This window comes from Glutamicibacter sp. NPDC087344, from assembly GCF_044744225.1.
Taxonomy (GTDB): domain Bacteria; phylum Actinomycetota; class Actinomycetes; order Actinomycetales; family Micrococcaceae; genus Glutamicibacter.
The window spans coordinates 115,344-171,453 of sequence record NZ_JBIUXY010000004.1 but is presented as its reverse complement, the minus strand read 5'-3'; the positions used below and the strand labels follow the sequence as shown (position 1 = coordinate 171,453).

The 56,110-nt window shown below is 58.8% G+C and carries 58 protein-coding genes, 1 tRNA gene and 1 pseudogene (2 of these 60 only partly in view); 27 read left to right on the top strand and 33 right to left on the bottom strand.

Translation table 11 applies throughout. From position 1 onward, the window contains the following. Both ACIOWL_RS08440 and ACIOWL_RS08435 read left to right on the top strand, forming a co-directional pair. Positions 1-716, top strand: the 3' portion of a protein-coding gene (locus tag ACIOWL_RS08440; protein ID WP_400383543.1) for an alcohol dehydrogenase catalytic domain-containing protein. The gene continues 316 nt to the left of window position 1, outside the view; the window shows 716 of its 1,032 coding nt (coding positions 317-1,032); its start codon lies beyond the left edge, outside the window; the stop codon is at positions 714-716. Then, positions 709-1,065 (top strand): CHY zinc finger protein, encoded by a 357-nt coding sequence (locus ACIOWL_RS08435; RefSeq protein ID WP_400383541.1) that lies wholly within the window; start codon positions 709-711, stop codon positions 1,063-1,065. Before ACIOWL_RS08440 ends, ACIOWL_RS08435 begins: the two co-directional genes overlap by 8 nt. Positions 1,066-1,113: 48 nt before the next feature. On the opposite strand, the gene ACIOWL_RS08430 is transcribed toward ACIOWL_RS08435, so the two are convergent. Genes ACIOWL_RS08430 through ACIOWL_RS08415 form a run of 4 tightly spaced genes read right to left on the bottom strand, consistent with a single transcriptional unit; the run spans position 1,114 to position 5,089 of the window. Beyond that, the gene (locus tag ACIOWL_RS08430; protein WP_400383539.1) at positions 1,114-2,478 is read right to left on the bottom strand and encodes a mycothione reductase; all 1,365 of its coding nucleotides are present in this window, start codon (positions 2,476-2,478) and stop codon (positions 1,114-1,116) included. 2 nt (positions 2,479-2,480) lie between these two features. Then, positions 2,481-2,924 (bottom strand): universal stress protein, encoded by a 444-nt coding sequence (locus ACIOWL_RS08425; RefSeq protein WP_400383537.1) that lies wholly within the window; start codon positions 2,922-2,924, stop codon positions 2,481-2,483. 48 nt (positions 2,925-2,972) lie between these two features. Further along, the gene (locus tag ACIOWL_RS08420) at positions 2,973-3,878 is read right to left on the bottom strand and encodes a P1 family peptidase (protein ID WP_400383536.1); all 906 of its coding nucleotides are present in this window, start codon (positions 3,876-3,878) and stop codon (positions 2,973-2,975) included. A 2-nt stretch (positions 3,879-3,880) separates the two neighbouring features. Continuing rightward, positions 3,881-5,089 (bottom strand): NAD(P)/FAD-dependent oxidoreductase, encoded by a 1,209-nt coding sequence (locus ACIOWL_RS08415; protein WP_400383534.1) that lies wholly within the window; start codon positions 5,087-5,089, stop codon positions 3,881-3,883. A gap of 236 nt (positions 5,090-5,325) precedes the next feature. Here ACIOWL_RS08415 and ACIOWL_RS08410 point away from each other — a divergent pair, with 236 nt between their 5' ends. Both ACIOWL_RS08410 and ACIOWL_RS08405 read left to right on the top strand, forming a co-directional pair. Further along, on the top strand, positions 5,326-6,510 hold the full coding sequence (locus ACIOWL_RS08410) for a S8 family serine peptidase (protein WP_400383532.1): 1,185 nt from the start codon (positions 5,326-5,328) through the stop codon (positions 6,508-6,510). 4 nt (positions 6,511-6,514) lie between these two features. Further along, positions 6,515-6,736, top strand: a complete 222-nt coding sequence (locus tag ACIOWL_RS08405; protein ID WP_400383530.1) for a hypothetical protein — start codon at positions 6,515-6,517, stop codon at positions 6,734-6,736. A gap of 98 nt (positions 6,737-6,834) precedes the next feature. On the opposite strand, the gene ACIOWL_RS08400 is transcribed toward ACIOWL_RS08405, so the two are convergent. Beyond that, positions 6,835-7,881 (bottom strand): L-idonate 5-dehydrogenase, encoded by a 1,047-nt coding sequence (locus ACIOWL_RS08400; RefSeq protein ID WP_400383528.1) that lies wholly within the window; start codon positions 7,879-7,881, stop codon positions 6,835-6,837. Further along, on the bottom strand, positions 7,871-8,641 hold the full coding sequence (locus ACIOWL_RS08395; RefSeq protein ID WP_400383527.1) for an SDR family oxidoreductase: 771 nt from the start codon (positions 8,639-8,641) through the stop codon (positions 7,871-7,873). The genes ACIOWL_RS08400 and ACIOWL_RS08395 overlap by 11 nt, the downstream gene beginning before the upstream one ends. Positions 8,642-9,394: 753 nt before the next feature. Here ACIOWL_RS08395 and ACIOWL_RS08390 point away from each other — a divergent pair. Then, positions 9,395-10,795, top strand: a complete 1,401-nt coding sequence (locus ACIOWL_RS08390; RefSeq protein WP_400383525.1) for a flavin-containing monooxygenase — start codon at positions 9,395-9,397, stop codon at positions 10,793-10,795. Positions 10,796-10,882: 87 nt separating this feature from the next. Here ACIOWL_RS08390 and ACIOWL_RS08385 read toward each other — a convergent pair whose 3' ends face one another. Continuing rightward, positions 10,883-11,338: a hypothetical protein gene (locus ACIOWL_RS08385; RefSeq protein ID WP_400383523.1), complete on the bottom strand. Its 456-nt coding sequence runs from the start codon at positions 11,336-11,338 to the stop codon at positions 10,883-10,885. A gap of 132 nt (positions 11,339-11,470) precedes the next feature. On the opposite strand from ACIOWL_RS08385, the gene ACIOWL_RS08380 reads away from it, so the two are divergent. Further along, a complete protein-coding gene (locus ACIOWL_RS08380; protein WP_400383521.1) occupies positions 11,471-12,004 on the top strand; it encodes a hypothetical protein in 534 nt (177 codons plus the stop codon). Between the two features lie 95 nt (positions 12,005-12,099). On the opposite strand, the gene ACIOWL_RS08375 is transcribed toward ACIOWL_RS08380, so the two are convergent. Next, complete coding sequence (locus ACIOWL_RS08375; protein WP_400383519.1) at positions 12,100-12,516, bottom strand: hypothetical protein; 417 nt, start codon at positions 12,514-12,516, stop codon at positions 12,100-12,102. A gap of 653 nt (positions 12,517-13,169) precedes the next feature. Between ACIOWL_RS08375 and ACIOWL_RS08370 the strand changes: the two genes are divergently transcribed. Together ACIOWL_RS08370 and ACIOWL_RS08365 are read left to right on the top strand one after the other, a co-directional pair. Further along, positions 13,170-14,528, top strand: a complete 1,359-nt coding sequence (locus ACIOWL_RS08370) for a DUF262 domain-containing protein (protein ID WP_400383517.1) — start codon at positions 13,170-13,172, stop codon at positions 14,526-14,528. Continuing rightward, the gene (locus ACIOWL_RS08365) at positions 14,525-16,429 is read left to right on the top strand and encodes a DUF262 domain-containing protein (protein ID WP_400383515.1); all 1,905 of its coding nucleotides are present in this window, start codon (positions 14,525-14,527) and stop codon (positions 16,427-16,429) included. The genes ACIOWL_RS08370 and ACIOWL_RS08365 overlap by 4 nt, the downstream gene beginning before the upstream one ends. A gap of 602 nt (positions 16,430-17,031) precedes the next feature. Here the strand turns inward: ACIOWL_RS08365 and ACIOWL_RS08360 are convergent. Together ACIOWL_RS08360 and ACIOWL_RS08355 are read right to left on the bottom strand one after the other, a co-directional pair. Beyond that, positions 17,032-17,724, bottom strand: a complete 693-nt coding sequence (locus ACIOWL_RS08360; RefSeq protein WP_400383513.1) for a hypothetical protein — start codon at positions 17,722-17,724, stop codon at positions 17,032-17,034. 462 nt (positions 17,725-18,186) lie between these two features. Then, a tRNA-Ala gene (locus ACIOWL_RS08355) sits at positions 18,187-18,259 on the bottom strand. A gap of 192 nt (positions 18,260-18,451) precedes the next feature. On the opposite strand from ACIOWL_RS08355, the gene ACIOWL_RS08350 reads away from it, so the two are divergent. Continuing rightward, a complete protein-coding gene (locus ACIOWL_RS08350; RefSeq protein WP_400383511.1) occupies positions 18,452-18,877 on the top strand; it encodes a VOC family protein in 426 nt (141 codons plus the stop codon). Position 18,878: 1 nt separating this feature from the next. Here the strand turns inward: ACIOWL_RS08350 and ACIOWL_RS08345 are convergent, their stop codons facing one another. Further along, positions 18,879-20,120 (bottom strand): MFS transporter, encoded by a 1,242-nt coding sequence (locus ACIOWL_RS08345; RefSeq protein ID WP_400383509.1) that lies wholly within the window; start codon positions 20,118-20,120, stop codon positions 18,879-18,881. 124 nt (positions 20,121-20,244) lie between these two features. On the opposite strand from ACIOWL_RS08345, the gene ACIOWL_RS08340 reads away from it, so the two are divergent. Further along, a complete protein-coding gene (locus ACIOWL_RS08340) occupies positions 20,245-21,186 on the top strand; it encodes an endonuclease/exonuclease/phosphatase family protein (RefSeq protein ID WP_400383507.1) in 942 nt (313 codons plus the stop codon). Here the strand turns inward: ACIOWL_RS08340 and ACIOWL_RS08335 are convergent. Then, entirely contained in the window at positions 21,183-21,851 is a 669-nt protein-coding gene (locus ACIOWL_RS08335; protein WP_400383505.1) for an alpha-ketoglutarate-dependent dioxygenase AlkB family protein, read from the bottom strand. The two genes, ACIOWL_RS08340 and ACIOWL_RS08335, sit on opposite strands and share 4 nt — an antisense overlap. A gap of 188 nt (positions 21,852-22,039) precedes the next feature. Here ACIOWL_RS08335 and ACIOWL_RS08330 point away from each other — a divergent pair, with 188 nt between their 5' ends. Together ACIOWL_RS08330 and ACIOWL_RS08325 are read left to right on the top strand one after the other, a co-directional pair. Then, positions 22,040-22,948 (top strand): carbohydrate kinase, encoded by a 909-nt coding sequence (locus tag ACIOWL_RS08330; protein ID WP_400383503.1) that lies wholly within the window; start codon positions 22,040-22,042, stop codon positions 22,946-22,948. A gap of 78 nt (positions 22,949-23,026) precedes the next feature. Next, positions 23,027-23,800: an IclR family transcriptional regulator gene (locus tag ACIOWL_RS08325; protein WP_400383501.1), complete on the top strand. Its 774-nt coding sequence runs from the start codon at positions 23,027-23,029 to the stop codon at positions 23,798-23,800. A 131-nt stretch (positions 23,801-23,931) separates the two neighbouring features. Here ACIOWL_RS08325 and ACIOWL_RS08320 read toward each other — a convergent pair whose 3' ends face one another. Next, the gene (locus ACIOWL_RS08320) at positions 23,932-24,162 is read right to left on the bottom strand and encodes a hypothetical protein (protein WP_400383499.1); all 231 of its coding nucleotides are present in this window, start codon (positions 24,160-24,162) and stop codon (positions 23,932-23,934) included. Positions 24,163-24,471: 309 nt separating this feature from the next. Between ACIOWL_RS08320 and ACIOWL_RS08315 the strand changes: the two genes are divergently transcribed. The 6 genes from ACIOWL_RS08315 to panD all read left to right on the top strand — a co-directional run bounded on the left by ACIOWL_RS08315 (position 24,472) and on the right by panD (position 29,502). After that, positions 24,472-24,975 (top strand): MarR family winged helix-turn-helix transcriptional regulator, encoded by a 504-nt coding sequence (locus ACIOWL_RS08315; protein ID WP_400383497.1) that lies wholly within the window; start codon positions 24,472-24,474, stop codon positions 24,973-24,975. Beyond that, positions 24,972-26,066 carry an LLM class flavin-dependent oxidoreductase gene (locus tag ACIOWL_RS08310; RefSeq protein ID WP_400383495.1) on the top strand — a complete coding sequence of 365 codons (1,095 nt, stop codon included), beginning with the start codon at positions 24,972-24,974 and terminating at the stop codon, positions 26,064-26,066. Before ACIOWL_RS08315 ends, ACIOWL_RS08310 begins: the two co-directional genes overlap by 4 nt. Continuing rightward, entirely contained in the window at positions 26,063-26,629 is a 567-nt protein-coding gene (locus tag ACIOWL_RS08305; protein WP_400383493.1) for an NADPH-dependent FMN reductase, read from the top strand. The genes ACIOWL_RS08310 and ACIOWL_RS08305 overlap by 4 nt, the downstream gene beginning before the upstream one ends. 116 nt (positions 26,630-26,745) lie before the next feature. Beyond that, positions 26,746-27,318 (top strand): DUF3060 domain-containing protein, encoded by a 573-nt coding sequence (locus ACIOWL_RS08300; protein WP_400383491.1) that lies wholly within the window; start codon positions 26,746-26,748, stop codon positions 27,316-27,318. Positions 27,319-27,426: 108 nt separating this feature from the next. Further along, on the top strand, positions 27,427-28,977 hold the full coding sequence (gene hutH, locus ACIOWL_RS08295) for a histidine ammonia-lyase (protein WP_400383489.1): 1,551 nt from the start codon (positions 27,427-27,429) through the stop codon (positions 28,975-28,977). A 102-nt stretch (positions 28,978-29,079) separates the two neighbouring features. Next, complete coding sequence (gene panD / locus ACIOWL_RS08290) at positions 29,080-29,502, top strand: aspartate 1-decarboxylase (protein ID WP_400383487.1); 423 nt, start codon at positions 29,080-29,082, stop codon at positions 29,500-29,502. 75 nt (positions 29,503-29,577) lie between these two features. On the opposite strand, the gene ACIOWL_RS08285 is transcribed toward panD, so the two are convergent. Then, positions 29,578-29,976 carry a hypothetical protein gene (locus ACIOWL_RS08285; RefSeq protein ID WP_400383485.1) on the bottom strand — a complete coding sequence of 133 codons (399 nt, stop codon included), beginning with the start codon at positions 29,974-29,976 and terminating at the stop codon, positions 29,578-29,580. A 293-nt stretch (positions 29,977-30,269) separates the two neighbouring features. Here ACIOWL_RS08285 and ACIOWL_RS08280 point away from each other — a divergent pair, with 293 nt between their 5' ends. Further along, the gene (locus ACIOWL_RS08280) at positions 30,270-30,761 is read left to right on the top strand and encodes a DUF6328 family protein (protein WP_400383483.1); all 492 of its coding nucleotides are present in this window, start codon (positions 30,270-30,272) and stop codon (positions 30,759-30,761) included. Here the strand turns inward: ACIOWL_RS08280 and ACIOWL_RS08275 are convergent. Continuing rightward, positions 30,758-31,591, bottom strand: coding sequence for an oxygenase MpaB family protein (locus ACIOWL_RS08275; RefSeq protein WP_400383481.1), 834 nt, complete (start codon positions 31,589-31,591; stop codon positions 30,758-30,760). The genes ACIOWL_RS08280 and ACIOWL_RS08275 overlap by 4 nt on opposite strands. Positions 31,592-32,023: 432 nt before the next feature. Here ACIOWL_RS08275 and ACIOWL_RS08270 point away from each other — a divergent pair. Continuing rightward, positions 32,024-33,211 (top strand): annotated as a pseudogene (locus tag ACIOWL_RS08270) (ISL3 family transposase); the annotation flags it as partial. Here the strand turns inward: ACIOWL_RS08270 and ACIOWL_RS08265 are convergent. The 8 genes from ACIOWL_RS08265 to ACIOWL_RS08230 all read right to left on the bottom strand — a co-directional run bounded on the left by ACIOWL_RS08265 (position 33,209) and on the right by ACIOWL_RS08230 (position 39,639). Continuing rightward, entirely contained in the window at positions 33,209-33,892 is a 684-nt protein-coding gene (locus ACIOWL_RS08265; protein WP_400383479.1) for a hypothetical protein, read from the bottom strand. The pseudogene ACIOWL_RS08270 and the gene ACIOWL_RS08265 overlap by 3 nt on opposite strands. Next, positions 33,889-34,089, bottom strand: a complete 201-nt coding sequence (locus ACIOWL_RS08260; protein ID WP_400383478.1) for a hypothetical protein — start codon at positions 34,087-34,089, stop codon at positions 33,889-33,891. The genes ACIOWL_RS08265 and ACIOWL_RS08260 overlap by 4 nt, the downstream gene beginning before the upstream one ends. Next, a complete protein-coding gene (locus tag ACIOWL_RS08255) occupies positions 34,070-35,248 on the bottom strand; it encodes a tyrosine/phenylalanine carboxypeptidase domain-containing protein (protein ID WP_400383476.1) in 1,179 nt (392 codons plus the stop codon). The genes ACIOWL_RS08260 and ACIOWL_RS08255 overlap by 20 nt, the downstream gene beginning before the upstream one ends. A 49-nt stretch (positions 35,249-35,297) precedes the next feature. Beyond that, positions 35,298-35,561, bottom strand: coding sequence for a hypothetical protein (locus tag ACIOWL_RS08250; protein WP_400383474.1), 264 nt, complete (start codon positions 35,559-35,561; stop codon positions 35,298-35,300). A 62-nt stretch (positions 35,562-35,623) separates the two neighbouring features. Beyond that, the gene (locus ACIOWL_RS08245) at positions 35,624-36,022 is read right to left on the bottom strand and encodes a hypothetical protein (protein WP_400383472.1); all 399 of its coding nucleotides are present in this window, start codon (positions 36,020-36,022) and stop codon (positions 35,624-35,626) included. After that, the gene (locus ACIOWL_RS08240; RefSeq protein WP_400383470.1) at positions 36,019-36,291 is read right to left on the bottom strand and encodes a hypothetical protein; all 273 of its coding nucleotides are present in this window, start codon (positions 36,289-36,291) and stop codon (positions 36,019-36,021) included. The genes ACIOWL_RS08245 and ACIOWL_RS08240 overlap by 4 nt, the downstream gene beginning before the upstream one ends. A gap of 68 nt (positions 36,292-36,359) precedes the next feature. Beyond that, entirely contained in the window at positions 36,360-38,051 is a 1,692-nt protein-coding gene (locus tag ACIOWL_RS08235; protein ID WP_400383469.1) for a hypothetical protein, read from the bottom strand. A 691-nt stretch (positions 38,052-38,742) separates the two neighbouring features. Continuing rightward, entirely contained in the window at positions 38,743-39,639 is an 897-nt protein-coding gene (locus ACIOWL_RS08230; RefSeq protein ID WP_400383467.1) for a ribokinase, read from the bottom strand. A 187-nt stretch (positions 39,640-39,826) separates the two neighbouring features. Between ACIOWL_RS08230 and ACIOWL_RS08225 the strand changes: the two genes are divergently transcribed. Further along, positions 39,827-40,504, top strand: coding sequence for a metal-dependent transcriptional regulator (locus ACIOWL_RS08225; protein ID WP_400383465.1), 678 nt, complete (start codon positions 39,827-39,829; stop codon positions 40,502-40,504). A 67-nt stretch (positions 40,505-40,571) separates the two neighbouring features. Here ACIOWL_RS08225 and ACIOWL_RS08220 read toward each other — a convergent pair whose 3' ends face one another. Next, entirely contained in the window at positions 40,572-41,261 is a 690-nt protein-coding gene (locus tag ACIOWL_RS08220; protein ID WP_400383463.1) for a phosphonatase-like hydrolase, read from the bottom strand. A 21-nt stretch (positions 41,262-41,282) separates the two neighbouring features. After that, entirely contained in the window at positions 41,283-42,053 is a 771-nt protein-coding gene (locus ACIOWL_RS08215; RefSeq protein ID WP_400383461.1) for a GntR family transcriptional regulator, read from the bottom strand. A gap of 168 nt (positions 42,054-42,221) precedes the next feature. On the opposite strand from ACIOWL_RS08215, the gene ACIOWL_RS08210 reads away from it, so the two are divergent. From ACIOWL_RS08210 to phnE, 4 genes are read left to right on the top strand one after another with little or no spacing between them, the layout of a single operon-like run. Continuing rightward, complete coding sequence (locus ACIOWL_RS08210; RefSeq protein WP_400383459.1) at positions 42,222-43,418, top strand: TIGR03364 family FAD-dependent oxidoreductase; 1,197 nt, start codon at positions 42,222-42,224, stop codon at positions 43,416-43,418. Positions 43,419-43,465: 47 nt separating this feature from the next. Further along, positions 43,466-44,395, top strand: a complete 930-nt coding sequence (locus ACIOWL_RS08205) for a phosphate/phosphite/phosphonate ABC transporter substrate-binding protein (RefSeq protein ID WP_400383457.1) — start codon at positions 43,466-43,468, stop codon at positions 44,393-44,395. Next, on the top strand, positions 44,396-45,157 hold the full coding sequence (locus ACIOWL_RS08200; protein WP_400383455.1) for a phosphonate ABC transporter ATP-binding protein: 762 nt from the start codon (positions 44,396-44,398) through the stop codon (positions 45,155-45,157). 35 nt (positions 45,158-45,192) lie between these two features. Further along, the gene (gene phnE, locus ACIOWL_RS08195; RefSeq protein ID WP_400383454.1) at positions 45,193-46,029 is read left to right on the top strand and encodes a phosphonate ABC transporter, permease protein PhnE; all 837 of its coding nucleotides are present in this window, start codon (positions 45,193-45,195) and stop codon (positions 46,027-46,029) included. Between the two features lie 102 nt (positions 46,030-46,131). Here the strand turns inward: phnE and ACIOWL_RS08190 are convergent, their stop codons facing one another. The 7 genes from ACIOWL_RS08190 to ACIOWL_RS08160 form a co-directional block, all read right to left on the bottom strand. Then, positions 46,132-47,007: a metal ABC transporter permease gene (locus ACIOWL_RS08190; RefSeq protein ID WP_400383452.1), complete on the bottom strand. Its 876-nt coding sequence runs from the start codon at positions 47,005-47,007 to the stop codon at positions 46,132-46,134. After that, positions 47,004-47,762, bottom strand: coding sequence for a metal ABC transporter ATP-binding protein (locus ACIOWL_RS08185; RefSeq protein ID WP_400383450.1), 759 nt, complete (start codon positions 47,760-47,762; stop codon positions 47,004-47,006). Before ACIOWL_RS08185 ends, ACIOWL_RS08190 begins: the two co-directional genes overlap by 4 nt. Further along, positions 47,759-48,652 carry a metal ABC transporter substrate-binding protein gene (locus ACIOWL_RS08180; protein ID WP_400384239.1) on the bottom strand — a complete coding sequence of 298 codons (894 nt, stop codon included), beginning with the start codon at positions 48,650-48,652 and terminating at the stop codon, positions 47,759-47,761. The genes ACIOWL_RS08185 and ACIOWL_RS08180 overlap by 4 nt, the downstream gene beginning before the upstream one ends. Before the next feature lie 616 nt (positions 48,653-49,268). Beyond that, positions 49,269-51,836 (bottom strand): SH3 domain-containing protein, encoded by a 2,568-nt coding sequence (locus ACIOWL_RS08175; protein WP_400383448.1) that lies wholly within the window; start codon positions 51,834-51,836, stop codon positions 49,269-49,271. A 144-nt stretch (positions 51,837-51,980) separates the two neighbouring features. Continuing rightward, the gene (locus tag ACIOWL_RS08170) at positions 51,981-52,634 is read right to left on the bottom strand and encodes a peptidyl-tRNA hydrolase (protein WP_400383446.1); all 654 of its coding nucleotides are present in this window, start codon (positions 52,632-52,634) and stop codon (positions 51,981-51,983) included. 60 nt (positions 52,635-52,694) lie between these two features. Continuing rightward, a complete protein-coding gene (locus ACIOWL_RS08165; RefSeq protein ID WP_400383444.1) occupies positions 52,695-53,045 on the bottom strand; it encodes a cupin domain-containing protein in 351 nt (116 codons plus the stop codon). A gap of 79 nt (positions 53,046-53,124) precedes the next feature. Then, positions 53,125-53,952, bottom strand: a complete 828-nt coding sequence (locus tag ACIOWL_RS08160; RefSeq protein WP_400383443.1) for a hypothetical protein — start codon at positions 53,950-53,952, stop codon at positions 53,125-53,127. 471 nt (positions 53,953-54,423) lie between these two features. On the opposite strand from ACIOWL_RS08160, the gene ACIOWL_RS08155 reads away from it, so the two are divergent. Further along, entirely contained in the window at positions 54,424-55,212 is a 789-nt protein-coding gene (locus ACIOWL_RS08155) for a MerR family transcriptional regulator (RefSeq protein WP_400383441.1), read from the top strand. Positions 55,213-55,259: 47 nt separating this feature from the next. Here the strand turns inward: ACIOWL_RS08155 and ACIOWL_RS08150 are convergent, their stop codons facing one another. Beyond that, positions 55,260-55,460, bottom strand: coding sequence for a helix-turn-helix transcriptional regulator (locus ACIOWL_RS08150; RefSeq protein WP_400383439.1), 201 nt, complete (start codon positions 55,458-55,460; stop codon positions 55,260-55,262). Positions 55,461-55,687: 227 nt separating this feature from the next. Here ACIOWL_RS08150 and ACIOWL_RS08145 point away from each other — a divergent pair, with 227 nt between their 5' ends. Next, positions 55,688-56,110 carry the 5' portion of an Lrp/AsnC family transcriptional regulator gene (locus ACIOWL_RS08145; protein WP_400383437.1) on the top strand. It continues 66 nt past the right edge of the window, so 423 of the gene's 489 nt are visible here — the first part of the coding sequence; it begins with the start codon at positions 55,688-55,690; its stop codon lies beyond the right edge, outside the window.

Sequence of the window (56,110 nt, the reverse complement as noted above, 5' to 3'; positions counted from 1 at the left end):
CCTGGGGCCGGACCAACTCCACGCAGTCCGCCTGCCAGGCCGAGGCGATCCGCGTCCCGCTGGCCGACGGCACGCTGTTCAAGGTCGACGCCGAGGTCGACCAGGCATTGCTTCCGAGCCTGCTGACGCTGTCCGATGTGTACGGCACCGGATACCATGCCGCGCGCAGCGCCCGGGTGGGTGCGGGCGACAGCGTGGTGGTCATCGGCGACGGCGCCGTGGGCCTGCTGGCCGTGCTCTCCGCCAAAGCGCTGGGTGCCGAACAAATCATCTTGATGGGCCGGCATACCGCCCGCACCGATCTGGGCCGCCAGTTCGGCGCCACGGATGTGGTGAGCGAACGCGGCGAGGAAGGGATCGCCAAGGTCCGTGAGCTCACCGGCCACGGGGCCCACAAGGTGCTGGAAGCCGTGGGCCTGTTGCCTGCCTTCGAGCAGGCCATCGGGGTGGCCCGCCCGGGCGGCACCATCTCCCGGGTGGGGGTCCCGCAGTACGCCACCGGCCCGGTGGGACGCGAATTCTTCGGCCCCAACCTGACGCTGACCGGCGGGGTGGCGCCGGTGCGCAGCTACATCGGCACCTTGCTGCCCGACGTGCTGGAAGGACGGGTCAACCCGGGCCTGGTGTTCGACTCGGTCCTGCCGCTTCAGCAGGTCGCCCAGGGCTACGCGGCCATGGAGGCACGCGAGTCGCTGAAGGTCATGCTGCGTGGATAAGCAGCCGGTGACGGTTCCGGGGCAACGCACGGTGCACGGGGTGGGCATGGATTCCCAGACCCGCTGCGCGCACTATCACCAGGTCCTCGACGTGATCGCGTTGCGCCACGGGTGCTGCGAGCTCTGGTACCCGTGCCACCTGTGCCATGAAGAGCTCGCCGACCACCCGGCCCGGCCGTGGCCGGCGGCGCGCGGTGCCGAACCGGCGGTGTTGTGCGGGGTGTGCGGCCACGAGCTGACCGCCGGAGAATACCTGGGGGTCGCCTCCTGCCCGGCGTGCCAGGCGCAGTTCAACCCGGGATGCAAGGCGCATACCGAACTGTATTTCGAACTGCCCGCGCATCTCTAAGCGCCTCAGCGACGAACGGCCTCGACGCAGGGGCTCTGAGGCAGGGGCTCAGAGGCAGCCGGAGTCCGGGACCTCGAGGCCCAGCAGCGCGTTTTCAACAACCTCCATGAGCGCCGGGTGGATCCAGTATGCCCCGCGCGCCAAGGTGTGTGCGTCGATGCCCAAATTCATGGCGGTCACCAGCGGCTGGATGAGGTTGGCCGCCTCGTATCCCAGGATGTGCGCGCCGAGGATCCGCCCGTCACGGCGATCGGCAATCACCTTGCACAAACCCTGTTCGTCCTCCATGGCCCAGCCGTAGGCGGTATCCGCGTACTTCTGGGTTTTCACCGTGACGTGTTCCCCCACCTGCGCGCGGGCTTGGGCCTCGGTCAGACCGATATGGGCGATTTCCGGATGCGTGAACACCGCCGCGGGCACGGCCCCGGAGGATACCGCGCGCAGATTCTGGGGGTTCTCAAGATTGTGTGCAACCACCCGGGCCTGATGGTTGGCCGCGTGTTTGAGCTGCTGCTCGCCGCTGATGTCCCCCAGCGCGTAGAGTCCTTGGACTGCCTGCCCGCCGCGCAGGACCCGCTGGAATTGATCAACCTTGAGCCGCCCGTCCGCATGCAGATCCAGACCCGCTCCAGCGGTGAATTCGGTGTTGGGGAGCCGGCCGGTGGCCACCAGCACCGCATCGGCGGTAAAAATACCTGTGTCGGTGTGCACCTGCAGACCCGTCTGGCCGGCGGTGATTGACCGCGGTTCGCTGTTCAGCTTCACTTCCCAGTCGACCTGCTGGTTGAAGGCCCGTCCAATGTCCTCGTCAAGGTATTTAAGCAGCCGGTCCCCGCGCACCAGCTGGGTGACCTCGGTGCCCAGCCCGGCGAAAATGGAGGCGAATTCGCAGGCGATGAATCCGGCACCGATCACCACCAATTTTTGGGGCTGCTCGATCCGCATGATGGTATCCGAGGTGTGCACCCCGGGCAGGTTGATGCCTTGGATCTCCGGGAGCACCGGACGCGACCCGGCCGCCAACACGATCTGTTCGGCATGGATTTCGCGGCCGTCTGCGCAGCGCAGCGTGTGCTCGTCCAGCAGGTCCACGTGCCCCAGCACGGTGACGTTGGCCGCCTGCTGCCGGTATTCCAGGCCGCCGGCGGAGATGGGGTCGATGCGTTCAAAAATCCGGTCACGAATCGCGGAAAAATCCGCGCGCCCCGCGGGCAGCGCCACCCCCACCCGGCTGGCTTCCTGATAGGTACGTGCCAGCTGGGCGGGACGGACAAACATTTTGGTCGGGATGCAGCCCACGTTCAGGCAGGTTCCGCCGAACACCCCGGATTCGGCGATCGCCACCTGCTTGCCATCCCAGTAGTCGGTGAGCAGGGAGTTTCCCGAGCCTGAGCCAACGATCGCTAGATCCACGGTTACTCCTCGGGCAGGTTGATGATCTGCTGCGGAATCACCAGCACCGGGCGGGTCTGCTTCTGGGCCAGCGCCACCGCGATCGACCCGTCAATGAACTGCGCCAGCTTGTTGCGCAGCCCCGGGCGGCGGGTGCCGATCACAATCATCCGGGCGTCGACTTCCTCGGCCACCGCGCTGAGCACCTTGGCCGGGTCCCCAGGCACACTGTGAAGTTCGTAGTCCACGCCCAACAGGTGCGCGGCCACCAGCTCGGCCAACTCTTCCGGGAACTGGGCCTCGGAGGTTCCCAGCACGTTGTGTTCCGGCAGGCGTTCGGTGACGTAGCGACCCGAATCGGCGAAGATCACCTCGACCTTCGCCCCCAGATCCGCGGCGATCGATGCCGCGGTGATCAGCACGGTGGGGGTCTGCCCCGGTTCAATTCCAACTACGATGCTGCTCATCTTCGTTCCTTTACTCGTCTTCTCAAAAACCTTGTGCCCGCGTGCCGCCTAGCCGGTTCCCGCGGCGGCCATTCCCAGGGCTTGGGCGGTGGCCAGCACCGTGAGCATCCGGACCGTGTCCAGATCCGCCGGGATCTGGCCGGTTGCCGCCGCGATGAACGCATCCCCGTCCAGCCGGGTGTGCGGCGGGTGGATGGCCCGGGCCAGCCCGTCGTGGGCGCCCTGGGCCATCAGATGGCATCCGGTTTTGTCCAGTTTCGCGTTGCTGAACACCACCCCGATGGTGGTGTTGGTCCGTGGCAGCGGGGTGGAATCCCCGCTGGTCGCCGCGGCCAGGGCGGCGAGAACCGCGGCCGAGTCCAGGCTCGGCTCCTCGCCCGGGGAGAGCACATCCCCGAAGGCATTCACCGCGCACAGGGCGCCCACCACCAGCTCGCCCAGGCGTTGTTCGGCATACACCAGCCCGCCCGGGTAGGAGTTCTCCCCGCGCCAACGTCCGGCGCGGGCCCCTCTCCCGGCACCCACCAACCCGACGGCCAGGCGGGTGTGCGCCTCGGGTTCGCCAGCCGCCGCGGCCGCCAGGTATCCGCCTTCGGCATCCGGACGGGCCGCCGAGTCGGCCAGGTCGAACAATCCCAGGGTGGGCACAATCGGCACCGGGCCGGCCGGGGTCATCACCCCGCGCTGATGCTCGCGCAGGTAGCGCATCACCCCGTCCGCGCTGGCCAACCCGAAGGCCGAGCCACCGGTGAGCAGCGCCGCGTCCAGGTGCTGCACACTCATCAGCGGATTGAGCGCATCCAGCTCGCGGGAGGCCGGGGCTCCGCCCAGCACCTGGGCGGAGCCCACCGTGCCAGGCGGAAAAAGCACCACGGTGCACCCCGAACCCTGCGTGGTCCAATGCCCAATACCCACCCCGGGAACGGAGATCGGCAGCTGGCCGGTGGCCGCCATGGCTACAGCTCCTCCAGGGTGATGGAATCGTCGGCAAGCCGGGCCGGGTCGATCTCGCGGCCCACCAAGGCTCGCAGGGTGTCATTAACATCCCAGATGTTCACGTTGGCCGCCGCGGTGATCCGCCGCTCACGCAACCAGAAGATCACAAACTCATTCTCCGTCCCGCGCACCACCGTTTCGTCGGTGGCCTTGGCATCCCCGACGTATTCCATGCCCAGGTCGAACTGGTCGGTGAAAAAGTAAGGCAGCCAGTCATAACTCTCATCGGCCCCTAAAAGCGTGGCCGCGGCGAGTTTGCCCTGGCGGATCGCGTTGTCCCAGTGCTCCACCTGCAGCTGGCGGCGCAACCGGGTGTTGAACGCCTGGGCCGCATCCCCGATCACCAGGATCTTGGAGTCGCTGCTGCGCAGGGAAGCATCCACAATCACCCCGCGGTCCACCTCAAGCCCGGCGGTTTCGGCCAGTTCCACATTAGGCACCGCGCCGATGGCCAGCAGCACCACCTCGGCCCGGCTGCTTCCTGCATCGGAGACCACCTGCAGATGCCGGTCAACCAGCTCGATCCCCTGGACCCGGGTGCCGGTGCGGACATCCACCCCGTGGCGTTGATGCAATTCCAGGAGGTGGTGGCCGAACCGCTCGCCAAACACCTTGGCCAGCGGAAGATCATCCGGCGAATACACGGTGACCCGGGCCCCGAGTGCGCGGGAGCTGGCGGCAACTTCCATGCCGATCCAGCCCGAGCCGATGACCGCCACCTGGGTGCCGTCGGTAATCTGTTCCTTGAGCGCTTGGGCGTCCTTCAGGGTGCGCAGCAGATGCACCCCAGGCAGGTCATGTCCGGCCATCGGTTCGCTGCCGCCGAGCCGCGACCGCGCCCCGGTGGCCAGCACCAGCGCGTCGTAGTCAATCGTGGTGCCATCGGCCAGCACCACGTGCTGGTGCTTGCGGTCAATGCTGATGGCCCGGGTGTCCAGCCTGAGGTCCACATGGTTTTCTGCATACCAGGCGGCGGTGTTCACGGTGAAGTCTGCGACCTCGTCGGCGCCCTGGAGGAATCCCTTGGACAGCGGCGGACGTTCGTAGGGCAGCGCGGATTCATCCCCGATGACCCGCAGCACCCCGTCATACCCGCGGGCGCGTAGCTCGCGAACCAGGGTGGCCGCAGCCAGCCCCGCACCAATGACAACAATCGTTTCCGGATTCATCGATCACCTTTCACGCGTGGGTGTACTTCGATCCTCACATGTCCTGACAGCGCTGGCAATTGCTTCCCGGCTTCCGCCCAGCAGATGACGCAACAAGTCATATTGGCCCGCTCAGCGCTTGGAGCCTGCGTTGCATATTCCCGGAGTTTCGAGAAAAACTTCCGCCGCCCGGGTTGCCCCTTTATCTGTCGGTTCTCTGGGGATAAAGTTCTAGGTACCCGAGCGAGGAGTTCGTCATGATTACCGAAGGTAACCAACCGACCGAGGAAGTTCCCGGTCGTTACGTCCTGATTTTCGATTCGCCGACATCTTCCCATCCCTCAACCCTGGGAATCGCGTCCTTAGAGGACAAGGTGCCCAACCTGCTGGCCGCCGCGGGCTACTCGGAAAATGAGTATTTTCCGCGGCTTGGCATAGCCGTGGTGGATTCTCCACCAGATCAACTTGATGAGTTTTCCGCGCGTGTGGCCGGGGAACACCTGCCGGCTCGTGTTGTCCCGGAACAGGTCTACCGGATTCTGGATACGGCGCAAGATGAGCCATCAAGCTTCTCAGATACCGACGAATTCACCTGGGGCCTGCAGGCGGTCCAGGCGGCGCATTCCCAGTTCACCGGTGCCGGGATCAAGGTCGCCGTGTTGGACACCGGGTTTGACCTGGATCATCCCGATTTTGCCGGGCGAACCGTCACCGCGCAGTCCTTCGCTCCCGGAGAGGATGCAACGGACGGGCACGGCCACGGCACCCACTGCATCGGCACCTCGTGCGGCCCACGTGAAGTGGCCGGCGGGCGCGGCTACGGGGTCGCCTCCCAGGCGGAGATCCACGCAGGCAAGGTCCTGGGCTCCAACGGGTCGGGAACCGACTCCATGATCTTGGCCGGCATCGACTGGGCCTTGCAGAACGAATGCCACATCATTTCGATGTCCTTGGGCGCCGATGTGCGCCAGGTGCATCCTCCGTATGTCACCGCCGGGCGTCGCGCCTTGGAACAGGGAACGTTGATCATCGCGGCGGCGGGTAATAATGCCAACCGCCCGAACAATGATCCGGGTTTTGTGGGTGCTCCGGCCAACAGCCCTTACATCATGGCGGTCGGCGCACTGGATTCAGGGTTGAAGGTCGCGCCTTTCTCCGCCCGCACCCTGCCCGGACGCGGTGGACAGGTCGACATCTCCGGGCCCGGGGTGAAGGTGTATTCATCGTGGCCCGGGTCCCAGCGCTACAACACGATCAGCGGCACATCCATGGCCACCCCGCACGTTGCCGGCGTGGCCGCCCTCTTGGCTGAGGCGACCGGCTACCGGGCCCGCGAGCTGTGGGCCGAACTGGTGCAGCAATCACGTCGGTTGGAGCAGTTTTCCGTTGATGTCGGCGCCGGGCTGAGCCAAGCCCCTGAACCGGTAGAAGACCAGGGATAAGACCATGGCTTCTCGACGCACGGTGATTGTCACCATTACCCAGAAACACACCGGCGACATGACTGCCGCGGTCACTTCCCTGAAATCTCATGGACTTGAGGTTCAACAGGTCCTGGGTACCTTGGGTCAGGTCATCGGACAGGCGGCAGATGACCAGCTGAATGAACTGAAAAGTTTGGACTGTGTCGCCTCGGTTGATGCCGAACAGCAATACAAGGCACTCTAAGCGAAGGCACCGAACACAACACAGGCCCACGAGCGCACCCTTGCATAGGGTGCGCTCGTGGGCCTGTGCACGCTCATCTCAACATCGGGCTTGTCGCCCTACTGGAAATTCAGCAGGACTTTGCCGGAGGCCGAGGCATCCTTGGCAGTTTCGAAGGCTTCCAGCGCCTGGTCCGCAGGGAACTCATGGGTCACCGCGGCACCGATCTGCAGCGAACCATCGGCAAGCGCCTGGAGCACCTGATCGATTTCGTTGTTAAACCGGAAGGAACCTACCAACTCCAGTTCCCGGGTGATGGCCAGTGAAATCAACGCTGGCTGCTCACCGCTGGGAAGCAATCCAACCATCACGACCCGGCCGCCCCGAGCTGCGTCGCGGATTGCTGACGCCAGCCCGCGGTAGTTGCCGCTGGCTTCGATCACCACATCCGCATGGATCTGCGAAATTTCTTCTACCGGCGGTGCTTGCAGGGTGCTCGTTGCTCCGAGTTTGCTGGCAACCTCCAAGGGTGCTTGGTGCATATCCACCGCAATGATCTGCGCCGCTCCCGCGCGTTTGAGCACTGCGACAGCCAAGGCTCCGATGGGACCAGCCCCGATCACCAGGACACGTTTTCCTGCCACATCTCCGGCGCGCGACACCGCGTGCCAGGCCACGGCCGCTGGTTCGGCCAGGGCCGCCTCGCGCAGGCTCAGGTCTTTGGGCAGTTCACGCAGCATCCGGGCCGGAAGATTCACTTCCGTGGCGAAGGCGCCTTCGGTATGCGGGTAGCGGGCGGCTGAGCCCAAATAGGTGCATCCCGGGGATAGGTTTGGGCGGTCTTGCGGATATGGTTCGCCGGTGCCGCCTGGTGTTGCCGGGTGCACGGCGACCCGCGCCCCGGCTGCGGGTCCGGTTCCATCCGCGGCGGCTTGTATGACCGTGCCGACAATTTCATGGCCGAGCACCATCGGCGCCTTGAGAATCGATTCGCCGGCCGCGCCGTGGCTCCAGTAGTGCAGGTCCGAACCGCAGATACCGCCGTAGGCGATAGCTACCCGTGCTTGGTCTGCCGCGGGCGCGTCGAGGCTGATCTGTTCTACCCGCAGGTCGCCAGCGGCGTGGGCAACAACAGCAAGGGTCTGCTCAATGAGGTTAGACGACAACGCTCATACCTCCGTCGATGAAAATGGTTTGTCCGTTGACGTAATTAGACCCTTCAGAGGCCAGCCATACGGCCGGCCCTGCCAGGTCTGCCACGGTCCCCCAGCGCCCGGCGGGGGTGCGGCCAAGAATCCAGGAATTAAACTGTTCGTCATCCACCAGGTTCTGGGTCATTTCGGTGTGAATGTAGCCCGGTGCAATGCCGTTGATTTGCAGGCCGGAACCGGCCCATTCGGCAGTCATCGCGCGGGTGAGGTTGCGCAGACCGCCCTTGGCCGCGGTGTAGGCGGCAATGGTGGGACGCGCTAGATCGGTTTGCACCGAACAGATGTTGATGATTTTGCCGGCTCCGCGCTGCACCATTCCGCGTGCCACGGCCCGGCCGACCAGGAAGGCGCTGGTGAGATTCGTATCGATCACCCGCTGCCAGTCGGCGATATCCAGTTCAAGCATCGGAACACGGTGCTGGATCCCGGCATTGTTGACCAAAATGTCCAGCGATCCGATGGTTGTTTCGATCTTGGCGATATTGGCGCTTACCGATTGATCATCGGTGACGTCGAAGCAGGCCGAGTGGATTCGTTCAGCACCATAGGTAGCTGAGAATTCGTTCACGGTTTCGTCGAGACGCTCGGCGTCACGTCCGTGCAGAACGATAGTTGCCCCGGCATCCGCCAGCCCGCGGGCGAGCTCTTTGCCGATACCTCGTGATGATCCGGTCACCAAGGCCAGCTTGCCTGTGAGGTCAAAAAGATTACTCATTTTCTCAGCTTCCTCATTTTGACGGCAGCGCGCTGCCATCACCTGTCAGATGTACTGCGACAGCATCTCCCCTACCGATCTGCCAAAGCTGGATCACGGGTGGGCCTCGTCGCCACGCCAAATATAACAGACATAACATCGAACAATCGAGAATAAATATGTTTTTAAACCATCCTCTCGCTGCCGCGAACCCCGCCATCCCACACGCCGCCCAGCACCCCGGCTCCACTTTACCCACGGAGCGCAACCCAAGGTGCGGCAGTGCGCAACCGCACCCCGCTTCACACTTTTCGACCCACCAAGGATGGCTGGAAAACGTCGAGCACCATTCGAAAAAACCACCCAAAATCACGCCAGAATTCTCGTCAGATACCGGATGATTCGAGCAGTGAAATGGCGATGATTCAGAGGCGCTTTCACTTCGGCATGTCGCGCCACAAAAACCTGTGATCCGCGTCGCAGAAATCGTACTGAGCTAGTCAACTTAAATCACTGACTTAGATATAAAGTGTTCAAAAGTTCACTTGATTTGGGAGTTTATGATCATCAGAGCCAAGTGACTGATATACTTGATCCATCACACTCGTTACTCAACGAGTTTTACACCCGGTGTGTGGCAGCTATTCAAGCGTGACCCGCCAGGTTTCGACTGGGAATTATTTGGTGTACTGCGCGGCGCAGACCGGTCGAATTTTGACAGTTTTTCGCCGCGCTGGAAGTCACTTATTAGGCTGAAATGCCGGAGAGGTACGCTTGACGCAACGCGTTGCAATCATCGGAGCAGGACCCAGCGGAATGGCTCAATTGCGAGCCTTCGATTCGGCCCGCAAGGCCGGACGTCCCATCCCAGAAATCGTCTGCTATGAAAAGCAAGACGACTGGGGCGGGCAGTGGAACTTCAGCTGGCGCACCGGCACCGACAAATATGGCGAAGCCGTTCACTCAAGCATGTATCGCAACCTGTGGTCCAACGGTCCCAAAGAGGCCCTGGAATTCGCCGAATACACCTTTGATGAGCATTTCGGACGGCCCATCTCTTCGTACCCACCACGAGCCGTTCTCTGGGACTACATCAATGGTCGAGCCGAAAAGTCGGACGTCAAAAAGTATGTGCAGTTCTCAACGGTAGTCCGCTGGGTTCAGTTTGACGACAAGACCTCGAAGTTCACCGTCACGGTTCACAACCTCGTCTCGGGCGAAACTGAATCCAGCGAGTTCGATCAGGTGATTGTGGGGTCTGGCCACTTCAGTTTCCCGAATGTCCCAGACTTCGCCGGCATCGAAACCTTCCCCGGCACGCTCATCCACGCACACGATTTCCGTGGCGCTGAACGATTGGCGGACCGCAATGTCCTGCTGATCGGCGCTAGCTACTCCGCAGAAGATATCGGCATCCAAGCCTTCAAGATGGGCGCACGTTCGGTCACCATGAGCTACCGAACCGCCCCCATGGGCTACGAGTGGCCCGAAGGTATCCAGGAGCGCCCACTGGTTCAACGTTTCGATGGCAACAGCGTGTATTTCGCGGACGGCACCGTAGAGCAGTATGACGCGGTCATCCTTTGCACCGGCTACCTGCATCACTACCCGTTCCTGCCCTCGGATTTGGCCTTGTCCTCCCCCAATAACCTGTATCCCAAGGCGCTCTACCGCGGTGTGGTGAGCGAGGCGAACAATAACCTGTTTTACCTCGGTGCACAGGATCAGTGGTTCACGTTCAACATGTTTGATGCACAGGCTTGGTACGTTCGAGACGTCATCTTGGGTGATGCCAGCTTGCCTTCGGCCGCTGAACAGCAAACCGATATGAAGCACTGGGTGGAACGTCTGGAGAATCTGGGCAGCGCCTCCGAAGAGATCCGGTTCCAGGCTGACTATATTCGGGATCTGATCAACCAGACCGATTACCCGATGTTTGACCTGGATGAGGTCTCCCGCATTTTCTTGGCATGGAAAAAGGACAAACAGCACAACATCCTGAACTACCGCGATCAGGTTTATCCCTCGGTGCTCACCGGCACCATGTCCTGTGTGCACCACACTCCATGGCTCAACGAATTAGATGATTCACTGGAGCGCTACCTGTCTCACCCGGCCAAGGATGAGCTCGACGACGTGGTTTCCAGTTCAGATAGTTCCGCGGCATCTGCCTAGGGTATTACCCGCAGACCAACGCCACACAGACCCAAGGCCGATGCATCTGGACGCTTGCCGTTCAGATCCGTCGGCCTTGGGTCTGCGTCATCGCTCTAGCGGAATAAGCGCAGCCTCAACCTCACCTGCGGGTAGAAGCAGTCGCGCAATCTCTGCACGCTGAACGTCCATCGTTTCGTCCTCCCACAGGTCGGTGAGTAAGTCTCGGACAGCATGGGGAAAATCCGGCCAGCGTATCCACGGCTCGTCTTCTTCGGCATCCCATTGGAGGAAGGAACCGTCGCCGGCGGAGAATACTGCCACGCTCCCGCATTCCCACAATGGGACTAGGTCTTCGCGCTCGGCCGTGGCTACGATGTTCCAGGCGGGGCCTGCCGGCGATGTCGAGACCGACTCGACCCGGTACCACAGCGCCTGGTGCACCGCGGCACCCCCGTGGATGGCCATCTGGATGACTGCCTCGGGCAAGCCGCGCGCGCGAATGCGCTCGGCTAGCTCGAAAAGCGAGGCATTGGCGCGGTCACTGCCGGATCGGCTGGTCATGTGCTTTCGGCAAACTCTCTGGGTAGGCTGAACGTACTCTATTTTGCACACGCAACCAGGCACCTTGTCGACTGCGGTCGATTAAAAGCCACTCCCCCGGACACCGTCGGCACGACAGAACAGGAAACCCACGTGATGACCTTGATCCCTTCGCATCTCGACGGGCACGTTGCCATCCTTGAAACAGATCTTGGTCGCCGCTTCAGGTTGCTCTCATCCACCGGTTCCCAGCGGTTCAGGATCAAATATTGCGGCACCCTGCTTGCCGAGCATGGGCTCATCGTTGGCGATGAGGTTCCAAGCCTTGTCGTGGCGCAAGCAGTGGATACCGGTGAAGAAATCGTGATCTTCGACGAAGGCCGTCATGGGTACAACGCGATGTTCGTCGACGAGTACAACCCTGCGGTCCTAGCGGCCCGCCGCGCGCAGACAATTTTTAGCCATGCAGGGCACAACGAGTTCTCGGTGGAAATCGAGGTCATCGACAACATCGATTGGGACGATGAACAAGACGACTTCCGCGATGATTCTGGAACGCTGCGGCTGATCGGCGGTGCCGAGATCAGCGCCGAAAGGTTGCGGGCCGACGGCTTCGACGCGCTCGGCATCGTGGTCATCACCGACGACGGGCAGCGGCTGGACATCGTTGACGAAGAGCTCGCCTAATTCAGGGCACAAGCGTGCGGCACGGCAACCTACCTCGCCGACAGCTGTCCAGACCAGCGCCAAGGCTGTTCCCTCCGGTGGGAGATCATCCGCACCTAGGCATAACGTCCGCATCTGGAACAGCCCGAAGGCCAACCACCGCCACCGCACGAGTCACAGTAGCCATTTTGGTATTCCGGATTGACTCGGCTTCCGCCGCCAAGAAACAAAAAGGTCAACCCCACGGGGGCTGCCAAGATAAGCAACGCGAGAACAAAAACCGGCGCACTTGTCCAATTATCTGCAAAGAACCTAAAGATGCCCCGCGGGGTGATGGTCTTGCTGATAAACAACAGTGCGACTGCGGCCAGAACGAGTACCCCCGTCCACCAACGCCAGAAGATAAGCTTCAGCGCGAAGATCCAAAAAAACAATGAGAGCACAAAAACCACAATGATGCCCAGGATGATGCCGCCAATCAGCAGAACGGTCTGCGTCGTCTCAGACAAAGCGATGACTGGTTCCAAAAACACGGCTACCGTCCCCAAGGAGTTCAGCAAGGACCTAAATACTAGAACCGGCCGGTTTGAAGACTCAACGGTTTCGCCCACTCACTAATTACCCCATTTCAGGGGGCATCAGGTGAGACGACAGGTTCACATTCGGCTTTGCTTCTGAAGGCGAGCCTTCCATCTAGTAAGACCAGATTCTATGAAGGCCTCGGCACCATTCTGGAATTGCACTTGATGCAGGACGCTCGGAACTCGATCTATTGCAGTGGAGCAATCTCTGGTCGCGCTGAGTTCGGTCTTAGGCCACTACCTTCTCAAGCATCGACATGAAATGAGCTCCGGGCCCCGGTGAGTGACCGCCAAAACTAATGACTCGCATCATCGTTCAACCGATGTCCCGAGATCTTATGAATTGTGGTCTTTTCGGGACTATTTTCCAAACTTCCTAGAAAGATGAGTCGCCGTGCCGATAACCCGGGATCTAAGCTTGGCAGAACTCGCACGACTGTGCGAACGAGTTCGTAATGGCGCACGGAGACGAAGCAAGCGAGTCCGCCGATTCGAGATGGCAGTGGTTGATATCTGACACGCAACGGGTCCGTTGACAAGCAAGAATCAGGCTCGGCTCTACTAAAATTACGTCGTGAACAACTCATCGATCCGAAAGATCTCTTATGGCGATTGCGGTTGAAGACCTTAAACCGGTCACCGTAGGTGAACTGCTTTCTCAAGACCTTCGAATCCCGTTGTATCAGCGTCCATATCGTTGGCGGTTGGAGACAGCGCAATCATTGCTTGACGACATCTGGGGTGCGTGGCGGCAGGACCGCAATAGCCAGTACGCGTTGGGCTCAGTGATCCTTTACACGAGCCCTACCGGTGAACGGCACGTAGTTGATGGCCAGCAGAGACTGCTGAGCCTGCAGTTGCTCGTCCGGCGATTGCGTGGAGAGCGAAGCGGTCTCGATGATCTGACTATCGACGAGCAAACTCCTCAGATCGTTCGAGTGCATCACCATATGCGCGCCTGGGTCGCCACAGCGATTCCTGATACTGACCGTGCGGACTTGCTGGATTTCGTTCAAACAAACTGCGCTCTGGTGCAAGTTGTCACGAACGATGAAGACGAAGCGTTTCGATTTTTCGACTCACAAAACTACCGCGGGAAACCGCTGAAACCGCATGACCTGTTGAAGGCCCACCATCTCCGCGCACTCGGCGAAGTACGCCCCGTGGTCCGAACCACGATTGTGCAGGAATGGGAGTCCGTCGACGACTTTGAGTTGGAGCACCTGTTCAGCCGTTACCTATATCGCATCGCACAGTGGAGCCGCGGTCGTCCAGCTTCACGGGAGTTCGGTATTGAAGATCTTGCGCTTTTTAAGGGCATCAACGCGGGACCGGGCTCCAGTAACTCCACGCCAGCTCAGAAATACCATCTCGCCGTGCAACGCTCAGACGCTGCAGCTCTTGGAGCCGCAGCATTCGTCCCGTCGGTACGCAAACTACTTGATCCGGCAGCGCTACGTGCTAGATTCCAGCTGGACGCGCCCATCATCGCGGGCAGCGACTTCTTCGCACGCGTAAGCTTCCTAATGGAGGAACAGAGAGCGATACAGAAGCTCCTGGACGAACAGAGCTCACGCTCCCAATTCACTCGGGGTTCACGCTATCGGTATGTCACTGAATTGTTCCTCGCTGCCGTGTTGTATTGGACGAACAAGTACTTTCACGGCGATCTCGCTGAGTCAGACCCCGAGACCGACCCTGAACTAAAGCCCGCGTGGGATCGCTTGTACATCTGGGCATACGGGCTGAGACTTGAACGGCTGCGGGTCACTTGGCAGTCAGTCAACCTTTATGCCACACGTACCGCGCTGGGAGACGGTGCCGAGGGTCTTTTCGCCACCCTCCATGAGGGACTCGCAGGAACCGAGCTGAACCGGCTACTCATTTCCCTGCCGCCGATCCCTGAAGACCGAGACAAAGACCTCTCACTACTTCTGCGTATGATCGAAGGAAACGAAGCATGAATCAGGACAGCGTCCAGGCGACGGCACAGACCGTGCGGCAATTGCTTACTGCTGGCCAATATGAGATTCCGGTGTATCAACGCAACTACGCATGGGGCGAGGAAGAGATCCGCCAGCTCATCGATGATCTCATCGATGCCGGAACCGACGACGAAATCCACGAATATTTCCTCGGTAACATCGTTGTCTCGGCAGCCTCACACGACAGCACTGCGAGCTATTCCTTGATCGACGGGCAGCAGCGACTCACCACTCTGCATATCCTCTTCACTTACTTGTTTAGGAAGCGCACCGGACCAGCGCTCCAGCTCAATCCCCTTCGGTTCGAATCCAGGCCGCGCGCCGAGCAAGCATTCGATACTCTCGCTACAGGTAACTTAGCGGACGCTCTCGATCCCGGAATTCTGAACGGATACCGCATCATCGAGCAATACTCTGAAAGCGCCAAACTACTGGAACACTTTGATTTCGTGCTCGACAAGGTTCTTGTCGCACGACTCGAACTGCCAGAAACCACCGACCTCAACCGATACTTCGAGGTCATGAACACCCGTGGGGAGCAACTCCAGCAGCAGGACATCGTGAAAGCTCGCATGATGGCTGCCCTCTCGTCGGATGCCAAGCGAGCAACGTTTGTTTGGGTGTGGGACGCCTGCGCCATGATGGACACGTACGTACAGATCGCGCTTACCCCCGGCAGTACGTCTCTGCGAAGCCAGCTCTTCGGCGACTCCTGGCGCTGGCTCGAGGTCGACTCTTTCAACTCACTCGAAAGCCTGTGTCCGTCGCTGAGCGAATCACCTGATGTGGGTCCGCGCACTCCGACACTCGACGACGCAATCATGAACTACGCGAACGCAGACCAATCAAGGTCAGAGGACAATTTGGAGGGTGAGCGGTTCAGCTCGATCATCCAGTTCCCGGTCTTTCTTCTGCATGTGCTCCGGGTCGTGGATGGCATGACTCTAGATGAGAGTGAGTCCGCGCTCGATGACAAACGATTGATCAAACGGTTCACTGAATATCTTCGCTCTGGCGACGCCGCGAATCGCGCTGAGGAGTTCGCACTCGCGCTCCTCAAATGTCGCTTGCATTTTGACTCACTCGTGCTCAAGCGTGAGTTTACTATGGCCAGCGGGGACGATGGAGTGTGGTCTCTGAAGCGCGTCCTCAAGGGGGAAAATCGTTCGCGCCGCACCGTCACGTTCGTGCCACGCTACGTCGGTTCATTCCCCTTTGACCGCGACAACGTAGACGAAGGTGAAGCTTCCGACGACACCGAGATTTCAAAGAGGATCCGTCTCCTTGAATCGGTTCTACGCGTGACTTACACTTCGCCACGCACGATGCACTGGATCACCCACCTTCTCCACTTCGCCTACCAGGTCGAGTCGCAAGCTGAGTTTCGAGCCGAGAGAATGCTGCGCCTCTTAGAACGCTACGCACTCAGTAGGCTTGCACCACACTTCAGCAACGGTCAACTTCAAACGACTGGATTCAATATCCCGCGCATCGCGTTCACCTACCTCGACTATCTGCTCGCTTGCCGGACAGGAGATCTAGATTTTCAGTTCAGCTTCCGCAACTCGGTTGAGCATTTCTATCCGCAATCGCCCGATGACGAACTGATCCGCGCGTACGGCACGCTCGATGACCCGGACATACGCGATCTTTTCGGTAACCTCGCGTTACTAACGGTGAAGGACAACTCAAAGTTCACGAACCTGCCGCCGTTTGTGAAGTCCGACAGCGTGCGAATAGTCGAGCAAAGTCCCAAGCTGAAGCTCATGGCCACAGTCGCAAAACAATCTCCCCAGTCGTGGGACAGCGAAGCCATCACCGCGCACCACAGTGCCATGGTGTCACTGCTTTGGAGCGAAATCATCCAGCACCACACGTAGTCACAGGGCTATGTTTCGTAGCCGATCACGAACATGCTGACTTCATTCCGTTCGAGTTCACAGCGATACCTCGGGTGCCGCACCGGTCCCGGCCAACTAGCTTTCCGGCGACATTCCCGTCTTGCCTCACGGAAGAGATTCTGGCTATGAGGTAGCCCCCTGTGTTTCATGGGCATTGCGGATGCCTGCACAGCGTCCGCGGGAACGGGCGAAATGGTGCCGAGTACTTGAGCGAGCACGGTGTAGGCCTGCCCCGCTGAACGAAAACCATGCACTACATTATTGCCAGTGGGCAGCCCGTGCTCGCAAGGAACGGGTCAGGTCTGTCGGAATAATCGCGACCTTAGTGTTGCCGGAGCACCTGCATACCTCGAATGATGCCACTTCGCCGTCGGCCCCGGGACTCGGAGCCTGCACGGCTCTATTGACGAATACGGAAGAGCAAGCTCATTTGTTGAGGAGACACGAGGTGCAGTAGTAGACGAACGCAAAGATGCATGAGAGCGTAGCCTATTAGCTTCGACGTGGATTCATCGAGATCCATCGGAATGTTGAAGACGAGTTTGATCGCGTCCACTACTCGCGAACGCTCTTGCATCTGGCTACGGTCGCTGCCCGATCACAGCCGCAACGGTTGAGTGCGGCGCAAGGTGCTGGTGTGCGTCCGGGGCGATCAAGGCGAACACGCGCGTCATGTCATTGTGAAGCTTTCCTGGCTCCTGTGCAGGGTCTGGCCGGTCGAAAATCGGTTCGTGGTGAGCAATCCTATTGCGGACGGTGTTGACATTGCCGATGACATCATCGATTGCTTTTCGTTGAGTTTTCGCCGGGTATGCGTGGTGCAGGTAGGGAACCCACAGGGTCTTTTCATGCGAGGCAGCGGTGAGGTGCCTCCAGAATCCGAAGTTGAGTTCCGCGATGACTTTGCCGGGACTTGCTTTCACCCCGCCGCATTTACGGATTGCGGCGTCTACCGCGCGTCGGTTGAGGTAGTTGACATCGGTGCCTCGTTTGAGACCTGATCTGTCCTTCTTAACTCGCCAGATCGGGATCACGGCCGGAGAATCCGCGTCAAGGAGCCAGTGGTTCTTGCCTTGCCAGAGGGCATCGATCGTGGTGTCGTATATGTTTCGCATAGCAATCTCGAAGTGCGCGATATCGCGCATGAGCGCTTGTCCGAGAGTCACGTTCCACTCGTACAGTTCAAGAGCACGAGGACGATCGCCATTGCAGGCAGTTACATAAGCGTGAAATCGGGCTGCGCTGAGACAGTCCTCGATCCATGCGTCGGACACCAACGTCCCCAATCAAAATCAGAGCCCCGGCGACTTGGCCGAAGCCAGCGGTCCACACGGGGCTAACGAAAACAACTATACGCGCGCACTTCTGCAAGTTCAACGCAGGCGTGGCCCCTCTTCGCTGTTTTTGCACCGCTGATCGAGCAGCGCAGTCAGCTGGCGCCATGGCCAGTTCAACGGTGGGAATTGCCAACCGCTACAAAAACCGGTGCTGGTCGAGCGCCATGCTGATGATCGACGGTCCGGACAAACGCCGCCGAGGCACCTCCCGCGGAGGCGCACGCCGGAGTGAGGCAATACCTGGTGGGTGCGGAACTACTTATGAGCCACCTTGTCTGCCGGATCTCGTCGACGCGAGGCTGGAAGCTTCCTTGCGGGACCCGAGCCTAGATAAGTGAGAGCCAAAAAACTAATGTCCCGGATCACCGTTCAAACGATGTTCCGAGACATTAATATTTGTGGAGGTAAGGGGATTCGAACCCCTGACCTTCTGCATGCCATGCAGACGCGCTACCAACTGCGCCATACCCCCAAATAAAGGTGGTTTCTTTGGTTTTTTCGACCTCCGAACCGAGATAAAACTCTACCGGAGACAATTCGAAAACACCAAATCGGCTGCCAGAGACGCTGATCACAAGCCACTATTCACTTTGTCGGTTCCAGCTGGCAGAATCTTCCCCGTGGGTCGATCGGCCCCGTTACCTTTGTTGAAAGGCACACTCCCATGAGCATTGGACTGACCCCGTACCTACGCTTCGCAGGTGATGCGCGCGCGGCCATGGAATTCTACAACTCGGTCTTTGGCGGAGAACTCTCGCTAATGACATTCAAGGAAGGTATGAATGATGATCGGCCTGCAACAACAGACCAGATCATGCATTCTTCCCTCTACGTAAGCCGTGGAGTTCACATCATGGCCTCGGACACCCCACCGGAGATGAACCTCATGCCTAACGGCACCGTGTCATTCAGCAGCGATGGAACCGATGAGGCGGATTCCGCGCCACTGCAGCAGTGGTGGGATGGCCTGTCGGAAGGAGCACGCATTGATGTTCCGCTGGACACCGCACCGTGGGGAGATGCCTTCGGCCAGCTGACCGACAAGTTCGGCGTCACCTGGATGTTCAACATCTCCGCGGTCCGCGACTAATTCATTTGATTTCGGCTTGCTCGCGGGCAGCGACCGCTTCGCTTCCCACGAGCAAACCGATCTTCTTGGCACGAACTTGGGTTGCCCATGCCAGCAACAGTCCAAGAACCGCTAGTCCGGCACCGACCATCGACGGCGCACGGTATCCATACCCGGCAGAAATCACCGCAGCACCCAAGGCCGCACCCAACGCGTTAGCCACGTTCAGGGCCGAGTGGTTCAGCGAGGCAGCCAATGACTGCGCATGAGGGGCCGAATCCATCAGCAACGTCTGCAGGCTAGGGATCAGCAGCGAACCGACCACACCCAACACGAACACCATAAAGAGAGTTGGAATCACCCAGCTGGTCACGGCGGCGAAAATCAGCATGGCCGCCACCATGATCACGTTGGTCAGCTTGATGGCACCGAACACCGACCAGTCAGCCAGGCGGCCACCGGCCAACGAACCGACAACCATGCCCAGCCCGTACAGAGCCAAGGCCCACGGCACCAGATTGATATCCAGTCCGGCTTCTTCGGTCAGGGTTGGCGAGATGTAGGAATACACGGCAAAAAACCCGCCGAACCCAACAATGCCCGTCCCCATGGCCATCCACACCTGGACGCTCTTGAGGGCAGAGAGTTCACGGCGCATGCTGGCCCCAGGTTCTGCCTTATGCCAAGGGACAAACAGTGCGATCATCAGCATGGTGATCAGGCCAACCACCGCGACCACCACAAACATGGAACGCCAGCCCGCAAGCTGTCCCAACCGGGTCACCAACGGGACACCGGCAACGTTGGCAACCGAGAGCCCCAACATCACCCAGGCAATGGCGCGACCGCGCATGCTTCCAGGCACCAGCGATCCGGCCAGCACACCGGCCAAACCAAAGTACGCGCCGTGCGGCAGGCCTGCCAAGAATCGGGTGGCAAGCATGGTGCCGTAGTCCGGCGCGAAAGCCGAGGACAGGTTGGCAACCGTGAAAAAGAGCATGAGCAGCAACACCGCACGCTTACGAGGTATTTTCGCGGCGAGAGCTGTCAGGACCGGCGCACCGATCACCACACCAATGGCGTAGGCGCTGATCATCAAACCCATCTGGGAGTTGCTGACCGATAGGTCCTCGGCGCCTTCTTGCATGAGGCCCATCAGCGTAAATTCGGTCACTCCGATACCGAATCCGCCCATGGCAAGGGCGAGGATGACCAGCAGCAAGCGGTTTCCGGATAAATATTTACTGGGCGCGGACGTAGTCACGTTGGGTTCCTTGGAGGTTTGGGGATCGGCACGGCTTCATCGACGCCTATATTCAATGGTAGATGCAGGGAACGCTCAGGAAAATTACGATTCCCACAGATTTCTGTGGCACTGTGGAAGTCAAATGTCCAAAGCATCACATCGCCGGCTATCGGCATCACGAATTCTGGCACGACTCTTCGTCATCCTCCTGTGCCTCGGTCTTGCTGTGCTCATGGCCTTTCACCAGTACATTCCTGATGTCGCTGGTTTGGGGCTCATCCTTGATAACGTCGCACCGTGGCTCGGGGTGGGCATCCCGTTATTGTTACTCATGAGCTTCGTCACGGGAGGACGTGGAACGTTTGTTGCCTGGCTCGTTCCCACGGTCGCCTGGGCTGTGCTTTTCGGTGCGGCTTCGCTGCCTGCTTCTGAGCCGGAAGGTCCAGATCCACTGATCGTGGCCTCGCAAAACGTGCATCAGGACGCCGTGACCTCGGCACGAGCCCTGGCTGATTCCGGTGCCCAGGTCATTACCCTCCAGGAGCTGGGCCAAGGACAGGTCGACTTGGTCACCACAGAACTGAAGCAGAGCCACCCGTACTACTACTCGGCTAGCACCGTAGGACTTTGGAGCAGTTATCCGCTGTCCAATCCGGAACCGCTAGACCTCGGTTTAGGTTGGGATCGAGCGTTGCGCACCGATGTTGAGACCACCACCGGTCCGGTGCGTATCTACGCGGTGCATGCCGCCTCGGCTCGTCCGACCGGCCACGACGAGCGGGACACCATGCTTGCTTCCCTGGCCCAGTACTTGAAGCAGGACTCGTCGGAAAAAATCATTGCCGCCGGTGATTTTAATGCCACGTCGACGGACCGCCATTTCGCTCCGGTCGCAGCCCAACTGGATGACATCCGCTACAGTTCCTGGGGTTTGGCCATGAGCTGGCCACGCACCCCCTTCGCCATGCTCGGAATCGACCATGTGATGGTCCGCGGAGCCGCCGGCACCTCATTGGAGCGGATCCCAGCCGGGGATTCTGATCATTACGCCTTACGCGCTTCGGTGAACCTGTCCAGTTCCTAGCTCAACCCGGTCTGGCGCAGGGTGATATTGATTCGCCCGCTACCCAGCTCGCAGCCTTCCGGAGCAGTGCCCGGGTGAATTTTTGTCACACCGTGATAGGCAAACCGTGCAGGCCCGTCAAATACAAAAAGATCCCCGGAGGCCAGCCGCACATCCTGCCAGGGTTTGTTCCGGTGTTCGGTATTGCCCAAGCGGAAGGTCGCCGAATCCCCCAAAGACAGCGATACCACGGGCGCATTAATCCGCTCTTCGGCGTCCTGATGCATCCCCATCGTGGCATTCACCGCATAATAGTTAACGATCGCGGCATCTGGGTGGTAGGCCTGCGCTTTAGCGCCATCCCCGGTGGCTTCAGCCACCGCACGACGTCCAAGGTCAACTAACCAGGCTTCCATGGGAGCCACCGGCGCACCATTGATGTCATCCGCCGTGCGCGAGTACCGTTCGGGGCTCCAATGCCAGCCCAAGCACAGGCTCTGAACACTCATGTGGTGCCCGTTCACCAGTGTCTGGTGCGGCGGAACCGGGCCGTTGCCCCAGGCAAAAAACCGCCGGGTAATCCAGGTTTGAGCCTCCGGGGAAAGCCATCCGGGCAGGTGCCAAGCTCCCGAGCGTAGTTGCCGTGGTTCGCGAGAAAATACGCTGTCGTCAAAAAGTGAATCCACCGTGCCGCTGCCGCCTTTCCGTAACGATGCTGATCCGGCGAGAGGGCAGGATCATCACAGACTGTAGCACCGGCATTTTGGCCGATACACCACCCTGAATGCGGCCACGGGGTGCCTTAGTTCACCTTTCCCCACGCCAAGAGATGATTAACAAGACTTTCGCAGTAACCCTACGTAGGATCGGTGGCATGACTTCAGTACAGGTTGCAGGCGAAGCGCTGGTCGATATCGTCAATTCCCGTCCCTATCCGGGTGGTTCACCACTGAATGTGGCCGTCGGCTTGGGACGCTTGGGAGATGAGGTGATGCTCCAGACGGACATTGGTGCGGACGAGCACGGTCGCTCGATCCTCGAGCATCTCCAGGAGTCCGGAGTTTCGCTGGCGCCGAACTCCATTACCGACAGGGCAACAAGCACCGCGGCGGTGACGCTGGATTCCATGGGGAATCCGACCTATGACTTCCAGCTTGAATGGTTGTTGGACTCGATAGTCCCCACCGAGGCTCAGATTCTTCATACCGGTTCCATCGCCGCTTTTACCGAACCCGGGTTCTCCCGGATCCACGAGGTTTTTGCTGCCTCCGGGACAGAGCAGTTGCGCAGCTATGACCCGAACCTCCGCCCGGCGTTGGCGGACAAACGTCGTACGGTCATCTCCCGGGTTGAAAAGCTGTGTGCGCTCAGCCACGTGGTTAAGCTCAGTGATGAAGACGCGTTGTGGCTTTACCCCGGCTGGGATACCGCACGGGTACTCGAACATCTGTTGGACCGTGGGGCAAAACTGGCCATCATGACCTTCGGTGTACGTGGTTGCGAGGCTCGTACCGAGCGGTTGGAAGTCACCATTCCGTCCTTGCAAGTCAGTGTGGCCGATACCGTGGGAGCCGGCGATGCGTTTGTCTCCGGGTTATTGCATGCAATCGGCAACGGCCCGTTGTTGCACGCGCTGGTGACAGACGCTGCCCTGGATGAGACGGATTTGGAGTCCGCGCTGCGCACCGCTTCACTCTCTGCGGCGTTGACCGTTCAGAAGATTGGGGCTAATCCCCCGACCTTGGCTGAACTGACCAGTTGTCTGGCCTCCGTCGAGTTCTAGGAACCGGTGAGTCCGTTGGGCGGGAATTGCTAGAGTTCAGGTGCACGTAATTCGGTTTTTTTGAGCAAGGAGACAGCGGTGGGAAGCAAGGTCCCAGCAGCGGATAACACCTTGAAGATCTTGAGCCTGTTGGCCTCAAGGAAAGCACCTACTCCCGCGGCAATGATCGCCAGGCTGCTGGATCTGCCGCGGTCAAGTGTCTACCAGTTGCTGGCCGTGATGCATGAGCACGGTTTCATCACTCACTATCCCGAGGATAAATCCTATGGACTGGGTGTTGCCGCGTTCGAACTGTCTAGTGCCTACACCCGCCAAGAGCCGTTGGCTCGCTTGGGCGCCCCGTTGGTGGCCCAGCTGGTGGACAAGGTCGGAGAGAGCGCCCACCTGGCGGTGCTTCATGGTGCCGACGTTTTATACATCGTTGAAGAACGCGCCAAAGGGCGTCCGTCGCTCGTGACCGACGTGGGAGTTCGGCTGCCTTCCCACCTGGTCGCGTCCGGGCGCGCGATTCTGGCGGCCCTGCCCAAATCACAGGTGCGTGCCTTGTATCCAACCCCTGCGAGTTTTGCTGGGCGTGAGGCGCAAAGCACCATCTCCAGTTATGCCGAATTGCGCCGCGAGCTAGATCGCAGTTCACAGCGGGGTTACGCCGTGGAGCGCGGAGATCTCACCGCGGACTTCAATTCGCTGGCAGTCGAGATCCGTGATGCAAACGGTTGGCCGGTGGCCGCTGTGGCGGTGACGTTTATTAGCGACCGGGTTCCGGAAGAGCAGTGGGAGCAACTGCTTGAGCCCATTCGCGCGACCGCCGCGCAGTTGACCGCCAGGCTGCACGGGCACCGCAAAACCTGAAAACCGGCAACAACCAGTGCACCAAATGCCATTGGTCGCATCCGTGGCTGAAGGGTGGCAGACTCATCCGCCACCCTTCAGCTCGTTGCGCTCACACCGTGAGGCGGCATTTGTCATCAAAACTTGCGGTTCTAGGAACCAGCATCCGTACCACCATGCGGGTGGTCCAGTTTGCTAGGCCCGGCCACGAGTCGGAAGACTCCCCACAGCATGCTCAGCATGGCCCAGATCGCTCCGAGCCACAGTGGCGTAACTTCCGCGGCAGACCCGTGGGGCACCGCAAAAATAAACGCCAAAAAGAGTGCAGCCACCAGCGCTCCGCCAATGACTAGGCCCAGTCCCAAATGTTTTTTGTGCGGCATGGCTACTCCTTTTGGTAGTACTGCCCGCCGTACGTGGGCAGGTTCAGCCAACGTTGAATGAGTACTTGTTCATCTGTTCTCCCTGCGTTGTCGACATTTCCATGGGCCGCGCCATGGTGCACATAGCATAGTCCCCTGACGTGAAAAAGTCCCGGCTGCACACCATATTTCGGGGATACAACGTTCCCCACTCCCCTCTGCGCTGTCACCTGAAAATCACCCCAGAGATGATTGACACATCAACTTGCTTATTCTCACTTGCCTAGTAAACTGATATTCGAAAGGTACCCACAGACAAGGAACCCGGCAATGAACAACCGTCCCTTAGGATTGATGATTTGGCTTCGCATGGCCCGCTTTGTTCAGCGCAGCAATCAGATCTCCAACGAGTTCCTCAGCCAGTCAGGTCTGTCGATTGCCCAATTCGAGGTACTCAATCACATCAAGGCCTATCAGCCGGTGACCCAAACCGACCTCGGGTCGCGACTGACGGTAACCGGCGGTGGCATCTCACGGATGCTTTCCCGCCTGGAATCCTGTGATCTGATTTCCCGCGATACCCAGTGGAAAACCAAATACATCTCGCTCACCGACAAGGGACAGCGTCTGATCGACTCGATCTACTCGGATCAAGTACGACTCCAAGCATCCATGTTTGACGATGTCCTCACCCAAGATGAGCAAAAACAGCTGTACACACTGATGCGCAAGATCCACAAAAACAGTCTCACCAAAACCGCTCCACAGCGAGCTAGTTCCATCGACCCGGCTGCCAACCCAAGCCCCACAAAGAACACGGAGAACCCGTCATGACCGATGCCCTCGACACCATGCAAACCCACCGCATCGACCCGCAGGCCGGACTTCAATTTGGCATGTACTCGCTGGGAGATCATCTACCGAATCCGCTCACCGGTGAACGGGTCAGCGCCTCAACCCGTGTGAAGGAATTCGTCAGCTATGCGCAGGCGGCCGAGCAAGCAGGTTTCGATTCCTTCAGCCTCGGTGAAAGCCACCAGGAATACTTCGCCTCGCAAGCCCATGCGGTCATCCTGGGTTCCATCGCGCAGGCCACTTCCAAAATTAATATCGGCAGCACCTCCACGATCTTGAGCACCTCGGATCCGGTGCGTGTGTATGAAAACTTCGCCACCCTAGACCTGCTCTCAGACGGCCGCGCCGAACTCGTTGCCGGGCGTGCTTCACGTATCGGGCTCTTTGAACTTCTTGGCTACAACCTGCATGACTATGAGGAACTTTTTGAAGAAAAGTTCGACCTGCTGCGCCTGATCAATCGCGAAGAAGTAGTGAATTGGAAGGGCAACTTCCGCGCCGAGCTTCGTGACGCGCAGGTACTTCCGCGGCCGCTGAACGGTCGGTTGCCGATCTGGCGAGCGGTGGGAGGATCCCCCGCCAGCGCCGTCAAAGCCGGGATGGCCGGTGCCCCGATGGTCATGGCCCACCTGGCCGGACCAGTCTCCGCCTTCGCCCAAACCATTGAGTCCTACCGCAGTGCCGCAGCGGCCAGCGGCTTCGACCCTGCGACACTTCCCGTGGCCACGGCAGGTTTCCTTTACGTCGCTGAAAACTCGCAGCAGGCGCTCAAGGATTTTTACCCGCACATCAACGAAGGAATGATCCGCACCAACGGCCGCGGCATGCCCAAACAGCTCTTCGCGCAAAGCACCGATCCGCGCAGCATTGTCAACCTCGGCAGCCCACAGCAGGTGGTTGAAAAGATCCTGTACCAGCACGAGCAATACGGCCACCAGCGCTTCATCGGACAGATCGACTTTGGGGGCATGCCGTTCAAGAAGGTCATGGAGAACATCGAGCTGATTGGCTCCGAAGTTATCCCCGCGGTCAAAAAATACACCGCCATTACAGCAAAGGCCACGGCATGAAAACCGTTGTTTTATCCGGTTCCCGGCTTGGTTCCACCACCCGCACGGTTATGAACTATGTTGCCACGGCCCTGAGCGCCATTGACGAGCCGCTGGACGTCGACCTTTTTGACCTGGCCGACTTGGACCTGCAGTTTTCCGACGGCCGGAACTACCTTGAGTACACCGGGGACACCTTGCGACTCACGCAGGCCTTGATGGATGCAGACACCATCCTGCTCGGCACCCCGATATTCCAGGCATCGATCCCGGGTGCCCTCAAAAACGTCTTTGATTTGCTCCCGGTGGATGCCTTCCAAGACAAGGTAGTTGGCCTTGCCGTCACCGCTGGGTCGCCCAAACACTACCTGGTTGCCGAACAGCAGCTGCGCCCCATCCTGACCTATATGAAAGCCCAGGTTGTCCAGAGCTACGTTTTTGTCGAGTCAAAGGATGTCCACCGCTCGGAAATTGTCAGTGATGATGTCACCCTGCGCCTTGACCGTTTGGTTGAGGACGCGGTAGTACTGAGCAAAACCTATTCACAGATGCGCGCCGAGCGCGAGGCTGCCTATGCCTTCTAAGCTGTGAACCGCGCGGCCCTGGCCTAGGCTGGGGCCGCAGCGTGTGGTGGAATGTGTTTTTGCGCGGGGAATCGGCCAAGATGGAAGAACCAGCACTTCATCCTTCAAGGAGCAACATGCCAGCGCCGCGCCTCAAGAACACCGTGTCCACACTCGCCGCACTGATGCTGGCCCTGCCATTGGCCGGGTGCGTGACAATTCAGTCCACGGATGACGCTTCTTCTCCGAGCGCTTCCCAGGTGCCCACCGCAACACAATCCATTCAAGGCAGCATCACACCGTTGCCCAAGGACCCCTCATCTACCGAGGGCAGCCTCGGAACGGTGCCTAAGGAAACCGCCGGCGACAGCTTCCAGAACGGATTCGACAAAATCCTGGAGCATGCGCAGCGCAAAGATTGCTCGCAAGATACACAAATCACCGACAACGGTCAGATCTTGCACCTGATTGGCGACTGCACCGACGTGACGATCAGCGGCACCGGAAATATGATCGTGGCCAATAACGCTCGCACCGTCACCGTCAGCGGCACCGGAAACATCGTGGCGGTGAAGAGCGTCCGCCAGGTTGATCTCAGCGGCGTCGGCAATGTGGTGGCGTGGCGCAGTGACGACACCCAAAGCACGGACACCGGCCAGTCAAACTTTGCAGGCCAGAACGCCTTGGACGGGATCGATTTAACCTTCTAAACCGCGTGTCCGGGATTTCAGACACTACGGGTGCATTTGGGCTCTTTTCGACCGCTAACTGTCGAACAATAGAAACCAAGAATACGTCTCCCAGTGAATGGATACCCCATGACCGCAAAGCACTCAGCGCACGTCACCCTGCACAGTTCCGGCGTCACGGCTGAAGATGTCATTGCCGTGGCACGGCACCACGCCCGCGTAGAAATCGCCCCCGAGGTGCTGGACGAGCTGGCCGCGGTCCGCGCACATATTGATGCACTGGCATCCTCGGAGCATCCGGTCTACGGAATTTCTACCGGTTTTGGCGCACTGGCGACCCGCCACATCGCACCCGAAGATCGTGCCAAGTTGCAGCGATCATTGATCCGCTCGCATGCCGCCGGCATGGGCGCTCCGGTGGAGCAAGAAGTGGTGCGTGCACTGATGTTCCTGCGCGCCAAGACCTTGGCATCCGGGCGCACCGGGGTGCGGCCGGTGGTGTTGCAGACCATGATCGACCTGCTCAACGCCGGGATCACCCCGGTGGTCCGCGAATACGGTTCCTTGGGTTGCTCGGGCGATCTGGCCCCGCTCTCCCACTGCGCCCTGGTGCTGATGGGCGAAGGCGAAGCGACCGACGCGCAGGGCACGCTCCGCCCAGTTCCCGAGCTGCTGGCAGAAGCCGGCATCACCCCGGTCCAACTCGCCGAAAAGGAAGGGCTGGCACTGGTCAACGGCACCGACGGAATGCTCGGACAGCTGCTGATGGCATTGGCCGATCTGGAGGAGCTGGCAGATATTGCCGATGCCACCGCGGCGATGAGCGTCGAGGCCCAGCTGGGCACCGATCAGGTATTCCGTGCCGAGCTACACGAACCACTGCGCCCGCACCCAGGCCAGACCCGCAGCGCCGCCAACATGTTCGGTTTCCTCGCCGACTCCCCGGTGGTCGCTTCCCACAAGGTGGGTGACGGCCGGGTGCAGGACGCGTATTCGCTACGCTGCTCCCCGCAGGTCACCGGAGCGGTGCGCGACACCATCACCCACGCCCGTTTGGTCGCCACCCGTGAGTTGGCCGCCGCCATCGACAACCCGGTAGTGCTGCCCAGCGGCGAGGTGACCTCCAATGGCAACTTCCACGGAGCACCGGTGGCTTATGTGCTGGACTTCTTGGCCATCGCCGTCGCGGATCTGGGCTCGATTGCCGAACGCCGCACCGACCGGATGCTGGATCCTGCCCGGTCACGCGATTTGCCCGCGTTTTTGGCCGATGACCCAGGGGTTGATTCGGGCATGATGATCGCCCAGTACACCCAGGCCGGCTTGGTCGCCGAGAACAAACGTTTGGCGGTCCCGGCCAGCGTTGATTCAATCCCATCCTCAGCCATGCAGGAAGACCACGTCTCCCTGGGCTGGCACGCGGCCCGGAAGCTGCGCACCGCGGTCGCGAATCTGCGTCGCATCCTCGCCGTGGAAATGCTGATCGCCGGACGCGCCCTGAATCTGCGTGCGCCATTGCAACCGGGTCCAGCCACCGGCGCGGTGCTGGAAGTGCTGCGCACCAAGGTCGCCGGACCAGGCGAAGACCGCTTTTTGTCCGCCGAACTGGAAGCCGCGTACGAGCTGCTGGACTCCGGCGCGGTGCATGAGGCACTGCAGCCATTTCTTTCGCAAGGCTAGCGGATCCTGCTGATTTCCCGGCAATTCTGAGCGAATAACTGCTATAGAGCGTAAACTGGATTGTCGGGAAACGGTTTCCAAAAAAGACGAAAGAAACATCGTATGCAACGGACCATGTTCAAATCCAAGATTCACCGGGCCACGGTTACCCAGGCGGACCTGCACTACGTCGGCTCGGTGACGGTTGACTCCGAGCTCTTGGCCGCCTCGGATATCCTGCCGGGCGAACTGGTCAGCATCGTGGACATCACCAACGGCGCCCGCCTGGAAACCTACACCATCGCCGGGGAGCCCGGCAGTGGGGTCATCGGCATTAACGGGGCCGCCGCACACCTGGTTCACCCTGGCGACCTGGTCATCCTGATCAGCTACGCACAGATGGAAGACGCCGAAGCCCGCAGCTACGTGCCGAGCGTGGTGCATGTCGACGCCGAGAACAAGATTGTCCACCTGGGCGACGACCCAGCGGTCGCAGTCACCGCCGGGGTGCAGAGCCCGCCCTTTGCGCTGATTACCGGAAACTAGACTCTGGGCTTCTCACTTCATACGGTAGGCCGCCGGGAACACCGGGCGGCCTACCGTATGTTTTTCATTGTCAGTTCACAATAGGTCGCCGCAATCCAACTCCGGGCATCCCTGCCAGCGCTTGGAGAAGTAGCCGATAATGTCCAGGGCGCTGGCCATGGGATACCGCCTGGCATGCCGGCCGTAGACCCGATCAATGGCGTCGTCAAAGGACAACTTAAAGAACCTGCAGACCACGTCGTAGCGCCACACCTCCATGGCCAGGTCGAAGAGCTCGGCATAACTCAGCTCGCTGCGCCGCTCCAACCCCAAATGGTGCGAGATGCTCCAGATAATCTCGCGGTTCAGTTCGTGGCCTTCCCCGCAATCGCACCAGCTCATCCCGGTGGTGGGCATGGCCCAGACCCACGAAGAATCACCCGGCGGACCACCGCCAAGATCATTAAACCCATTCTCATTGCCTAGTGCACTCATGAGGGCCTCAGCTCCCTTCACCTCGGGGTGATCCAGGTCCGGCCATTTCTGCTGCCTGTTGGGCAACCGATCATGGTCGCCCACGTCGAATCCCTTCGCCGGAACTCATGAACTGATTCGAACTTGATCTAACCATACGTCATTAACTAGTACACATGTTCGAATCAGTGGAACTTTTTCCACCCGGCTTTTCTGTGGTTTCGCTACAAGCTCCTGACGCGGTCATTCCCAACTCGCTAGACTCAGTCCCCAAAGAGTGAATACCCAAGGTCCCGGGAAAAGTGGTTACACCGATGTCCAGAAACATGCAGCCTGATACCTCAGACGGCGCACCGCATCGTCAATGGAATGAGATTCTGCAGGAAATCAGGGTCATGCAAACCGGCATCCAGATCCTCGCGGCATTTTTGATCATCCTGCCTTTCCAGGCCCGATTCACCATTCTCACCGCGCAAGAACAGATCTTTTATGTCATCCTGCTGGTTTTCTCGGCACTACTGATCATCTTGATGCTGATGCCGGTGTTGGTGCACCGCTACTTTTTTGGGCAACGGCTCAAGGCGACCACCGTGCTGCTGGGCCATCGAGTGGTCAAGGTCGTCGGAATCAGCGCAGGGCTTTTGGTGGCCTGCAGCGTATGGTTTGTTGCCCATGTCCTGCTGGGCGGGCCGGCCTCGTGGTTTATCGGCGGAATCTTGGTTGTGGTGACATTGTTCTTGCTGGTTCTATTGCCACGGCTACTCACACCACGCGAAAAACTGCCTCGTTCATCAACCAGACGTTAGGTCGCCAGCTGGGTTTCCGCCGCCATCCGGTCAACGTGGCGCAGCATGAGTTTCATTGGCAGATGCCGCATGGCCTTGGGCAGAACCCGGGTTGCCAGCCATGCGGTCCGGACCATCTGGCGGTTGCGCCGCTGGGTTCTGCGTGTGAGCTGGTACCCGAACTGTTCACGGACGTTGGCCGGCAACTGGGCAATGCTCACGTCTCGCATCAGCGGCAGCCCCGCCCGGATCCACCAGGGAGCCTTGGAACCGGAGAACAGCTGCCGGGCAAGTTCCCGGGTCTGCTCGGTGACTTCAAGCTTTGCGGTGACCTCCGCAAAGTACGTGGTGAAGTCCACTTCGCTGGGTGGCCAGTAATCCGTGGGCATCTGCAGGGTGTCGCCTAACCGCGCGTACTGCTGATACAACTCTTCACTCGCGTCCTGGTCCCACGCGGGCAACAGCTGCGAGCCGATCAGCCGAGCAGAATCAAAAAGTGTCGCGGCCACCCACAGCTGGAGTTTGGGATCCAGCGCGGAATAGGCAGGAGCTCCGGAATTTTTGTCCCGCGGGGCATGCACCGGGCGGTGAGCTGCATCAACATAATTGATCATGGTGCGCTGCTGCTGGGCAGTCCCATTGCTCAAGGCATAAATGTATCCCAGGGTATGCACCAGCCGGGAGAGCGGGTTGGCGGCGAAATCCGAGTGCTCGGCGATGGCTCGGCCAATCTGGGGATGGGCCAGCTGCAACAGGATCGCCCGGCCAGCGCCTAAAAGCAGCACGGATTCAGGAGCGGCCTTGGACAGCTGGTCGCGCGGGCGCGGCTGTTGCTCAGGCTGAGGATTCACCCTTTGAGTCTAAACGACCGGTCTGTCGACCCGCTGTCGGGCAGAGCTATTTCCTGCCTATGGATGTGGGTCTCGACAGTTTATATGCGTGGTTCCGCCCTAAGCCGAATGACTGCTTGCCACACACGTACTCTACGGCAGACAATCATTACTTTGCATTCGTTTTAATGACTGCGTTTCATCCAACCGCTAACAATTTTTCAATCCTCCAGGATATGCCTGGTGGTTTCAGTTCCGTTTTGAGTGCTACGACGAATGAATCAATGAGACTGCAAACAAGAAACCAAGACGTCAAGTGGCTCTTCCGGATTTAGAGTGTAACCACCTCAAACCAACACCCCGAATCCCGGGCATGTCGCAAAACACGAAAAAGTCGAGGCCTTCCAGAAGAATGGAAGTTACCACACTCACCATTCTTGAAAGACCTCGACGTTGCTCAATTCTACCTTCACCACACCAGACCTCACGACATTCACCGGACTTGACCAGCTGGGCCTCACCGCGACCGGCCAACACGTGAGCGAAGCGAAAGCCGAGATCCTCTGCCAACTCACCACCCCGAACCCGTGGTGCCGAAAATGCGGTGCACCCGGTGCGCCCCGAGATACCGTCACCCGCCGACTCGCCCACCAACCCTTCGACTGGCGCCCAACCATCTTGGTCATCAAACACCGCCGCTACCGGTGCGGCCACTGCCAACACGTCTGGCGTGAAGACCTATCCCAAGCCGCCGACGAACAGCAGAAAATCAGTAAAACCGGACTACGCTGGGCGCTGACCGGACTGGTCTGCCAACACCTGTCCGTCTCACGCATCGCTGAAGGGCTCGGCGTCAGTTGGAACACCGCCAACGACGCAGTACTGGCCGAAGGCCAACGCCTGCTCATCAACGACCCCACCCGCTTCAACGGCGTCAAAGTCCTCGGCGTGGACGAACACGTGTGGCGGCATACCCGCACCGGCGACAAGTACGTCACCGTCATTGTCGATTTCACCGCCGTACGGGGTGGTACCGGCACCGCACGACTGTTGGATATGGTGCCGGGCCGGTCCAAAGCCGTATTCAAAACCTGGCTCGCCAAACAAGACGAACAATGGAAACAAGGCATCGAGGTGGTCGCAATGGACGGGTTCACCGGCTTCAAAACCGCGGCTGCCGAAGAGCTACCCCACGCCGTAGAAGTTCTCGACCCGTTTCATGTGGTCAAGCTTGGCTCCGAAGCCCTGAACCAGACCAGGCAACAGGTCCAGCGCGAGGTCCACGGCCGGCGAGGACGCAAAGACGACCCGTTGTATCAGTGCCGTCGCACCCTGACCACGGGATTGTCCTTGGTCACCGAGAAGCAGCAAGCGAAGCTTGAAAAGCTGTTCAAGGTTAAGGCCCATGAGCCGGTGCATGTGGTGTGGAGTGTGTATCAGAAGATGGTGGATGCGTACCGGCAGTCAGATCCAAAGGTTGGACGGTGGGCGATGGAAGAGCTGATCATGGAGGTTGGGACGAACGTGCCCAAGGGCCTGCCGGAGCTGAAAAAGCTCGGTGGGACCTTACGTCGCCGGAAGACGGATATCCTCGCGTATTTTGATCATGTGGGTAGCTCCAATGGCACAACGGAAGAATTATAAGTTACAAGCCGCCCCAAGGACATCGGCACAAGATTCCGACACGCGCGGAATCTTCATTGAGCCGATTATGTATATACCGTTCTCATCATTTGCTGCAATGGCTATTTTTGTTGGATTGGAAAAAGGTGCGGCAAACACGTTTGCGCATGATGTTACATGCTGCGTGAGGCTACAGGAACTGGATAAATTAATGATTGGGTAGGTATTTCCCGAAGTGTCGCTTGAATGAAGTGCTCCGGTGTCATAAGCCTGGCTTGCAAAGAAATTCTCTGAGCCAAGGGCTACCAACTTGCCAGTCCCCGGATCGTCCTCATACAGAAAGTACCACTGAAGATCAACTGCAGAAAGTTGATTCATGTCCTCTATTTGAGCGCGCGCGTACAGAATCACACCGTCCGGCGACGTAAGTGATATCCGTTGACCATGCACTGTTGCCTTCAGAGTTGTGGCACTCGGTGTCTTATATACAGGAAGAATTAGAGATGGTGTCGATTGAGACTCCTCCACAGAAAACGCAATTTTTGGAACCAGATTTGGCAGAATGAAAAAACACAACGTCACAACAACCAGCGAAAGAATCCCGCATGCGATTCTGAGACGTGCAATGCGGGCCGCGATCAATTGATCCGCTGCGACCCGCATGTTGGCCAATGTGCGGGTCGCAATTTTCTCATTCACCGTTTTGGCTTTCGTTGCGCCCCGATCTTGGCGATCCCATTCATGGCGATCTTCTGGATTGCATTTCTAGCTTCAGCTGATTCTGTCTTTGACAAAAGTTCCATCGCGTGTATTCCGATGGCAGTGACTGCCAGAACCGTTTCTTCACTATCTTGTGACTGCTGGTTGTAGCACTTATCAATTACGCGCCAGCCCATGGCAAACCTCCCAAGGCAAATTACCGGGTTGAAGCACTCCCATCGAATGAAGCCTTTTTGCCACCGGCATCATTGAAAGTCCCCATTTGGTAGACATGAGTACCCGAATCCATTCAAGTGAAGCGCCGTCGAGCGAAGTAGCAACTTCAAGGTACCCTGAAAGATACGCATGGTCCTTTGTAAAGGCTCCCGGCGATTCAAGATCATGCATCCCTCGCTTGACCCTCAAAGCTATACTTGCTGCCTCCGCTTGTCCTACATATGGTTTAAGAACTTGAATCACCATCGAGGCACCTGCATGCAAGGCAATGTCTACCGCGATTGCCCTAGCTGCATACCGGCGAAGTGTATTTGGATGTAGTGCGGCCAATTGATGTTCCCACCAGATAGCCAGTCCTTCTTCCGTAGAAATACTGTCAGCTCCCAAGCTTAGGCTTGCGAGGGTTCCTTTAGTTCGTTCAGAATTCAGAGATCGAACTATATGACCTCCAATTTCGTGGACAGCTAACCTACGAACTTCGTTCCAAGTGATCTCAAGTCCCGTTCTAACCACAAGTTGGCGGCTGCTTTGCTTGACCATCATCGCAGCTTGAATGTCCGACGTGATTACATTCCAGTCACCTGGAAGCGTCGAAAGCAGTTTTTCGATGTCTTCCAGGATTTCTCGTGTAGCCATTTTCCCCACTTCTGAAGGATCGTGCGCATCGGAAGTAAGAATGGACCAAGCTTCTTCAAGTGTGGCTTTTGACGGTGCCCCGTATTCCTTTAGGCTCCAGGCAGTCAACGAATCGTTTCTATTGGTTTCGTTTGCTTCGCTGAACGCAAGGCACCCGTCAGTAATCGCATCAAGGTTTGCGAGAAGTGCGTCCTTCGCAGGATGATCAAGATCCTGAACTAAAAGTTGAACTTCACGTGCCATGCTCACCGTTTTTTCTACGGGTGCCGGTGAGTACTCCAGCATCTGCTTCGTTTTGCCCGAAGTAGCGAGGTCCTCGAAAATCAATCCAAAATTGGCTGGTTTCGACCAAGAAATTGGAGTGAAACTAGCAAACAACTTCTTGGCAGGAACCTCAACACGTTGTCCCTCGACAAGTATCCATTCTTCCTGCAGGCCGTTATAGAAGGCTTTGACATTCGGGTCTGAAAGATCTAGTGACACCACAGGATTTGAACGAACTTGACGACTCCGGTGGGAAGGCATCCGACTGTTATTTAGCGACATCACGCGATAGTCCCTTGAAAGTCATTTCATCTGCTGTTCGAAGAATCCGGTCTGTGATCGAGTCAGAGCAACTATCCAGTGATTCTTTCTGAGAAGGAAATCGCGTGGTGCGCTGGTCAGCAAGCCAATCTTGACGCGCAATGTTGTTGATTCGTTGAATCCCGATATCAGCTAATGTTCGAATACTTACGAGCGACTGAGCGAAACCTAGCTCCTGTAGCGCGAGTTCATTGAGATATTTCGGTTCCACTTTGTCCTCCTAGCAGGAATACGCTGAAGTTGGGACCTGAGCTATCCTCAGGTCCCAACCTCCTAACGACGCCGCTGATTCTGAATTTCAGAGGCCGCGATCCGCCCAAGCTCGGGTGCTAGAATTTCTGCGAAATTCAGTATGTCGTCGGCTGATTTTTGATACCTAACTTGACCGATGAGAACATCTCGTTGGGCAATAAACTCAGCGAAACATGATTGAGCCGTGAAAGCAAGCTGATTGGCATTGCTAATCGCCGTCTCGCCTAGGAGAGCTTCGCCGTATTGCTGACGGCGTTGCTCAGCGATTTGGTAGTCGATAGCCCTGCTTCGCTTTATGTGTTCGAGTTCCGCATTAGAAAACTCGCGCGCAGTTTTCCGGTCACGACTCAATCGGCCGAGTCCACCAGAATTTGGTTGAAGTTGGGTCGGCGTCCCAAACGGTGTGAGTTCGCTATTCATGATGCTTCTCCTCCAAGTATCGCAGCAATATGCTTCTTGTTTGTTTCAACCTGGTCCGCTCGTTGACGGGCCACTTCCATGTAAAAGTTATCCAAAGCGTTGTTTCTCCGCTCGATCTCTTTTATTGCGGTTTCAACGATGAGCTTTCTCGCTTCGACTCCGCACAGCGACGACTCGGCCTCTGTCTTGCGCGCCTGGGCTTCTAAGAATCTGCGAATCTCCGCAGATTCTTCAATCCTAAGCCGAATCTTGCGTTCCCATACCTTCATCAGAACTCCTAACGTCGATAGAGCCAATTTAGAGGGAGAGTTATTGGCTTGGAGAGAAACCTGCAGAATCAGGATTGCTTTCTACGGGATCGAGTGCGCAGAGGGCGGCTCCGATCTTTGCTAAGCTGGTCGCCGAATCGCGCAATTGGCCCATTAAGGAAATATGTATGAGAGGCTCTCGCCCCCGGAAGAACGCCATGTGTCAATAAATAGGCAAGTTGGTAAGCAGCCAGCAACCGAATATCTCCAACAGTAGGATGTTCGAAGAACTGCGCACGATCTGCAAATTTGCCATCCATTCCCATCGGCCACCAGTCCATGTCGCATTTGAACTGTAGAACCTCAAAATTTCCGAATGCTCGCGCATTCAGGCACGCCTCGATTCCATCAAGTAATTCTTCAGATCGTTGCGGAGTCATCGGGTTTAGAGTTTTCTGCCCGATCTTCTGACGTGCCTCCCACGATTCAAGGGTTGCCAACGTCGGTCGTAAAAGTATCGGAATCACAGAACCATCTGAGATTAGACGCTTACCCTCCTCAGTCAAAACCAAGTACTCAAGGTAGCTCGCAACCATAATGCTTGGACGTGAGGCCGTACGAAACGACCGAGCAGCCCTGTCAATTGGTGGCCTTGCGGCCAGCATCTGTTCGGTTTGTCTTATTAAGGAACCTCCAACTGCTCCAGCGCTTTGTCGCAACGACAAAACATCCCATCCGAGTGCTCTGCCAACTAGATTGGCAAGCGGCAACGGTGCGACAGCAGCAGGCGCAACAAGCAGAACTTTGGTAGAAGTCTGCATCTCACCAAATCTATCCATGAAGGAAAAAATCCCAGCGTCAAGAACTAGAGGTCTAGCTTCCCGCACGTCTGTCCTGGACGACGCTGATTCAACATATATATGTCGCGGGCCAGTTCCGGCCCCATGCATTAGCGGAGACACCAACGAACCCTCAAGCCCGTAAGAATTAAAGTGCCCATTCGCTCTGGGAACGCGAATACGTTCTTCAATTTCTAAGCGTTCAAGTGCCCCAACCATGATCGGCAAGCTATCTGTTCTCTGATCAACGATGCGTTTTAACTTTGCTGAGCGTTCAGTTGGAGATGGGATTAGTCGTTCTATAGCTTCTTTTGCAATCTTTCCTCGATTGAGCAGATGGCTATTTTCGGACACGTCAAGATCTGGCCCCAACCACGCTTCAAACTCAACAGCGTGATATCCGATGTGTCGATACTTGTCAGTTCCTGCCGGGATATCAAAGATCTTGGCCCTCCATCTGGCGAGATCACTAGGGGCCAAGCCTGAGGTCTGCAATATGTTCGAGCGCATACCCACGACGAGGTCCGCAACTCCGGACGACATCATGCGATTTTCGCTTAATGCCAGTTCAAGCCGCTGTTGCAGCAACCAACTAGGACTCAAGAGCGGTGAATCGATGAGTTCCAAGTCCTCATAACTCAAGTATCCCAGGTCGATCAACTGTTCAATCACCGGGTAGTCGATAATGCGGGCTACCTCCAAAATTGAAGGGATCGAGGGAGCCGAACAACGGGCCCCGTTAGTCCATTTGCTCAAACTAGACTGAATCTGTGAAGCCCTAGCAGGGAATTTTGAAGCAACAGCTTTATGCTGTACGCCTGTCGTACCAGCTTGCTCTCGAATGCGTTGCCTCCACGGCGAGTCAGAAGTCAATTTTCGATTTGGCGCATCTACAATCTCGGGCTCATTGCCGCTAACATGCCAACGTTCGGTTCCATTCATGCGACGCCTACCTCTCTAAACTGATGCAAGTATCCATCAGAAGAGGTCAGTTTAGGAACAAAAGAAGCGGTATTACGTCGAGTGATACTCGACGTAATACCGCTTCTTTGAACAAGGCTACTTTACTCGCCTGCCCGAGCTCGTTTTGTTGCCATTTTTATCATATGTTGCCCAGAGGTGGTCATGTCCAGGCCCATCGGGTTTTCCCTTTCCACCTTGATATATATCAACTCGGCTTCCATTGTCGGTAGTCACGATCTTTTGTCCATTCTTCCACTGAATTCGTGTCTCCGGGCTACCATTACTAGAAACTGGGATATTACCCATCTTGTGCATCCTTCGGTAGAAGTTCCCCAACATTGGAAGCTGGGCTCAGATTCAATCTTTAGACCGGAGTGAGCGTGTATTCGACAAAAATGCAAAAAAAGAACGCTTTCCTTTCGATGCAGTCGACGTTCAAGAAGACGTCCTGTCCTAATGCAACGCGTCCGTGGTTTAACCTGAGATACCAAGACGTTCGGTCGACTGGCAGAATTTACAAGGTTTCCTGTGCGGTGAAAAAGTCGGAGCGGGAGCTAACAAACTGATGACTTGGAAGTTTGCTACGATTCTCAAAAACTTTCGAACAGAAGTCTCTTATGGTTGCGGCTTAGTAGCGATATGACTTACCGGCGAGAAGTCAGCACTATCCCTACAATCTAGCGAGGTTACGCGGGTAAGAAGATTGCGCGCCGTGGGCCTGGACCGTCAGTGCGGCGAAGCGACCGGCAAACTCCGCCGCCTGCGCCAGGTCATCCCCATGCGCCAGCCGTGCGGCGAGCGCTCCGGTGAACGCGTCCCCGGCTCCGGTGGTGTCCACCGCGGTGGTTTTCACCGCGGGCAACGTCTGAATTCCGTGGGTCTGCGCTACCAAGCATCCCTGGGCGCCAAGGGTGATCACCACGCTGGATACCCCGTGATCCAGCAGGTTCTGGGCAATTACCGGTTCGCTGTCCCCGCTAAGTCCCTCGGTGCCATCCAATAGGGCCAGCACCAGCGCCGCTTCGTGTTCGTTGACCACCAGCGGATTCGCCGCCAGCAGGTACTCACGAGGCAACTCGATCACCGGCGCCAGGTTCAGCACCACCCGGTCGCTGGCGGCATCCATGGCGGCGGTAATGCCGCTGGCTGGAATCTCGCCTTGAAGCACCACGATGCCGTGCAGGGAGCCTAGGGCGGAAACCACCTCACCGGTGACCTGGGCGTTCGCGCCGGGCACCACGGCGATGGAATTTTCAGCCGCCGCATCAACCTGGATGATCGCAACCCCGGTGGCTTCGTTCGCGCGGGCTACCCGTCCCAACTCCACCCCGGCTTCGGCCAACTGGCCGAGGGCCACTTGCGCGTGGGAATCCTGGCCGACCGCGCCGATAAACTCCGTGCGGGCCCCGGCCAGTTGCGCGGCCAGAGCCTGATTCGCGCCCTTGCCCCCGGGGGTGAGCTGATAAGACTGCGCCAGCACCGTCTCCCCGGGTCCAGGCAATCTAGCCATCAATGCGGTAATGTCCACATTGCTTGAACCGACGATGGTGACCTGTGCCTCTTGCATGGTTGCCTTGCTCTTTCAGCCGTTTCCACGGGGCCTTCGCCGGCCCCAACACCAAAAATACTTCACCCGTATTTCTGGGTGAGACTCAAGCCTATGGCCATGCCACCGCGGTGTCGAACCGGGCGGCACCCACCGGACGACTCGGGTCGTTATCCCTGTGCCGAGCGGGTTGACTATCATGGATCATGTGTCGGTAAATCAGCTTTCGGACAGCGCTCAGAACTATCTCAAGATCATCTATGGACTCAACGAGTGGTCGAATGAGCCGGTGACCGCCAGCATCATTGCGGGCAAGGCCGGAATGAAGCTTTCGACGGTTTCCGGCGCCCTGGCCAAACTTCGTCAGCAGGGCCTGCTTGATCATGCTCCCTATGGAGCGGTCAGCCTCACCGCGCGTGGCCGCGACTACGCGGTGACCATGGTGCGCAGGCACCGCCTGATTGAAACCTTTTTGGTTCAGATGCTCGGCTACCGCTGGGATCAGGTCCATGAGGAAGCCGAGCAGCTGGAGCACGCAGTCTCAGACTTCATGATTGCCCGGGTTGACGAGCTGCTCGGACACCCCACCAGGGACCCCCACGGGGATCCGATTCCCACCGCTGAAGGTCAGGTCAGCATCCCGCCTGCCGTTTCGTTGACCGAGATCACCGGCGGCTCGCAGGTGCTGGTCGAACGCATTGCAGATGACGATTCCGAGTTGCTTCAATACTTTTCCGATCATGGGATCGTGGTTGGCGCCCGGCTCGACATCCAGGCCGGGGACCTCTTTTCCGACACCTTGGAAATCGCCTCGCCCACCACCGGCAGCGCGTTGCGTTTAGGCCAACGGGCCACCAGCGCAGTCTGGGTATCGGTCATCAGCTAGGTTGGTACCGCTTCGGCAGGCCTCGGACTACGGCCTTGCCCACCGAAGCGCGGACGCAGGCCAGGGCTCAGGCCTTGAGAGCCAGGTGGGAAATGAACTGGGGCAGTTGTTCCACGCTGTCCAGGATCACATCATGGGCGTGGACTTCAAGGTCTTCGCGGCGCAGTTCACCGGTGAGCACACCAACTGCCAGCACCCCGGAATTTTTGGCCGCCTGCAGGTCGTTGACCGTATCACCGGCGGCGATCACCGAGCGCACGTCGCGGATGCCGGTCAGTTCCATCGCCCGGTGGATCATGTAGGGTGCCGGGCGCCCTGCGGCCACCTCGTCGGCGGTGACGACCGCATCCAGCAATTCACCTTCGCCCACACCCCAGCCAAGCTGTTCCAGGATCACCGTGGCAACATCGCGTGAGAATCCGGTGGTCAGTGCAATCTTGATGCCCTGCGCAGAGAGGGACTGGAATGCTTCACTCACCCCGGGCAGCGCCACCGGAGGGTTCTGCTGGTAGTAGGAGAAGAGCAGCTCGCGGAAACGGTCAAAGGTGGCGTCCACCAGCGCCGGTTCCGGGATGCCTCCGCCGAGGGTGATCAGCGCCGTAATTGCCTCGCGTTTTTCCGCACCCATCCAGGCTTGCAGGTTTTCGGGCGCGACCTCGGCACCGGTTTCACGCACACAGTTTTCCAGTGCGCGGTACACATCTGCATGCTCGTCAACGGTGGTTCCTGCCATATCGCAAGCGATCAGCTTAATCATGATGTTTCTCCTTGAATGGATTTAGGCGTTCGGAACACTCATGCTTGGCGCGCGGGAAAAGGCCGCGCGTTGCTCGATGGTGTTCTCAATGGTGAAGTTGGCCAGGTGCGGCAGGTAGCGGTCATCGGAATATTCCAAGACCTCACCGGTGCTGGCGGAGGTGATCCGGCGTTCGCGCAGCAGCGCGGTGCCCACCGGCACCTCAAGCAGCCTGCTGTCCTCGTCATCCGCGGCGACCGCGTCAATAACGTGTTTGCCGCGACTCAGGTCCACCCCCTGCTCGCGCAGGTAGCTGAAGATGGAACCGGAATCCGTATCGAAGTCGAACAGCAGCCGGCCGACCTGCGGATCAAAACTGGTGCGTTCGATCATGGCCGGGGTCTCGTCCAGCAGACGCAGTCGCAGCACCTGAACAATATGGGTCCCGGTTTCCAACCCGAACTGCGCGGCCGCCTCCGGGCTTGCCGGGCGGCGCGCTAGTTCCAAGGTGCGCTGCCCAGGCACCCGGCCCACCGACTGGGCCCATTCGGTAAAGGACATGAAGGTGCTGAAAGACTGCGAGCGCACCGCATGCGCAACCACGGGAGGTTTGCCCTGCCCACCGGCGATCAGCCCTTCGGCACGCAGCGTCGCCAAAGCATGGCGGACTGTTCCCCGCGAAGCGTTCGCCTGGGCGCACAGCTCGGTTTCACTGGGAATCGCTTCGCCCTCCTGCCACGCTCCGGAACTGATCCGTTCGCGCAACTCGGCCGCTAGCAGCTGGTGTTTGGGTTGATTTCTATTCTGGCTCACCACTTGATCATACAAGTCTTGCTTACGCGAAAATGCTGGTTTTTTGCGCTTTTTCATGAACCTTCGGTAAACAGAAGTTGTCCAAGTTGAACTCTATCTAAACTTGTTTGTACAAGTGCTATTTTGGCTTGAAAGTTGCTGTGCACAGCGCGGATGATCAATTCCGTGATGAACGAAAACACTCCCCGCCCCACCGATTCCCAGCCACTGCACAGCGATGTCCTGGTGGTTGGAGCCGGCATCATTGGCCTGGCCCACGCCGCCCGCGCACTCGACGCCGGCTACTCCGTCACGGTCATCGACCGCGACCACCAGGCGGTTGGCGCCTCGGTGCGCAACTTCGGCCACGCCTGCATTACCGCCCAGTCCGGCGAACTCTACGACATCGCCCAACAAGGTCGTCCGCTGTGGCTGGAGTACGCCCAACGAGCCGGCTTCTGGGCCGCCGAGGCGGGGGCCGTCGTTGTCGCCGCCAGCGAGACCGAACTTCAGGTCCTCACCGAACTCTCCACAGCGCGGGAGCCCGGACAGGTCACCCTGCTCAGTGCCGCGCAGGTCGCCGCCGAGCTGGGACGCGAGGACGCTGCAGGGATCATCGGTGGCGCCCGGCTGCGCGATGATCTCCGGGTGGATCCACGGGTCACCGTTGCGAAGCTGGCCGCCTGGCTGGACTGCCAAGACGGCGGCGCGGTCCGCTGGAACACCGCCGCGCTGGGTTTCGGGCCCGGCGAGCACCGCCGGACCCGGGTGATGACAAGCCGCGGTCCCCTGGAAGCCGACCAGGTCTTTGTCTGTGTTGGCCATGATGTCGACTACCTCTACCCGCAACTGGCCGCGGATCACAAAATCCGCCGCTGCGCCCTGCAGATGGCTCGCTCCACCCCGAACCAGCCAATGGATCTGGGGCCGGCCATCCTCACCGCCACCTCGATGCTGCGCTACGAAGCGTTCACCGAGGGGCCTTCCGCGGACAAACTCCGCGCAGAGGTCGCACAGAATCAGCCGCACCTGCAACAGATCGAAGCAAACGTCATGTTCACCCAACGCCCGGATGGGTCGTTGCTGCTGGGCGATTCGCACTCCTACGACCTGACCCAACCACCCTTCCTGGCCGAGAGCACCACTGCGTCCCTGCTGCAAAGCATCGAAAAGATCCTCGGCACATCCGTGGAGATTGAAGAGCGCTGGCAGGGAGTTTATGCCTCCAGCGAGGTCGGCCCGCTGCTGATCGCAGAGGCAGCACCCGGAGTCACCGTGGTCTCGGTGACCGCAGGAGTGGGCATGACCCTGTCCTTCGGGCTGGCCGAACGAAACATCGCCTCCCACCTCGCACCCCGCCAGCCGCTGGTTGAGCTGGCCCGCTAACCACCACCCCGCATTCGCAACAGACCTATCTTTTTCAGGAGCATCAAATGAATTTCTCCCGTGCACTGCCGCTCGCTGTTCTTTCCGTCGGCCTGCTGGCCACCACCGCGTGCGGCGCTACCCAAGCCAACGGCAGCACCGAAACCCAGGGAAGCGACACCCCGGCCTACTGCGCCGATGGCCCCATCAACTTCGGCATTGAGCCATTCGAGGATCCCGCCAAGCTGGAACCTGCCTACGGGGTGCTCGCCGAGGCCATGGAACGCGAATTGGGCTGCGAAGTAGAGGTCCAGGTGGTGGAGGACTACTCCGCCGAGGTGCTGGCCATGCGCAACGGCAAACTCGATCTGGGACAGTTCGGCCCGGTTGGCTACGTTTTCGCCAGCGAGCAGGCAGGTGCCGAACCGCTGGCCTCCTTTGGCACCGCAGACGGCGAGTTGAGCACCTACACCGCCGGGATCTGGGTTCCCCAGGACTCGGAGATCGCATCGGTCGACGACCTGCGCGGCAGGGACGTGGCCTTGGGCGGTGTCGGGTCGACCTCCGGGGATGTGCTTCCACGCTACGCACTGAAAACCGCCGGCATCCCGGAGGCCGAGGTCAACATCAACTACGCCGGCGGCCACCCCGAGGCGCTGCTGGCACTGGTCAACGGCACCGTAGACGCCGCCCAGATCAACACCCAGACCTTGGCCACCGCGCAGGCCGAAGGCACCTTCAACCCGGATGATTTCCGCCAGATCTGGACCTCGGAGCCGATCCCGAACGACCCGATCACCGTGCGCCCGGACGCAGATCCCGAGCTGAAGAAGGCGGTCAAGCAGGCATTGCTGAACCTTCCCAAGGAAGATATCGAACAGGTTGGCAAGTTCCTGGACGTGGATCCGGCCGGACCGTTGCTGGAAGTCGCCAAGGACACCTACCAGCCGCTGTTCGACCTGGCCGCTGAAATGGGCCTGACCGAGAAGGACATCTAAGTGGAACAGGCAGCGCTGAAGGTTTCGTCCCTGGCCAAGTCCTTCAACGGGCGCCGGGTCTTGGACAACGTGGATTTTGAGGTCAACCGCGGCGAGCTGGTCGCATTCCTGGGCGCCAACGGCTCGGGTAAATCTACCACGCTCAAATGTGTCGCCGGGCTGACCGAACCGGATGCAGGACGCATTGAACTCGCCGGATCCCAGCTGGCGCAGCTCAACGGGCGGGAACTGCAGCTGGCGCGCAGCAAGGCGGCCATGGTGTTCCAGAAGATCCACCTGGTGCCGCGCCGTACCGCGCTGGAGAACGTCTGCGCCGGGGCCTTGGCCCGGGTGACCGGGCTGGCCTCGATTTCCCCGGTGTTTTTCTCCCGCGAACTGCGCGAGGAAGCCATGGCCTGCTTGGAACGGGTGGGCATGGCCGACCGGGCCCTGGACCGGGTGGGAAGGCTCTCCGGCGGCCAGCAACAACGGGTGGCCGTGGCCCGGGCCCTGTGCCAACGCGCCAGCGTGCTGCTGGCCGATGAACCGGTCTCCGCCTTGGACCCCAACGCCGCTGAGCAGGTCATGGAGCTGCTCGCGGAACTTGCGCACAACGAAAACCTGGCGGTGGCCGCCGTGCTGCACCAGCCGGATCTGGCCCTGCGCCACGCGGACCGGGCCATCGGCCTGATGCACGGGCGCATCACCTTCGACGGCCCGTCCGCGGCACTGGATGAGAACGTGCTGAGCACCCTCTACTCCCCCGAAAGGAACGCGGCATGAGCCTGCAAAGTCCACCTCGCCCCAAGGAACATCCCATGACATCCCCAGCAGATCGAATTCCCGCAGCCCCGAGGATTCCGGTCCCCAGCGATCCGCACCGCGCCCGGAAGGGTATGATGTGGGGTTCGGCAACACTGGTGATTGTGGTGCTGCACCTGCTGGCGATCGCCGGCACCGACTTTGATCCAGCGCTGCTGGTTGACGGCTGGCAGGGCATGGCCCGCTTCATCTCCGATGCCTTCCCGCCGAACCTGGACTGGAACGAGGTCATCAAACCCGGCCTCGAGGCCACCTTGGTGACCTTGTGGATTGGCCTGCTGGGCACCACGCTGTCCATTCCCACCGCCCTGCTGCTGGCGGTATTGGCCTCGCGGACCACCTCGCCGCACCCGTTGGCCTATCAGGCTTCGCGCGCCATCCTGTCCTTTTTCCGCGCGGTGCCGGATATCGTGTTCGCGCTGATTTTTGTGACCGCGGTGGGCCTTGGCCCCTTCGCCGGCGTGCTGGCGTTGATTTGCCACAACACCGGAGTGATGGGCAAACTCTGGGCCGAGTCGATGGAAGAAACCGACCAGGGCCCGCAACAGGCACTGTCCACGGCGGGCGCATCCCGCCTGCAACAGATCACCCATGGTTCCCTGCCCTTGGTCATCCCGCAGTTTGTGGGCCTGCTGCTCTACCGCTTCGACGTCAACGTGCGTTCATCCCTGGTGCTGGGTCTGGTCGGCGCCGGAGGTATCGGACTGCTGATCAACCAGGCCATCAAGTCCTTCCAGTTCGACACCATGCTGACCCACATCATCATCGTGTTGCTGCTGATTATCGTGGTGGACCAGGCGTCCGGGTTCATCCGCCGCAAGTTGGCCGTTTAGCCCGCCGGCACTGGCCCGACACCCGAACACCGCCCTGCCGACATCGGTTCAGGGCGGTGCTTGATTTGCCGCAGCAACTAATTCCGGGACGCGGGGCTTTGTCTACGCGGCCGCGGCCAGGGACTTGCGCCGACGCACAATGGCCAGCCGTGATGCGATCAGGCCCTGGCGCGGGCTGAACAGATACACCAGCACAAAAATTAATCCCTGCGCCAGCACCACCATGCCGCCGGTGGACGCATCGAGGTAGTAACTGACGTAGACCCCCACCACACCGCCGAAAGCCGCCAGCACCGGGGCGATCACCAGCATGCTTCCAAAACGGTCGGTCAGCAGGTAGGCGCTCGCGCCGGGAATGATCAGCATGGCCACCACCAGGATCACCCCGACCGCCTGCAAGGCAACCACCGAGGTCATGGCCAGCAATCCCAAGAGAACCGCCCCCATGAGCTTCGGGTTCATGCCCAAAGCGTGGGCATGGGTTGGATCAAAGGCGTAGAGGGTGAAATCCTTGCGTTTGAGGATCAATATTCCAAACGTGATGGCCCCAATAGCCAGCACCTGCCACAGGTCGGTGGCCGAAACCCCCAGCAGGTTGCCGAAGATAATGTGGTTCAGATCCACCTGGCTTGGGGTTACCGAGATCAAGACCAGGCCAAAGGAAAACAGCGTCGTAAAAACTATCCCGATCGCCGCATCTTCCTTCAGCCGCGAGGTATCCCGCACCCCGCCAATCAGCGCCACCGCCAAGAAGCCGAACACCAGTGCCCCCAGGGCAAAGGGAGCGCCTACTATATAGGCCAGGACCACCCCGGGCAGCACCGCATGGGAGACCGCATCCCCCATCAGCGACCAACCGATCAGCACCAGCCAGCAGGAAAGAATGGCGCAGAGCACCGCGGCAATGATGGTGACCACCAGGGCACGCACCATGAAGGTGTAGCTCAGCGGCTCGGCCAAGAGTTCAATGAGGTTCACTGTCCGCCTCGTTTCATGGGGTCAAGGCCGAAGGCCATGGCAAGGTTCTCGGGTTGCAGGACACGGCTCGGGTCCCCGTGCATCAATACCCGACGCATCAGCAGAATTGCTTCATCCGCCAGTTCCGGCAGTGCATGCAGGTCATGGGTGGAGACCAGCACGGTTCCCCCGTCGTCAGCGACTTCACGCAAGAGTTTGGTGATGGTCGCTTCGCTGCGTTTGTCCACCCCGGCAAAGGGCTCGTCCAGCAGCATGATGCTCGCTTCCTGGGCAATTCCGCGGGCCACGAACGCGCGCTTTTTCTGCCCGCCCGAAAGCTGGCCAATCTGCCTTGAGGCAAAATCGGAAAGTTCAACACGTTCAAGCGCTTCGTCAACGGCCCGCTGATCTGTTTTGCGGGGCCTGCGGGTGAATCCCATCTGCCCGTAGCGGCCGGTCATCACCACTTCGCGCACCGAAATCGGGAAGTCCCAGTCCACCGCCTCATTTTGCGGAACGTAACCGATTAGGCCCTGTTTGCGGGCCTGCTGGGGGTCGTTCCCGTTGATTTTCACGCTGCCGGTATCTGGCTTGATCTGCCCCATGATCGTTTTGAAGAGCGTCGATTTTCCGGAGCCATTCATGCCCACCACACCGCACACCATGCCCCGTCCCAATTGGACGGTGGCGTGATCCAGCGCCTGGACGGAGCCATAGTGAACGGTGGCTTGGTGAACATCGATGGCCCAGGGCTGATGCTGCGTTGCATCGGTCATGGCAAATCTCCTGTTAGTGCGCGGGCAATTATCTGGGTGTCGTGCGTGATCAGGTCTAGATAGGTGGGGACCGGTCCATCCGGGGCAGAGAGCGAATCCACGTAGAGGGTTCCGCCATATTCGGCATCCGTGGATTCAACAACTCGTTGCATCGCGGCGTCCGAGACCGTTGACTCGCAAAACACCGCGGGCACCTGCTGCTCACGCACCTGGTCAATGGCCGCGGCGACCTTACGCGGTGTTGCCTGCGATTCGGCGTTGACCGCCCACAGGTACTTCTCGCTCAGGCCAACATCTCGGGCGAGATAACTGAACGCTCCCTCGCAGGTGACCAGCATTCGGTGGGATTCGGGAATCTGCGACAGCGACGCGGCCAAGTCATCATGAACCTGCTGCAACTTCTGCTGATAGTCCCGCGCATTCCGGGCATAGTCCTGGGCATGGGCCGGGTCCAACTCGGTAAAAGCGTGGGCAATACGATCCACATATTTTTGCACGTTCAACGGGCTCATCCAGGCATGCGGATTGGGTTTTCCCGCCCCTTCCTCGGCCGTGATGTCGATGACCTCAACGCCGTCGCTGACCGTGACGTGTGGCGCCGAATTGTCAGCGACGAACTGCGCAAACCACGCTTCCAGGCTCAGCCCGTTATCCAAGATCAGATCGGCGTGGGCGGCCCGTCGCAGATCATCCGGGGTCGGTTCGTAGCCGTGGATTTCCGCGCCAATCCGGGTCAACGATTCCACCCGCAGGTGCTCGCCGGCGACGTTCTGCGCAATATCGGCCAGCACCGTAAAGGTTGTCAGGACCACTGGCCGGTCGTCGGCGGCAGCTGGTTGCTGCTCACCTTCTGGAGTTGCCGCGCACGCGGCCAGCCCCAGGAGCACCATTACCGCGGCGCACCAGCGCAGACCCCGTAAACCCCGCCATCGGCGTGAGTGAGTTTTAGCCAACGATCCTCAAATCCTTTGTCCCGCTTCTTGCGCAGCCTCGTTGCTGGACAAGTCAGGGCAAATACTCCGCCCCCTCATAGCATAATGTTTGAGGGGTCAAACATTCAATTCGAGTCCGGGAATTTTTACCTGCTGACCTTCGGCGTCAACCAATGGGCATTGCGGCGGGCATCCTGATGCCGGGAGAAACTTGAGCGAGTAATTGATCAGCTGCACCACGAGCGCCCCGTGCCACGGCGGCCCTCAAAATCTCGCCACTGACCAAATTTTTTGATCAACCAACCACGAACTGCGTTTCGACCAACCAACAGCGAGCGCCACGGCAAACATCATCGTGAACCGCCCACGGCAAAATCTTGACAAAAAAATTGTTCATATCCAGGCCGGAAGGACCCCGAGGATCCCGAGCCGCCAGAATCTCGCGGCTGACCAAATTTTTTGATCAAGACCCAGCACGCCTTGCCCAGACGCCAACAGAGCCTCGGCAAACGCACGCCGCAAGTGGCGCAGGTTCCCGAGGCTCCGATGACTGCAAGGGCAAGGCCCGCCGAGGCTACTTCAGTGAACTGAGGTCAAGTGGTTTATTGTTTGCCGAGTTGCCGTAAACCTCCACGTGGATGTGATCCATGTGCCGGGTAGTGTCGTTCCAGTTTCCGGTGAATTGGTTACCGTACTTGCCCGAGGTGGAATAGGCAGTCCAGCCGGTGGTTGGCAGCCAGATTTCGTCCTGCCAAATCAGGTAGGAGATCCCCAACTGGTTCCGGTTATCCAGCAAGAACTGGGCAATCTTGTCCCCGTTTGCAACACCCGCAGCAGTTTTGTAGTTCTTGATCATCAGGTCCGCGGCTTTTCCACTGCTGTGTCCGACCGAGCCGCTGCGCAGGGTGTAGATGGTGCTGATGCTGGCCGCGAACCGGTCCTTCACCGCATCGATGACTTTCTGGGTGTCCGGTTGCACCGAGACGGTAGCCTTGGTGCTCAGGTAGTCGTCGCTGATCCAGCCACTGCCCAGGCTGGTGACCACGTTCGCCCAACCATTCGAGGTCTTCAGATAGGTGACCTTCTCACCGAGCGCGACAACTCCCTTGGAGCCGTACTGCGTGCCGGCACCCGTGCGCAGATTGACGTTGGCGGTAGTCCAGCGATAGCTTGCATCGGGCGCTGGTGCAGGCGGTGTCGTCGGCAACGGCAAGCTCGGCTGGGACACCGACAGGTAGGCTCCGGAGACCCATCCGGTACCGAAGCGGCTCTTCACCCGGATCCAACCGTTGGACGAGCCGACCGCGGTGACCTTTTCGTTCTTGGAAAGCACACCCAGTGTTTTGGTGCTCACGGAGTTTCCGGCGCGCTGATTCACGAAGGTGGTTGCCCAATAGGATTTGTTGGCAATGACCGTGTACGCGGAACTCGACAGCGTCGAGGTAGCTACCCAACCGGTCCCCTTGGAGGTTTTCACCTTGGAAAACGATCCACTGGTGGCGTAGAGGCTCAGCTTCTCTCCGGCGGGAATGGTCCCCAACGATTTTGCGGTTGCGGAGGCAGATGCGCGTACGGCAACCGCATCCAGGCTCCAGCGAGTACCAATTACCTTATCCACCACCGGAGCCTTGGTTGTCAAAGACTTGGTGGGGACCCACCCGGTAGCCTTCGACGTTTTGACCCGGCTCCAGCCATTGGCGGTGCCGATAACTGTCAGTTTCTGCCCTTTGGCGATCGAGCCAAGCGATTTTGAACTTCCGTTGTTGGCTGAACGCAGTGTGGTGCCTGCGGTCGTCCAGGACGGTTTGTTGGCCACGGTGGTATATGCGGAGGTTACCAGGGAAGCAGTTGGAACCCATCCAGCGCCATTTGATGTTTTGATTTTCGACCATGAACCGCTGGTTGAATAGAGGCTCAGCTTCTGTCCGGCGGCAGCGGTTCCCACGGATTTAGCAGTCGTTGAAGCGCTGGCCCGGATCACGGTTTTCTCGATGCTCCACCGGGAGCCAATAACCTTGTCGATCACCGGTGCTTTGGTTAACAAGTTCTTGCTGGGAACCCAGCCGGTTCCCTTGCTGGATTTAACCCGGGTCCACCCATTGGCCGTGCCGAGGGCGGTCACCTTCGTTCCCTTTGCAAGGGTGCCAAGGGTTTTGGTGCTTGAGCTATTTCCGGATTTCAGTGAAAGGCTTGCCCCGGCCCAATAAGGCTTGTTGGCGATCACCTTGTACGTTGTGCTCACCAAAGATGAACTGGGTACCCAGCCGATGCCCTTGGACGTTTTCACCTTGGACCAGGAGCCGCTGGTTGAGTACAGGTCAAGTTTTTGGCCCGCAGGAATGGTACCCAACGATTTCGCAGAAGTGGAAGTCCCATTTTTCACCGCGGTACTGCCAATGGTCCACCGAGAGCCAATGACCTTTAGCGGTGCGGTACTGGTCAGGTACTTGCTCTGGATCCACCCGGTTTTACCCGAAACAGACACGGAACTCCAGCTGCCGGAGTTTCGCAGCCAGGTCACCTTTGCGCCGGCGGCCACGGTGGTAGCTTTGGCAGCTTTTGTCGAGGCAGTCACGAAGATCGGCTGTTTAGACGTGGTCCAACGGTAGGAGACCGCTGGGATACTGCTAGCCAACTGCTTGGTGGGAACAAATCCGGTTTTGCCGCCAGCCTTGACCTTGGTCCACGTTCCAGAGGTTCCAAGGCGTTCAACTTTGGTCCGGCGTTGCAGGGCACCCAACGATTTTGCTGTCGATGATGCACCCTGGCGCAGCACCTGATAGCTGCTCAGGTATCGGTACGTTGGTGTTTTGACGGTGGATGAGGCGGAAGCATCGGTGAGAAATTTGGAGGAGACCCAGCCGGTTTTGCTGTTATAACTGACCTTTGACCACCCATTGCTGGTGGAGCTGACCTTCACCGTGGTGTTTTTCGGAATGACCAACAAGGACTTGGACGACGCGCTGGCGCTCTGGCGCAAGTTCAGATTTTCAATCGTCTTTTTGCTGACGGTCTTAACCGCGCTGGCGATCATCGCTTCCTGCGCAGGCGCGAGTGTTGGCGCTGCGGTAGCCGGGATCACGGGGCTCAGGCAGAGGGACAGCGACAAGGCCAAGCCTAGCGCGCGGGTGCGACGGGGCATCTGAGATCTTTCGGTCCGAGCCACACCATCAAGTGAGGCAAACAACTGGATGACAGCGGTCCATCGGTAGTCCTCCAGTCACGGCTACCATATCTAGAATGTCATAACCAGAGAAAATACAGAATGTTCACACCCTAGATTCACCTAGATGCTTCGAAAATACACAAATGCAGTTTCGGAACCAGGTTCGATCTCGGTGCGCCCCGCATCCTGAATCACCGGCCCCGCGGCCCTCTCACGGAGCCGCCTGAATTCAGCATCGGGCAAGTGCTGCACCCCCACCGGAGCATGGGCCTTCAGCCATCTCTCGATGTTTTCACCCTGCTCCTGTGTCAACCATGCAAAGAGCGCATGGGCCGCCTGCGCGGCTGCCTTGCCCGTTGACATGTGCAGCGAATCCTTGATGGCGATATTGACCTCGGAGATCAGCACCTGATCGCTCTTGGGGAGCTGGGTTCCTGAGACTTGGAGTTTTGCAATCAATTTCGGCAAATCATTGGCTGGCAGCGGGGGCAGGCCAACGGCTTGGGCCTTGCCAACTTCACTGAGCATTGCTTCGGGGTACATCTGCAAGACCTTGTCGAACATCTTGGGGTTTGCTCGTCGTACCGATTTGGCAAAAGCTTGTTCAGCCCAGATCTGCCAGTGCGGATCCTGCGGTGCGCTCAAGTAGGCAATCACGGCAGCCCGTGCGACGGCCGAAATCCCGTCGTCCTCGCTGGAGGGATCTTCCTTGTCGATCCGCAAGATAATCGGCTGGACCAGTTCATCCGGATCGCGTTCGCGCAACTCACTCATGAGTTGATTCTATTCAAATTCAACATGAGCACCCCACCGCGATGAACTGGATCCGGTTTTCTACGCGCTGAGGAAGGTCACGGTGATTCTTGCCTGGGTCACCGCGAACACCGCATGCTGGACATTGGCCTCAACGAAGATTGAGCCACCCGCCCCCAGAGTTGACGTTGCGTCCCCGACGGTGAATTCAACCTCCCCGCTGATCACCTGAACGATGATGGGTGCCCGAGCCACGTGGTTAGGAAGCTCGACCCCGGCATCGAAAACGATCTCTGTGATTTGGGCTTTCTGGCCGGAGAAAATTCGTTTGGCAGCGTATTTGCCGGGCTTCACCGGATGACGTTCTACGGAGTCCTGGAGGTTCGTGGCGATCAACACCGATTCGTTCGCTTCTGGTTCAACCTGGCTCATTATTTGTTCCTTCCGAACTTGACTGCACGACAGCGTGGCTTCCGGCCAACGCACCTATCCGAACCGGTGCGTTTTGTTTTCAGCGATGCCTGCGGACCTTGTGAACGATCAGCATGATGACACTGGTGAGCATCGCGGTAGCCAAACTCACCAACACAGGAGTTTGCCACTCCTGATTGATCATGGTCTGCGAAATGTCATGGCTCAGCGTGCGGAGATTATTCGAAAATCCGCGCTCCTCGCTTTGGCCGAGGGCCGCAACACTTTCGAATACTGCAGGCGTCAACCACTGAATAACCAGCGATAGAATCCAGATCAACAGATTCGCGGCTTTCAGGAAGCCGAGGACACCGAGCACCAGACCTAGGAGAATCGGACCGGCATACCACAGGTAATGGGTATACGTCTGAGCACCAACGAGCAATGAAGCAATCACCTGCAACCAGTAGCTGACTCCCACCGCGATCAGTGCGACCAAGGGCGCAACGGCAATCAGCTTCAGCTTGGCAATCAGGAAATACAGGACTTGGAACACCACGAACACGGCGCCCAAGAAATACAGGTGATGCACCGTGGCCACCGAGATCTCACCTTTAAAGAGCCCAGGTTCCAGGACGTATAACGACTGAAATGCCAGCGCCAGGTATCCCAGAACCACACCGACGTCTGCCACCACGGTGAATCTTGTTCCTCCGCGGCCCATCCTTCGGGCGAGGTAGGCACTGAGCAGTGTTGTCATGGCGAAAACCACCAGTATGCCAAGCGCATCATTCGAGGCGTAAGGCAAGATCGCTTGGTCTTCGTAGCCGATCCACAACCATGGTGAAACGGCGACCGCCACAATCAAGAGGCCTGCCACCAGTTGCATCCACCAGTTCTGCCAGACGCCTGCAGATGTTCTCAACATTGCTCCTTCGAGTCCCCGGTGTTTTCAGGGCTCATTCTTCCAGAGCCCCGGGCAACTTTGGTGGCTTCGTTTCAGTGTTTCGCACTGATCCCCTGTGCGGGGACACCGCAAACGAACGGCTCGTCGGTATTCCCTGAAAACGGAATTCCGACGAGCCGCTCGCGAATTTTATTCACCATAGCCCGATACGGATGGTCGAGGCCCGGGACACTGTCGCAGATGACTTTGGTCTGGGACGTGCCGGTGACAGTCATGTGCGGAGGTGGCCGCAAACGACTTCAACTACACATATTCAACAACACACAGATCAAACTGTGCAATACAACGCAATTTCACTAAACAATATGATCACTCAGATGCGAGTCAACGCCCCCTTTTCGGTCATTTTGACAAGAAGGCGCGCAGCGCAGGGATATGGGCCAACTAGGCACCTCTTGACGTTGACGCAACGTCAACCTGTAGCTTGGGGATATGGACAGGAAACACGGGCTCAATGGTCTCCAAGCAAGCTACAGCATTAGCGAAGTCGCGAAGTCAACGGGTGTCACCAGCAGGACCCTGCGGCACTACGATCAGATCGGCTTGCTTCGTCCGCAGTTTGTTGCCCGCAACGGGTACCGGCACTACGGCCAGAACGAGCTGGTTCGCTTGCAACGCATCTTGTTGCTGCGCCAGCTGGGTTTGCGTCTGGATACCATCGCCGAAGTCCTCGATTCAAAAACCGATCAGGTCCAAGCCCTCCAGGCTCACGTCCAAGACCTGAACAGCCAGCGGGAAAACATCGATCGACAGATCAGCGCCCTGCATCACAGCATCAATTCACTACAGAACGGGGAGGTCATGAATCTCGATTCAGCCTTTGAAGGTTTTAATGAGCAGTATAAGGACGAGGTCATCAGCCGATGGGGTTCGGAAGCCTATGAACGTTCGGATCAATGGTGGCGCTCGAAAAACGCTGCCGACCGATCCGCATTTATGGAACAGGTCAAAGAGCTCAACCAAGCATGGGTGCACGCGGGTTCCAGCGGGATCTCGGCAAATAGCCCGGAGGCCCAACAGCTAGCTGCGCGCCATGTGCAGTGGCTGGGCAGAGTCCCGGGCACTCCGGCGGCATCCGGGGATCAGGATCAAACGAAGGCCTACGTGCTCGGGCTTGCTGACCTGTACGTCACCGATGAGCGTTTTGCGCGCAACTATCAGGGGCATGCTCCCTTTGTCCGCGATGCATTGCACTCATTCATCAACGGCATCAAAAACTAGGGTCCGGCTGTTCCAGCGAGAATCAACGGCATTTACCGGCGCATCGCTCAGGCCTCGTGGTCAATTTCCTCACGGGCCTGGGCATAGCGCGCCTGGATATATTCCTCCAGCTTTTCACGCTCCACACGCCACACTCCCCTGCCACCGATCTGGATCGCAGGCAGTTCACCGCTTTTGATCAAGGCACGTATTTGCGGAAGCTTGACGTTGAGCTCTTCCGCAACATCTTCCAATCGTAAAAACCTCATGGCTTCAGGTTACTGTCATTTGATGTCGGTAGATCCGATTCAACGCAACTTGTGCATAACTGGCCGCAAACTGAGCAATTCGCACCCTCGCTGGTCTCGCGAGCACTACGAATGCAACAAACCGATCAGTCCGTGCAACATGCTTATGAGTTACTGATCATTTTGCCTAAAATTGATCTGGAGAACTCGCGTTCTCCACGCACACGCAGTCTGAGGAGACCACACACATGAATTCGGATACGTATCAGCTCGACGAAACCGACCGACGTATCCTTTTGGCCCTCGACGCCGATCCCCGTGTTCCCATCATGATGCTCGCTCAGCAACTCGGATTGGCGCGCGGTACAGTTCAGTCTCGTTTGGAGCGCCTCGCGAATTCCGGAGCCCTCCGACCGAACACGGCACGCATCCTGCCGGCCGCCATGGGGCGCGGGGTGAGCGCTTTTGTCAGTGCCGAGCTGGATCAGGCCCGACTCAACGAGGCAATTGCCGGCCTTCGTCAGATTCCGGAAGTTCTTGAATGTGTCGCCCCCGCCGGAGATACCGATCTCATGATCCGGGTCGCCGCCACAGATCCCGATGATCTCTATCGCGTCAGCGAGGAAATTCGCCTCTGCCCTGGGATCACACGCACCTCGACATCGATGATC

What these genes read in the sequence shown, in the direction of transcription:
- ACIOWL_RS08425 (WP_400383537.1), bottom strand. Translation starts at nt 2,924, where the DNA reads ATGAGCAGCATCGTAGTTGGAATTGAACCGGGGCAGACCCCCACCGTG.
- ACIOWL_RS08420 (WP_400383536.1), bottom strand. Translation starts at nt 3,878, where the DNA reads ATGGCGGCCACCGGCCAGCTGCCGATCTCCGTTCCCGGGGTGGGTATT.
- ACIOWL_RS08415 (WP_400383534.1), bottom strand. Translation starts at nt 5,089, where the DNA reads ATGAATCCGGAAACGATTGTTGTCATTGGTGCGGGGCTGGCTGCGGCC.
- ACIOWL_RS08410 (WP_400383532.1), top strand. Translation starts at nt 5,326, where the DNA reads ATGATTACCGAAGGTAACCAACCGACCGAGGAAGTTCCCGGTCGTTAC.
- ACIOWL_RS08405 (WP_400383530.1), top strand. Translation starts at nt 6,515, where the DNA reads ATGGCTTCTCGACGCACGGTGATTGTCACCATTACCCAGAAACACACC.
- ACIOWL_RS08395 (WP_400383527.1), bottom strand. Translation starts at nt 8,641, where the DNA reads ATGAGTAATCTTTTTGACCTCACAGGCAAGCTGGCCTTGGTGACCGGA.
- ACIOWL_RS08385 (WP_400383523.1), bottom strand. Translation starts at nt 11,338, where the DNA reads ATGACCAGCCGATCCGGCAGTGACCGCGCCAATGCCTCGCTTTTCGAG.
- ACIOWL_RS08370 (WP_400383517.1), top strand. Translation starts at nt 13,170, where the DNA reads ATGGCGATTGCGGTTGAAGACCTTAAACCGGTCACCGTAGGTGAACTG.
- ACIOWL_RS08365 (WP_400383515.1), top strand. Translation starts at nt 14,525, where the DNA reads ATGAATCAGGACAGCGTCCAGGCGACGGCACAGACCGTGCGGCAATTG.
- ACIOWL_RS08350 (WP_400383511.1), top strand. Translation starts at nt 18,452, where the DNA reads ATGAGCATTGGACTGACCCCGTACCTACGCTTCGCAGGTGATGCGCGC.
- ACIOWL_RS08340 (WP_400383507.1), top strand. Translation starts at nt 20,245, where the DNA reads ATGTCCAAAGCATCACATCGCCGGCTATCGGCATCACGAATTCTGGCA.
- ACIOWL_RS08330 (WP_400383503.1), top strand. Translation starts at nt 22,040, where the DNA reads ATGACTTCAGTACAGGTTGCAGGCGAAGCGCTGGTCGATATCGTCAAT.
- ACIOWL_RS08320 (WP_400383499.1), bottom strand. Translation starts at nt 24,162, where the DNA reads ATGCCGCACAAAAAACATTTGGGACTGGGCCTAGTCATTGGCGGAGCG.
- ACIOWL_RS08315 (WP_400383497.1), top strand. Translation starts at nt 24,472, where the DNA reads ATGAACAACCGTCCCTTAGGATTGATGATTTGGCTTCGCATGGCCCGC.
- ACIOWL_RS08310 (WP_400383495.1), top strand. Translation starts at nt 24,972, where the DNA reads ATGACCGATGCCCTCGACACCATGCAAACCCACCGCATCGACCCGCAG.
- ACIOWL_RS08305 (WP_400383493.1), top strand. Translation starts at nt 26,063, where the DNA reads ATGAAAACCGTTGTTTTATCCGGTTCCCGGCTTGGTTCCACCACCCGC.
- ACIOWL_RS08300 (WP_400383491.1), top strand. Translation starts at nt 26,746, where the DNA reads ATGCCAGCGCCGCGCCTCAAGAACACCGTGTCCACACTCGCCGCACTG.
- hutH (WP_400383489.1), top strand. Translation starts at nt 27,427, where the DNA reads ATGACCGCAAAGCACTCAGCGCACGTCACCCTGCACAGTTCCGGCGTC.
- panD (WP_400383487.1), top strand. Translation starts at nt 29,080, where the DNA reads ATGCAACGGACCATGTTCAAATCCAAGATTCACCGGGCCACGGTTACC.
- ACIOWL_RS08285 (WP_400383485.1), bottom strand. Translation starts at nt 29,976, where the DNA reads ATGAGTGCACTAGGCAATGAGAATGGGTTTAATGATCTTGGCGGTGGT.
- ACIOWL_RS08280 (WP_400383483.1), top strand. Translation starts at nt 30,270, where the DNA reads ATGTCCAGAAACATGCAGCCTGATACCTCAGACGGCGCACCGCATCGT.
- ACIOWL_RS08260 (WP_400383478.1), bottom strand. Translation starts at nt 34,089, where the DNA reads ATGGGCTGGCGCGTAATTGATAAGTGCTACAACCAGCAGTCACAAGAT.
- ACIOWL_RS08245 (WP_400383472.1), bottom strand. Translation starts at nt 36,022, where the DNA reads ATGAATAGCGAACTCACACCGTTTGGGACGCCGACCCAACTTCAACCA.
- ACIOWL_RS08240 (WP_400383470.1), bottom strand. Translation starts at nt 36,291, where the DNA reads ATGAAGGTATGGGAACGCAAGATTCGGCTTAGGATTGAAGAATCTGCG.
- ACIOWL_RS08235 (WP_400383469.1), bottom strand. Translation starts at nt 38,051, where the DNA reads ATGAATGGAACCGAACGTTGGCATGTTAGCGGCAATGAGCCCGAGATT.
- ACIOWL_RS08230 (WP_400383467.1), bottom strand. Translation starts at nt 39,639, where the DNA reads ATGCAAGAGGCACAGGTCACCATCGTCGGTTCAAGCAATGTGGACATT.
- ACIOWL_RS08220 (WP_400383463.1), bottom strand. Translation starts at nt 41,261, where the DNA reads ATGATTAAGCTGATCGCTTGCGATATGGCAGGAACCACCGTTGACGAG.
- ACIOWL_RS08210 (WP_400383459.1), top strand. Translation starts at nt 42,222, where the DNA reads ATGAACGAAAACACTCCCCGCCCCACCGATTCCCAGCCACTGCACAGC.
- ACIOWL_RS08205 (WP_400383457.1), top strand. Translation starts at nt 43,466, where the DNA reads ATGAATTTCTCCCGTGCACTGCCGCTCGCTGTTCTTTCCGTCGGCCTG.
- phnE (WP_400383454.1), top strand. Translation starts at nt 45,193, where the DNA reads ATGACATCCCCAGCAGATCGAATTCCCGCAGCCCCGAGGATTCCGGTC.
- ACIOWL_RS08185 (WP_400383450.1), bottom strand. Translation starts at nt 47,762, where the DNA reads ATGACCGATGCAACGCAGCATCAGCCCTGGGCCATCGATGTTCACCAA.
- ACIOWL_RS08180 (WP_400384239.1), bottom strand. Translation starts at nt 48,652, where the DNA reads ATGGTGCTCCTGGGGCTGGCCGCGTGCGCGGCAACTCCAGAAGGTGAG.
- ACIOWL_RS08175 (WP_400383448.1), bottom strand. Translation starts at nt 51,836, where the DNA reads ATGCCCCGTCGCACCCGCGCGCTAGGCTTGGCCTTGTCGCTGTCCCTC.
- ACIOWL_RS08170 (WP_400383446.1), bottom strand. Translation starts at nt 52,634, where the DNA reads ATGAGTGAGTTGCGCGAACGCGATCCGGATGAACTGGTCCAGCCGATT.
- ACIOWL_RS08165 (WP_400383444.1), bottom strand. Translation starts at nt 53,045, where the DNA reads ATGAGCCAGGTTGAACCAGAAGCGAACGAATCGGTGTTGATCGCCACG.
- ACIOWL_RS08160 (WP_400383443.1), bottom strand. Translation starts at nt 53,952, where the DNA reads ATGTTGAGAACATCTGCAGGCGTCTGGCAGAACTGGTGGATGCAACTG.
- ACIOWL_RS08155 (WP_400383441.1), top strand. Translation starts at nt 54,424, where the DNA reads ATGGACAGGAAACACGGGCTCAATGGTCTCCAAGCAAGCTACAGCATT.
- ACIOWL_RS08150 (WP_400383439.1), bottom strand. Translation starts at nt 55,460, where the DNA reads ATGAGGTTTTTACGATTGGAAGATGTTGCGGAAGAGCTCAACGTCAAG.